The organism is Actinosynnema sp. NPDC020468, assembly GCF_040642015.1.
Taxonomy (GTDB): Bacteria; Actinomycetota; Actinomycetes; order Mycobacteriales; family Pseudonocardiaceae; genus Actinosynnema.
Map to the genome: position 1 here is coordinate 119113 of NZ_JBFAEO010000001.1, position 56915 is coordinate 176027.

The 56915-nt window shown below is 72.8% G+C and carries 54 protein-coding genes and 3 tRNA genes (2 of these 57 only partly in view); 21 read left to right on the top strand and 36 right to left on the bottom strand.

From position 1 onward, the window contains the following. On the bottom strand, positions 1-8 hold the beginning of the coding sequence (locus AB0G50_RS00605) for a DUF2231 domain-containing protein (protein ID WP_360100372.1). Its footprint begins 508 nt before the window's first position; the window shows 8 of its 516 coding nt (coding positions 1-8); its start codon is at positions 6-8; its stop codon lies beyond the left edge, outside the window. Positions 9-62: 54 nt separating this feature from the next. Here AB0G50_RS00605 and rph point away from each other — a divergent pair, with 54 nt between their 5' ends. After that, positions 63-827, top strand: coding sequence for a ribonuclease PH (gene rph, locus AB0G50_RS00610; RefSeq protein ID WP_360100375.1), 765 nt, complete (start codon positions 63-65; stop codon positions 825-827). Then, entirely contained in the window at positions 824-1435 is a 612-nt protein-coding gene (gene rdgB / locus AB0G50_RS00615) for an RdgB/HAM1 family non-canonical purine NTP pyrophosphatase (RefSeq protein ID WP_360100378.1), read from the top strand. The genes rph and rdgB overlap by 4 nt, the downstream gene beginning before the upstream one ends. Before the next feature lie 192 nt (positions 1436-1627). On the opposite strand, the gene AB0G50_RS00620 is transcribed toward rdgB, so the two are convergent. From AB0G50_RS00620 to AB0G50_RS00635, 4 genes are all read right to left on the bottom strand, one after another. Next, on the bottom strand, positions 1628-1954 hold the full coding sequence (locus tag AB0G50_RS00620) for a multidrug efflux SMR transporter (protein ID WP_360100381.1): 327 nt from the start codon (positions 1952-1954) through the stop codon (positions 1628-1630). A gap of 354 nt (positions 1955-2308) precedes the next feature. After that, entirely contained in the window at positions 2309-2782 is a 474-nt protein-coding gene (gene bcp, locus AB0G50_RS00625; protein WP_360100384.1) for a thioredoxin-dependent thiol peroxidase, read from the bottom strand. Between the two features lie 23 nt (positions 2783-2805). Beyond that, the gene (locus AB0G50_RS00630; RefSeq protein WP_360100387.1) at positions 2806-3345 is read right to left on the bottom strand and encodes a hypothetical protein; all 540 of its coding nucleotides are present in this window, start codon (positions 3343-3345) and stop codon (positions 2806-2808) included. 1537 nt (positions 3346-4882) lie between these two features. Beyond that, entirely contained in the window at positions 4883-5893 is a 1011-nt protein-coding gene (locus AB0G50_RS00635) for an LLM class flavin-dependent oxidoreductase (protein WP_360100390.1), read from the bottom strand. Positions 5894-6043: 150 nt separating this feature from the next. On the opposite strand from AB0G50_RS00635, the gene AB0G50_RS00640 reads away from it, so the two are divergent. Next, a complete protein-coding gene (locus tag AB0G50_RS00640) occupies positions 6044-7087 on the top strand; it encodes an FAD-dependent oxidoreductase (protein WP_360100393.1) in 1044 nt (347 codons plus the stop codon). Here AB0G50_RS00640 and AB0G50_RS00645 read toward each other — a convergent pair. Further along, entirely contained in the window at positions 7065-8315 is a 1251-nt protein-coding gene (locus AB0G50_RS00645; RefSeq protein WP_360100396.1) for a styrene monooxygenase/indole monooxygenase family protein, read from the bottom strand. The genes AB0G50_RS00640 and AB0G50_RS00645 overlap by 23 nt on opposite strands. Before the next feature lie 68 nt (positions 8316-8383). Between AB0G50_RS00645 and AB0G50_RS00650 the strand changes: the two genes are divergently transcribed. After that, complete coding sequence (locus tag AB0G50_RS00650; RefSeq protein WP_360100399.1) at positions 8384-9442, top strand: sensor histidine kinase; 1059 nt, start codon at positions 8384-8386, stop codon at positions 9440-9442. Continuing rightward, positions 9433-10071: a response regulator transcription factor gene (locus AB0G50_RS00655; protein ID WP_360100402.1), complete on the top strand. Its 639-nt coding sequence runs from the start codon at positions 9433-9435 to the stop codon at positions 10069-10071. The genes AB0G50_RS00650 and AB0G50_RS00655 overlap by 10 nt, the downstream gene beginning before the upstream one ends. On the opposite strand, the gene AB0G50_RS00660 is transcribed toward AB0G50_RS00655, so the two are convergent. Further along, the gene (locus AB0G50_RS00660; protein ID WP_360100405.1) at positions 10056-10664 is read right to left on the bottom strand and encodes a DedA family protein; all 609 of its coding nucleotides are present in this window, start codon (positions 10662-10664) and stop codon (positions 10056-10058) included. The genes AB0G50_RS00655 and AB0G50_RS00660 overlap by 16 nt on opposite strands. A gap of 170 nt (positions 10665-10834) precedes the next feature. Here AB0G50_RS00660 and AB0G50_RS00665 point away from each other — a divergent pair, with 170 nt between their 5' ends. Both AB0G50_RS00665 and AB0G50_RS00670 read left to right on the top strand, forming a co-directional pair. Then, on the top strand, positions 10835-11791 hold the full coding sequence (locus tag AB0G50_RS00665) for a GTP-binding protein (RefSeq protein ID WP_360100408.1): 957 nt from the start codon (positions 10835-10837) through the stop codon (positions 11789-11791). Continuing rightward, positions 11788-12456, top strand: coding sequence for a hypothetical protein (locus AB0G50_RS00670; protein ID WP_360100411.1), 669 nt, complete (start codon positions 11788-11790; stop codon positions 12454-12456). The genes AB0G50_RS00665 and AB0G50_RS00670 overlap by 4 nt, the downstream gene beginning before the upstream one ends. Positions 12457-12499: 43 nt before the next feature. Here the strand turns inward: AB0G50_RS00670 and AB0G50_RS00675 are convergent. Beyond that, positions 12500-12573 (bottom strand) — tRNA-Leu (locus tag AB0G50_RS00675). Then, complete coding sequence (locus AB0G50_RS00680; protein ID WP_360100414.1) at positions 12564-13007, bottom strand: hypothetical protein; 444 nt, start codon at positions 13005-13007, stop codon at positions 12564-12566. The genes AB0G50_RS00675 and AB0G50_RS00680 overlap by 10 nt, the downstream gene beginning before the upstream one ends. A gap of 120 nt (positions 13008-13127) precedes the next feature. Between AB0G50_RS00680 and AB0G50_RS00685 the strand changes: the two genes are divergently transcribed. Continuing rightward, entirely contained in the window at positions 13128-13349 is a 222-nt protein-coding gene (locus tag AB0G50_RS00685) for a DUF3618 domain-containing protein (protein WP_360100417.1), read from the top strand. A 4-nt stretch (positions 13350-13353) separates the two neighbouring features. Here the strand turns inward: AB0G50_RS00685 and AB0G50_RS00690 are convergent, their stop codons facing one another. From AB0G50_RS00690 to AB0G50_RS00705, 4 genes are all read right to left on the bottom strand, one after another. Further along, positions 13354-13962, bottom strand: a complete 609-nt coding sequence (locus tag AB0G50_RS00690) for a TetR/AcrR family transcriptional regulator (RefSeq protein WP_360100420.1) — start codon at positions 13960-13962, stop codon at positions 13354-13356. Between the two features lie 117 nt (positions 13963-14079). Continuing rightward, positions 14080-14334, bottom strand: a complete 255-nt coding sequence (locus AB0G50_RS00695; protein WP_360100423.1) for a hypothetical protein — start codon at positions 14332-14334, stop codon at positions 14080-14082. A 71-nt stretch (positions 14335-14405) separates the two neighbouring features. Beyond that, positions 14406-14861: a cupin domain-containing protein gene (locus tag AB0G50_RS00700; RefSeq protein WP_360100426.1), complete on the bottom strand. Its 456-nt coding sequence runs from the start codon at positions 14859-14861 to the stop codon at positions 14406-14408. A gap of 23 nt (positions 14862-14884) precedes the next feature. Continuing rightward, positions 14885-15490: a TetR/AcrR family transcriptional regulator gene (locus AB0G50_RS00705; RefSeq protein WP_360100429.1), complete on the bottom strand. Its 606-nt coding sequence runs from the start codon at positions 15488-15490 to the stop codon at positions 14885-14887. 75 nt (positions 15491-15565) lie between these two features. Between AB0G50_RS00705 and AB0G50_RS00710 the strand changes: the two genes are divergently transcribed. Further along, entirely contained in the window at positions 15566-17053 is a 1488-nt protein-coding gene (locus AB0G50_RS00710) for an NAD(P)/FAD-dependent oxidoreductase (RefSeq protein ID WP_360100432.1), read from the top strand. Positions 17054-17098: 45 nt separating this feature from the next. Here AB0G50_RS00710 and AB0G50_RS00715 read toward each other — a convergent pair whose 3' ends face one another. From AB0G50_RS00715 to AB0G50_RS00735, 5 genes are all read right to left on the bottom strand, one after another. After that, positions 17099-17809 carry a glutamine amidotransferase gene (locus AB0G50_RS00715; RefSeq protein WP_360100435.1) on the bottom strand — a complete coding sequence of 237 codons (711 nt, stop codon included), beginning with the start codon at positions 17807-17809 and terminating at the stop codon, positions 17099-17101. Next, a complete protein-coding gene (locus tag AB0G50_RS00720; protein ID WP_360100438.1) occupies positions 17806-18987 on the bottom strand; it encodes a MurT ligase domain-containing protein in 1182 nt (393 codons plus the stop codon). The genes AB0G50_RS00715 and AB0G50_RS00720 overlap by 4 nt, the downstream gene beginning before the upstream one ends. A gap of 114 nt (positions 18988-19101) precedes the next feature. Then, complete coding sequence (locus AB0G50_RS00725; RefSeq protein ID WP_360100441.1) at positions 19102-19584, bottom strand: helix-turn-helix transcriptional regulator; 483 nt, start codon at positions 19582-19584, stop codon at positions 19102-19104. Positions 19585-19716: 132 nt separating this feature from the next. Continuing rightward, positions 19717-20385 carry an ElyC/SanA/YdcF family protein gene (locus AB0G50_RS00730; RefSeq protein ID WP_360100444.1) on the bottom strand — a complete coding sequence of 223 codons (669 nt, stop codon included), beginning with the start codon at positions 20383-20385 and terminating at the stop codon, positions 19717-19719. A gap of 21 nt (positions 20386-20406) precedes the next feature. Next, entirely contained in the window at positions 20407-21939 is a 1533-nt protein-coding gene (locus tag AB0G50_RS00735; protein WP_360100447.1) for an LCP family protein, read from the bottom strand. A gap of 611 nt (positions 21940-22550) precedes the next feature. Here AB0G50_RS00735 and AB0G50_RS00740 point away from each other — a divergent pair. Further along, a complete protein-coding gene (locus AB0G50_RS00740; RefSeq protein WP_360101249.1) occupies positions 22551-25493 on the top strand; it encodes a glycine--tRNA ligase in 2943 nt (980 codons plus the stop codon). A 1168-nt stretch (positions 25494-26661) separates the two neighbouring features. Here the strand turns inward: AB0G50_RS00740 and AB0G50_RS00745 are convergent. Next, positions 26662-28374 (bottom strand): S8 family serine peptidase, encoded by a 1713-nt coding sequence (locus AB0G50_RS00745; protein WP_360101252.1) that lies wholly within the window; start codon positions 28372-28374, stop codon positions 26662-26664. Positions 28375-28710: 336 nt separating this feature from the next. Between AB0G50_RS00745 and AB0G50_RS00750 the strand changes: the two genes are divergently transcribed. Further along, a complete protein-coding gene (locus tag AB0G50_RS00750; protein WP_360100450.1) occupies positions 28711-29808 on the top strand; it encodes a substrate-binding domain-containing protein in 1098 nt (365 codons plus the stop codon). On the opposite strand, the gene AB0G50_RS00755 is transcribed toward AB0G50_RS00750, so the two are convergent. The 3 genes from AB0G50_RS00755 to AB0G50_RS00765 form a co-directional block, all read right to left on the bottom strand. Beyond that, positions 29801-30253, bottom strand: coding sequence for a helix-turn-helix domain-containing protein (locus AB0G50_RS00755; RefSeq protein WP_360100453.1), 453 nt, complete (start codon positions 30251-30253; stop codon positions 29801-29803). The genes AB0G50_RS00750 and AB0G50_RS00755 overlap by 8 nt on opposite strands. A gap of 67 nt (positions 30254-30320) precedes the next feature. Further along, entirely contained in the window at positions 30321-31043 is a 723-nt protein-coding gene (locus AB0G50_RS00760; RefSeq protein WP_360100456.1) for a hypothetical protein, read from the bottom strand. A gap of 26 nt (positions 31044-31069) precedes the next feature. Next, positions 31070-31411: a hypothetical protein gene (locus AB0G50_RS00765; protein WP_360100459.1), complete on the bottom strand. Its 342-nt coding sequence runs from the start codon at positions 31409-31411 to the stop codon at positions 31070-31072. 244 nt (positions 31412-31655) lie between these two features. Here AB0G50_RS00765 and AB0G50_RS00770 point away from each other — a divergent pair, with 244 nt between their 5' ends. Continuing rightward, the gene (locus AB0G50_RS00770) at positions 31656-31862 is read left to right on the top strand and encodes a cold-shock protein (protein WP_053717138.1); all 207 of its coding nucleotides are present in this window, start codon (positions 31656-31658) and stop codon (positions 31860-31862) included. Positions 31863-31961: 99 nt separating this feature from the next. Here the strand turns inward: AB0G50_RS00770 and AB0G50_RS00775 are convergent, their stop codons facing one another. Then, complete coding sequence (locus AB0G50_RS00775) at positions 31962-32360, bottom strand: nuclear transport factor 2 family protein (protein WP_360100463.1); 399 nt, start codon at positions 32358-32360, stop codon at positions 31962-31964. A 498-nt stretch (positions 32361-32858) separates the two neighbouring features. Between AB0G50_RS00775 and AB0G50_RS00780 the strand changes: the two genes are divergently transcribed. Together AB0G50_RS00780 and AB0G50_RS00785 are read left to right on the top strand one after the other, a co-directional pair. Continuing rightward, the gene (locus AB0G50_RS00780; protein WP_360100466.1) at positions 32859-33923 is read left to right on the top strand and encodes an exo-alpha-sialidase; all 1065 of its coding nucleotides are present in this window, start codon (positions 32859-32861) and stop codon (positions 33921-33923) included. A gap of 2 nt (positions 33924-33925) precedes the next feature. Beyond that, positions 33926-34210 carry a ubiquitin-like small modifier protein 1 gene (locus tag AB0G50_RS00785; RefSeq protein WP_360100469.1) on the top strand — a complete coding sequence of 95 codons (285 nt, stop codon included), beginning with the start codon at positions 33926-33928 and terminating at the stop codon, positions 34208-34210. A gap of 5 nt (positions 34211-34215) precedes the next feature. Here AB0G50_RS00785 and AB0G50_RS00790 read toward each other — a convergent pair whose 3' ends face one another. Both AB0G50_RS00790 and AB0G50_RS00795 read right to left on the bottom strand, forming a co-directional pair. Next, on the bottom strand, positions 34216-35019 hold the full coding sequence (locus tag AB0G50_RS00790) for an SWIM zinc finger family protein (protein WP_360100472.1): 804 nt from the start codon (positions 35017-35019) through the stop codon (positions 34216-34218). Then, positions 35012-37750 (bottom strand): DEAD/DEAH box helicase, encoded by a 2739-nt coding sequence (locus AB0G50_RS00795; protein ID WP_360100475.1) that lies wholly within the window; start codon positions 37748-37750, stop codon positions 35012-35014. The genes AB0G50_RS00790 and AB0G50_RS00795 overlap by 8 nt, the downstream gene beginning before the upstream one ends. Before the next feature lie 97 nt (positions 37751-37847). On the opposite strand from AB0G50_RS00795, the gene AB0G50_RS00800 reads away from it, so the two are divergent. Then, complete coding sequence (locus AB0G50_RS00800; protein ID WP_360100478.1) at positions 37848-38024, top strand: hypothetical protein; 177 nt, start codon at positions 37848-37850, stop codon at positions 38022-38024. A 999-nt stretch (positions 38025-39023) separates the two neighbouring features. Here AB0G50_RS00800 and AB0G50_RS00805 read toward each other — a convergent pair. The 5 genes from AB0G50_RS00805 to AB0G50_RS00825 all read right to left on the bottom strand — a co-directional run bounded on the left by AB0G50_RS00805 (position 39024) and on the right by AB0G50_RS00825 (position 42570). Continuing rightward, positions 39024-39293 (bottom strand): GlsB/YeaQ/YmgE family stress response membrane protein, encoded by a 270-nt coding sequence (locus tag AB0G50_RS00805; protein ID WP_360100481.1) that lies wholly within the window; start codon positions 39291-39293, stop codon positions 39024-39026. A gap of 61 nt (positions 39294-39354) precedes the next feature. Beyond that, positions 39355-39891 carry a hypothetical protein gene (locus AB0G50_RS00810; protein ID WP_360100484.1) on the bottom strand — a complete coding sequence of 179 codons (537 nt, stop codon included), beginning with the start codon at positions 39889-39891 and terminating at the stop codon, positions 39355-39357. Positions 39892-39946: 55 nt separating this feature from the next. Next, on the bottom strand, positions 39947-41035 hold the full coding sequence (locus tag AB0G50_RS00815) for a DNA cytosine methyltransferase (protein ID WP_360101255.1): 1089 nt from the start codon (positions 41033-41035) through the stop codon (positions 39947-39949). Between the two features lie 385 nt (positions 41036-41420). Beyond that, positions 41421-41846, bottom strand: a complete 426-nt coding sequence (locus AB0G50_RS00820) for a very short patch repair endonuclease (protein WP_360100487.1) — start codon at positions 41844-41846, stop codon at positions 41421-41423. Positions 41847-41850: 4 nt separating this feature from the next. Next, positions 41851-42570: a hypothetical protein gene (locus AB0G50_RS00825; RefSeq protein ID WP_360100490.1), complete on the bottom strand. Its 720-nt coding sequence runs from the start codon at positions 42568-42570 to the stop codon at positions 41851-41853. Between the two features lie 219 nt (positions 42571-42789). Here AB0G50_RS00825 and AB0G50_RS00830 point away from each other — a divergent pair, with 219 nt between their 5' ends. Beyond that, the gene (locus AB0G50_RS00830) at positions 42790-47586 is read left to right on the top strand and encodes a hypothetical protein (RefSeq protein WP_360100493.1); all 4797 of its coding nucleotides are present in this window, start codon (positions 42790-42792) and stop codon (positions 47584-47586) included. After that, positions 47556-48788, top strand: coding sequence for a hypothetical protein (locus AB0G50_RS00835; RefSeq protein WP_360100496.1), 1233 nt, complete (start codon positions 47556-47558; stop codon positions 48786-48788). Before AB0G50_RS00830 ends, AB0G50_RS00835 begins: the two co-directional genes overlap by 31 nt. On the opposite strand, the gene AB0G50_RS00840 is transcribed toward AB0G50_RS00835, so the two are convergent. Further along, positions 48785-49897, bottom strand: a complete 1113-nt coding sequence (locus tag AB0G50_RS00840) for a DUF2786 domain-containing protein (RefSeq protein ID WP_360100499.1) — start codon at positions 49895-49897, stop codon at positions 48785-48787. The two genes, AB0G50_RS00835 and AB0G50_RS00840, sit on opposite strands and share 4 nt — an antisense overlap. 72 nt (positions 49898-49969) lie before the next feature. Between AB0G50_RS00840 and AB0G50_RS00845 the strand changes: the two genes are divergently transcribed. Beyond that, the gene (locus tag AB0G50_RS00845; protein WP_360100502.1) at positions 49970-50632 is read left to right on the top strand and encodes a hypothetical protein; all 663 of its coding nucleotides are present in this window, start codon (positions 49970-49972) and stop codon (positions 50630-50632) included. Between the two features lie 3 nt (positions 50633-50635). Continuing rightward, positions 50636-51121: a hypothetical protein gene (locus AB0G50_RS00850; RefSeq protein ID WP_360100505.1), complete on the top strand. Its 486-nt coding sequence runs from the start codon at positions 50636-50638 to the stop codon at positions 51119-51121. Here AB0G50_RS00850 and AB0G50_RS00855 read toward each other — a convergent pair. After that, positions 51081-52103 (bottom strand): hypothetical protein, encoded by a 1023-nt coding sequence (locus tag AB0G50_RS00855; protein WP_360100508.1) that lies wholly within the window; start codon positions 52101-52103, stop codon positions 51081-51083. The two genes, AB0G50_RS00850 and AB0G50_RS00855, sit on opposite strands and share 41 nt — an antisense overlap. A gap of 237 nt (positions 52104-52340) precedes the next feature. After that, a tRNA-Lys gene (locus tag AB0G50_RS00860) sits at positions 52341-52416 on the bottom strand. A gap of 205 nt (positions 52417-52621) precedes the next feature. Between AB0G50_RS00860 and AB0G50_RS00865 the strand changes: the two genes are divergently transcribed. Continuing rightward, on the top strand, positions 52622-53845 hold the full coding sequence (locus tag AB0G50_RS00865; protein ID WP_360100511.1) for an Ig-like domain-containing protein: 1224 nt from the start codon (positions 52622-52624) through the stop codon (positions 53843-53845). A 4-nt stretch (positions 53846-53849) separates the two neighbouring features. Here the strand turns inward: AB0G50_RS00865 and AB0G50_RS00870 are convergent, their stop codons facing one another. From AB0G50_RS00870 to orn, 3 genes are all read right to left on the bottom strand, one after another. Next, positions 53850-55481, bottom strand: a complete 1632-nt coding sequence (locus tag AB0G50_RS00870; protein ID WP_360100514.1) for an ABC-F family ATP-binding cassette domain-containing protein — start codon at positions 55479-55481, stop codon at positions 53850-53852. A gap of 62 nt (positions 55482-55543) precedes the next feature. Then, a tRNA-His gene (locus tag AB0G50_RS00875) sits at positions 55544-55619 on the bottom strand. Positions 55620-55683: 64 nt separating this feature from the next. Further along, positions 55684-56295, bottom strand: coding sequence for an oligoribonuclease (gene orn / locus AB0G50_RS00880; protein ID WP_360100517.1), 612 nt, complete (start codon positions 56293-56295; stop codon positions 55684-55686). Between the two features lie 84 nt (positions 56296-56379). Between orn and AB0G50_RS00885 the strand changes: the two genes are divergently transcribed. After that, on the top strand, positions 56380-56915 hold the start of the coding sequence (locus AB0G50_RS00885; RefSeq protein ID WP_360100520.1) for a helicase HerA-like domain-containing protein. Its footprint extends 991 nt past the window's final position; the window shows 536 of its 1527 coding nt (coding positions 1-536); the start codon lies at positions 56380-56382; the stop codon falls past the right edge of the window.

A 56915-nucleotide genomic window follows, 5' to 3' on the forward strand; every position in this document is an offset into this window, starting at 1 on the left:
AGTGCCATGCCTCTCCCTACGCCGGTGGGCCGTCCCCGGGTTCAGCGCTTTAGGGTAGTGCCGTGCTGAGGACCGATGGCAGGAACGACGACGTACTGCGCGACATCAGGATCACCCGAGGCTTCCAGCAGTGGCCGGCGGGGTCCGTGCTGATCGAGTTCGGCAACACTCGTGTGCTCTGCGCAGCCAGTGTGACCGAAGGGGTTCCCCGCTGGAGGTCGGGTTCGGGTCTCGGCTGGGTGACGGCCGAGTACGCGATGTTGCCCTCCGCGACGCACACGCGCGGCGACCGCGAGTCCGTGAAGGGCCGCATCGGCGGCCGCACGCACGAGATCAGCAGGTTGATCGGCCGCTCGCTGCGCGCGTGCATCGACCTGGCGGCGCTGGGCGAGAACACGATCGTGATCGACTGCGACGTGATCCAGGCCGACGGCGGCACCCGGACCGCCGCGATCACCGGCGCGTACGTCGCGCTGGCGGACGCCGTGACGTGGCTCGGCGCGGCCGGCCGGCTGGCCGACCCCCAGCCGCTGTCGTGCGCGGTGTCGGCGGTGTCGGTGGGCGTGGTCGACGGCCGGGTGCGGCTGGACCTGCCCTACGAGGAGGACTCGCGGGCCGAGGTCGACATGAACGTGGTGGCGACCGACGCGGGCACGCTGATCGAGGTGCAGGGCACCGGCGAGGGCGCGACGTTCGCCCGCACCACGCTCGACCGGATGCTGGACCTGGCGTTGGAGGGCTGTGCGAAGCTGAACGCCCTCCAGGCCGAAGCACTCGCCGCGCCGTACCCCGGCGTGCTGCCCGAGCCGAAGGCGAAGCGCAAGTGAAGCTGCTGCTGGCCTCCCGCAACCGCAAGAAGCTCGGCGAACTGCGCCGGATCCTCGAGGCCGAGGGCCTGGCCGGGGTCGAGGTCGTCGGCCTGGACGACGTGCCGGCGTTCCCCGAGGCGCCGGAGACCGACCCCACGTTCGAGGGCAACGCGCTCGCCAAGGCCCGCGACGCGTTCGCCGCGACGGGGCTGCCGTCGGTCGCCGACGATTCGGGCATCAGCGTGGACGCGCTGAACGGCATGCCCGGCGTGCTGTCCGCCCGGTGGTCCGGCGCGCACGGCGACGACCAGGCCAACCTCGACCTGGTGCTGGGTCAGCTGCGCGACGTGCCGGACGAGCGGCGCGGCGCGGCGTTCGTGTGCACGGCGGCGTTCGTGGCGCCGGGTGGCGTGGAGACGGTCGTGCGCGGCGAGTGGCGCGGCGAGGTCCTGCGCGAACCGCGCGGCGTCAACGGGTTCGGCTACGACCCGATCTTCCGCCCCGAGGGCCACGACGTGTCCTCCGCGGAACTCTCGCCCGAGGAGAAGGACGCGCTGTCCCACCGCGGCCGCGCGCTCCGCTTGTTGTTGCCGCACTTGAAGAACGCGGCGAACACGGACAGGTGAGGCCCCGGCCCGGTCCGCACCCGGCCGCGATGGGGACCCGGCCGGGTCCCTCATCCGGTCGCCTCGAGGACCCAGGCCGGGTCCCTCATCCGGCCGCGTCGAAGACCGGGCCCGGATCCTCATCCGGTCGCGCCGAGGACCCGGCCCGGGTCCTTCGTCCGGTCGCGTCGAGGATCGGGCGCGGCCCGTCGGTCAGGCGACGGTCGCCGCGGACACCACGCACACCCCCGCCGCGATCAGGGCCATGCCGGCGAGCATGGCGGGACTGATGGGGTCCTCGAACAGCACCCGCCCGGCGACCGCGACGAGCGCGATGCCACCGCCCGCCCACACCGCGTAGGTGATGGCGACGGGCAGTCCGAGTCGGATGACCTGGGACTCCAGGTAGAACGCGACGCCGTAGCCCGCGATCAGACCGAGCGTCGGCAGGGTATTGGTGAAACCGTCGGAAGCCTTCAGGCACAGCGTGGCGAAGACCTCGAAGGCGATGGCGAGGACGAGCAGGATCCACTTCAGCATGGGGTTGTCCCGGGTGCGCGCGGTCGGGTGAAGGGGGCGTACGACAGCCCGGATCAACCGCCGCGCGTGGGGAAGTGGACGCGCAGGACGTACTTCGAGGGGCTCTGGCCGGAGGGGACGCAGGCGGAGGCGCCGCGCCCGGAAACCGCGTGCCCGGAAGCGGTGCGCGCGGCAGGCAGGTACCGGGAAGGGGTTTGCCCGGAGGGGACGAAGGAACCGTCGGGTGTCGTCGCGCGACACACGGTTATCACCCTTACGTGAGGTTCGAGCGGCCCGGAATGGCCGGTCCTCGCCCCTCCACCGTACCCGAGGCCTGGTGCGGGGCGCCCGCGGTCCGGGCGCCCCGGTGTCGGGTCAGGCGGGGAGTTCGCGCAGCAGCTTGGCTACGTGGCCGGTGGCGCGGACGTTGTACATCGCCTTGACGATCGTGCCGTCGGGTCCCACGAGGAACGTGGACCGGATGACGCCCTGCACGGTGCGGCCGTAGTTCTGCTTCTCGCCGAACGCGCCCCACGCGGTCAGCACGGTTTTGTCCACATCGGACAGCAGTGGGAAGTTCAGGCCTTCGGCGGCGACGAACTTCGCCAGCTTCTCCGGCTTGTCGGGCGAGATGCCGACGACCTCGTACCCGGAGCCGGCGAGGTCGCCGAGGTTGTCGCGGAAGTCGCACGCCTGCTTGGTGCACCCCGGTGTGCCGGCCGCGGGGTAGAAGTAGACGACCACGGACTTGCCCAGGTAGTCGGAGAGCGAGACGGGCCTGCCCTCGCTGTCGGGCAGGGTGAACGCCGGGGCCTGGTCGCCGGGGGACAGGCGCTGCTGCTCGGTCATGCCCCCAGACGCTACAGCCAGGCTCAGGCCTGCCCTTCGAAGGTGGCGCCGGGCACCTGGTCCGCGCCGTTGGGCTCGACCAGCAGTTGCAGCCGCACGGTGTTCTCCGGCACCGCGTAGGCCAGGGTCAGCGTCGTCTCGCCGCCGGCGGGCACCTCGTTGACCGCCGTGCCGATGCCGTTGAGCCCCTGCACCGAGTCCAGCACCTCGGGCACCGGCGTGCCGCCGAGCAGCGCCTTCACCGCGAGCTGGTTGGTCCGGTAGGCCATCCCGGTGCCGTTGGCGATGGTGACGACGAACACCGCCGTGCGCGGCGACTTCGGAAACGACGTCCCGCTCGGCTTGAGCGACTTGGGCGCGGAGACGGTGATCGACAGCCCGTTCGCCCACACCCGCTGCACCCCGAACGGGGTGTAGGCGGAGTCCGGCGCGGCGGGCGCCGCGTGCGCGACCGCGCTCGTGGACTCGCGCGGCACGGCGGGAGCGGACAGACCGGAGGGGGCCGCACATCCCGCCAAAGCCGATACCAGGCACACGCCGGCGGCCAGTCTGGCGAACTTCACGAACCTCCCCTTCCCGCCCCGGCGGTGGGCTTGCCTTGTCCTGGACTCCACCATGACGGTGTCGGGGACGTGCCGGGTGTGGATGAGGGGCCTTGATTCGCACCTGGTGCCTGCCCGTGGCCAACCCGTGATTCCTGGCGGCCCCTTGAGTGGTCCAGACCACACAAGGGGCTTCGGCGGCGGCCGGGCGATCGGACGACTCGTCGTCCGGAAGTTAGGGAGCGCGTCGGGGGGCGTGCGCGCTCACAGGGATCATTGCGCGTATTCGGCCGGTTGCCAGCCCTCGACTTCAGTATTCACTCGGATGGATGAATGACACCCGTCCAACTGTGAAAAACAAGGGCAACGAAGCCGCGAATGTGCGGTCTGGAGGAACGCGTTTCGCCCACCGGCGGGCACCACCCACCGCCGAACCGGCGTACCGACCCCCCGATCGAGCGTGAACCGCCGCGAATTGGTCGCCGGCGAGAGATTCCCCGTGAGGTGGATATCGGCAGACGGGGGATGATCGCACGACCGGGTGAGCAATCCGGGCGAACAGTCCACCCACCTCCCGAATGAGCGAAATCCGCCACGCGATTCCACCGACTGAACCGGCCGACCAACCGCCGGCCCGCGGCCCGCCCCCAGCCGCGCGAGCATCCCGCGCGCACCCCGAGAGTCGCACCAGCGCCGCGCCTGAGGCCGCGATGAGCGCGTCGAGCCGGCGAGACAGGAGCGCCGGGTGCCCGCCGGCGTGACACCACAGGCACTGCCGCAGCCACAGCCACAGGCCGCAGTCACCTCCTGCGGCCACGACCCTGCGGCCACGACCCGCTGTCACGGCCCGAGAACGGAGGTGCCGAGGCCCCGGCTGTGGACAGCCCAGCCGCGCGCCGGACTCGCCCATGCCGGACTTGCCCATGCCCGGTGGAGAAAGGGAATCCGTTCGCCGATCACGCGCAGCCGATCACCCTTCGCCCCACCCGACCGCTACCACCCGACCGCCGCTCGCCCGCCCGCCGCCCGCCGCTCGCCCGCCCGCTCGCCCGCCCGGCGCCGCTGGGCTGCCGCCGCCCGTTCGCGGTCCGGTTGGTTACAGCCGTTCAGTTCGCTGATCGCACCGCCGATCGCGCCCGACGATCGCCCATCGCCTGACGGCACGCAGCCGCCCGCCACCCGACTGGCGCCGCTGGGCTGCCGCCGCCTGTTCGCGGCCTGGCCGGTTGGCGCCGCCGTTTGCTGATCACGCGTCGCTGATCACGCCCTCCGATCGCCTATCGCCTGTCGTGGGCGGATGTCGCCCGACCGCCGCTCGCCCGACCGCCGCCCGTCTGCGGGCCCGGCTGACTGGCGCCGACCGATCGCTGTCCTACCGACCGACTGACCGCCGACCGACGTCGGGCTGCCGCCGCGCGGCCGCTCTTCGGTCGATCGGCCTGCTGTTCGTCGTCCGTCGTGAGCCGCGTTGCTGGCGGTCGCCCTCGCCGTCACTCCTTCGAACCGGGGCGCCGCAACGGGATCTCGGTGGTCGGTGGGTGGCCGTGGCGTGGGCTGGTCAGCCGGCGGAGGTGGGGAGGGCGGCCAGGTCGGCCAGGATTTCGTAGGAGCGCAGGCGGTCCTTCTGGTCGGCGACCATGGTGGTGACCATGAGTTCGTCGGCGGCGGTGCGGGTCAGGAGGTCTTCCAGGGACTTCGCGACCGTGTCCGGCGCGCCGATCACCTGGGAGGACAACCGGTCCTCCACGATCAGGCGCTCCAGGTCCGAGTACGGGTAGTCGGCGGCTTCCTGCGGCGTGGTGAGGGGACCCGGGGTGCCGGCGCGCAGCTTCAGGAACGACAAGGCCTGCGGGCCCGCGATCCAGCGGGCGTGGTCGTCGGTGTCGGCGGCGATCACGGCGGCGCACACCATCGCGTACGGCTCGCTCAGCACCTCCGACGGCGTGAAGCGCTGCCGGTAGAGCTGGAGGGCCGGGATGGTGTTCTCCGAGCTGAAGTGGTGGGCGAACGCGAACGGCAGGCCCAGCACGCCGGCGACCTGCGCGCTGTAGCCGCTCGAGCCCAGCAGCCACACCGCGGGCTTGTTGCCGTGTGCCGGCACCGCGTTCAGCGTCTCGGTGCCCTCGAAGTACCCGCGCAACTCCTGGAGCTGCTGCGGGAAGTCGTCCGCCGACAGCGGGCCCGCCGTGCGGCGCAGGGCCCGCGCGGTCTGCGGGTCGGTGCCCGGCGCGCGGCCGATGCCCAGGTCGATCCGGCCCGGGTGGAGTGCGGTCAGGGTGCCGAACTGCTCGGCCACGACCAGCGCCGGGTGGTTGGGCAGCATCACGCCGCCCGAGCCGACCTTGATCGTGGACGTCGCCGCCGCCACGTCCGCGATGAGGATCGTCGGCGAGCTGCTCGCGATGCCCGGCATGTTGTGGTGCTCCGCGAGCCAGAACCTGGTGTAGCCCAACGCCTCCGCGTGCCGGGCCAACTCGCGGGTGTGCCCGAGGGCCGTTCGCGCGTCCGTCGCCGTCGTCACCGGGGCCAGGTCGAGGACGGACAGGGGCAGGTCGCGCAGTCGGCTCATGCCCATGGCCAACGCGCGGCACCCGCCGGGCCTTCCCGAACAGGCGGGTGAGGAGGTCCACAAGGAAGTTCGTCATGTCCCGGGACGCTAGCGAGGGGGTCTGACAGAACCGTCACACCAGGAATGCGCGAGGGCTCCGGAGTGGTTGCCATGAGCATGGACGTGGTCGTCATCGGTGCAGGTCAGGCGGGTTTGTCGGCGGCGTATTACCTCGAACGGGCGAATCTGGACTACACCGTCCTGGACGGCGAGGAGGGTCCCGGCGGCGCGTGGCGGCACCGCTGGCCGACGCTGCGCATGGCCACCGTGCACGGCATCCACGACCTGCCGGGCGCACCGCTCGCCGAACCCGACCCGACCGCGCCCGCCAACGAGGTGCTGCCCGCCTACTTCGCCGACTTCGAGCGCCGCAACGCGCTCCGAGTCCGCCGCCCGGTGCACGTCTCCGCCGTCCGCGACCGGGGCGACCTGCTGGAGGTCGAGACGGACCGCGGCCGCCTCGACACCCGCGCCCTGATCAACGCCACCGGCACCTGGACCCGCCCGTTCTGGCCGCACTACCCGGGCCAGGACGTCTTCCGCGGCCGTCAGCTGCACTCCTCCCGGTACCGCGGCCCCGAGGAGTTCGCCGGACTGCGCGTCGTCGTCGTGGGCGGCGGCACGTCCGCCGTCCAGCAACTCCTCGAGATCGCCCCGACGGCCGCCGAGGTCACCTGGGTGACCCGCCGCGAACCGGTGTTCCGCGACGAGCCCTTCACCCCGGAGCTCGGCCGCGCCGCCGTCGCCCTGGTCGAGGAGCGGGTCCGGGCGGGCCTGCCGCCGCGCAGCGTTGTCGGCGTCACCGGCCTGAGCCTCACCCCGGCGGTCCGCGCGGCCCTGGAAACCGGTGTCCTGGACCGGAAACCGATGTTCCGCGACCTCACCGAGCACACCGTCCGCTGGGCCGACGGCCACGAGCAGCCCGCCGACGTGATCCTCTGGGCCACCGGCTTCCGCGCCGCCCTCGACCACCTCGCGCCGCTGAACCTGCGCGGCCCCGGCGGCGGGATCAGGCTCGACGGCACGCGCACCGACGACCCGAGGGTGCACCTGGTCGGCTACGGCCCGTCCGCCAGCACGGTCGGCGCGACCAGGGCCGGCCGCGCCGCCGTCGCCGACCTGCGCCGGCTGCTCACAGCAGCGCCGGCCCGGTAGCGGGCCTGCGGGACCGCTCGCGCTGCGCCAGGTAGGTCCGCGCCGACGGACCGTCGAAGAACCACGGGAACAGCGACGCCGGGTTGTTGAACCCCTCCCACAGCCGCTCGCCGATCACCGGGTCCTGGGACGCCGCGGCGAGCACCTCCTGCTGGAAGTCGGCCATCGGCGCGAGCAGCCCGTTGCTGAACAGGTTCGTGTACTGGCCGATCCGCCAGAACTCGTCGAACCGGCCGGACAGCCACTCGGGTGTCAGCGGACCGGTGTGCGCGGCCAGTTCGGCGGCGAAGAACGCGGCCATCCGGGTCGCGTTGTTCGCGCCCTGCCCGGCGAGCGGGTCGTTGAGCACCACGGCGTCGCCCAGCCCCAGCACGTGCCGCCCGGACGGCAGCACCGCCACGGGTCGGCGCACCACCGGCGTCAGCGCGCCGGCGAGCCAGGTGACCGGACTCGTCGGCACGGCCGTCGCCAGGTAGCCGACCTCGTGCGGCACGAAGTCGGCGACGATCGACCGCAGCACGGCCAACCCCTCGTCGGCCGACGTCACCCCGTCGAACCGGTCGGCCGGCCCGCCGGGCGCGACCTCGACCACGACGGACCGGGCGGGCCCGGCGTCCTTGTCGTGGAACGGGATCCAGAAGATCTCCAGCACCCCGGGCACGAACGAGAAGACGCCCTCGGCGTGCGCGGGCGACGCGGCCTGGTCGCAGTCCTCGAGGTTCACCATGAAGACCTTGCGCTGCGGCGCGGTGTGCACCGACCGCGACGCGTCCCGGGGGAACAGCCCGCCGAACGCCTCGCGGCCCACGGTGACCACCACCAGGTCGTGCTCGGCGGCCAGCGCGTCGAGGTCGGTCACGGCGCCGATCACGACCTCGGCGCCCTGCGCGGCCAGCACCTCCAACCCGGCGGAGAACTTCAGCCTCTGGTCGACCGCGAGGGCCGGTTTGCGCAGCGGCGCGTCGATCGAGAACGCCACGCCGTCCGGTGTGCACAGGTCCAGGTGGATCCGCCGCATCCGGGGCGCCTGCGGCCACTCGGGCAGCCCCACGGATCTCTCGTACTCCACCTGGTCCCCGAACAGACAGGCGGTCGGCCTGCCCCGGTCCGCCAGGTGGTCGGACGGACTCCGATCCGTGTGGATCACCACCCGCCACCCCGAACGCAGCAACGCCGCGGCGAGCACGATACCGGCCTGACCTGCACCAACGATTCCGATTGAACGCACGGCACCGATCCTCTGGAGCCGTTCGCGCGCTGCCAATCCCACGAACGGGTTCGGCTAGCCTCGGACGAGTGAGCCGGACTTGGCGGGTCGTCGTGGGACTGCTCCTCGGTTTCGCGACCGCGTTGCCGAACCTGCTGGTCGCGGCGCTGCCCGGACCCGTCGCGGACGGGGCGGTCCGGTGGGAGCGCCGGCGGATCCGGAAGTTCCTTGACGTTGACAGTGCTCAGCCGACCGGCGGCCGGGCGGTGCGCTACCTGGCCGTACGCGCGCTGGTGGGTCTGCTCGGTGGTTTCGTGTTGGTGTGGCTGTTCTACGGCGGCTACTACGCCGCGGTGATCGCCTACCGGCTCGTCACGGCGCGGCTGCCCGGCCTCGACCTCGGCGTCGCGGCGTACACGGTGGTCGTCGGCGCGGTGCTGCTCTACGTGGAGGTGCAGGGGATCCTCGGCGTGGCGGCGCTGGAGGCGCGGGTGGCGCGCCGGTTCCTGGCGCCCAGCGAGGCCGAGGTGTTGCGCGCCCGGATCGACGAGCTGTCCGCGAGCCGGGCGGGCATCGTGGCCGCGGTGGACGCCGAGCGCCGGCGCATCGAGCGGGACCTGCACGACGGCGTGCAGCAGCGGTTGGTGGCGCTGGGCCTGCTGCTCGGCCGGGCCGGGCGCCACCCCGACCGGGCGGACGAGTTGCTGCGCCAGGCGCACGACGAGTCCGCGCGCGTGCTGGAGGACCTGCGCGAGGTCGCGTGGCGGGTGTACCCGGCGGCGCTGGACACGCTGGGCCTGGCCGCGGCGCTGGAGGCGGTGGCCGACCGGTCCGCGATCCCGGTGACCCTCCACTGTGGACGGTTCGACGCGCCGCCCGCGGTCGGCACCGCGGTCTACTTCCTGGTGAGCGAGGCGGTCACGAACGCGGTCAAGCACTCGGGTGCGACCATGATCCGCGTGGAGGTCACCGGTGGCGACGACGGCGTGCGGGTGCGCGTCGAGGACGACGGTGTCGGTGGCGCCGACCCGCTGGGCGGCGGGTTGTCGGGCCTGTCCCGCCGGGTGCTCGCGCTGGACGGCCGGTTCGCGGTGCGCAGCCCGGCGGGCGGTCCCACGGTGGTCGAGGCGGAGTTGCCGTGCGGGTGATCCTGGCCGAGGACTCGACACTGCTGCGCGAGGGTCTGGTCCGGCTGCTGGTGGAGGAGGGGCACGAGGTGCCGGCGGCGGTGGGCGACGCGGCCGCGCTGCTGCGGGCCGTCGAGGCGCACCGGCCGGACGTCGTGGTGACCGACGTGCGGATGCCGCCGACCCACTCCGACGAGGGGATGAGGGCCGCGCTGGAGATCCGCGAGCGGTTCCCCGGCACGGCCGTCCTGGTGCTGTCGCAGTACGTGGAGCAGCGGTACGCGGTCGACCTGATCACGAACGACGCCGACGGCGTCGGCTACCTGCTCAAGGACCGGGTGGTGCGGGTCGGCGAGTTCCTGGACGCGCTGCGCCGGGTGGGCGAGGGCGGCGCCGCGTTCGACCCCGAGGTGGTGCGCCGGCTGCTCGCGCGCTCCAGGAACCCGCTGGACGTGCTGACCCCGCGCGAGCGGGACGTGTTGGCGCACATGGCGGAGGGCCACACCAACAACTCGATCGCGGCCCGGCTGCACGTGTCGCGCAGCGCCGTGGAGAAGCACATCAACTCGATCTTCGACAAGCTGCGGCTGTCCGGTGTGGACGGTTACAACCAGCGCGTGCTCGCGGTGCTGCGCTACCTGCGGGCGTGAGACCGGCGCACCAGCCGGGACACCACGAACCACCCCGCGGCCAGCAGCACCGCGCCGATCACCACCTTGGTCAGCACGTCGGTGTACCGCTCGACCACGTGCCAGTTCTCGCCGAGCAGGTAGCCCGCCATGATCAGCGCGGTGTTCCAGATCGCGCTGCCGGCCGCGGTGAGCGCGAGGAAACCGGGCAGCGGCATGCGTTCCACGCCGGCCGGGATCGAGATCAGGCTGCGGAAGATCGGGACCATCCGGCCGAAGAACACCGTCGCGCGGCCGTGCCGGGCGAACCACGTCTCGGTCCGGTCCACGTCCGCGACGCTCACCAGCGGCATCCGCGCGGCGATGGCCCGGACCCGGTCCCGGCCGAGCAGCGCGCCCACGTAGTAGAGCACCAGCGCGCCCACCACCGATCCGGCCGTCGTCCACAGGATCGCGGCCACGAGGCTCATCCCGCCCCGGCTCGCGGTGAACCCGGCCAGCGGCAGGAACACCTCGCTCGGCAGCGGCGGGAACAGGTTCTCCAGGGCGATCGCGGCGCCCGCGCCGGGTGCGCCGAAGTTCTCCATCAGGTCGGTGACCCAGGTGACATCCATGATCGGGACGCTACGGACGGGCGGTGGGCGGCCACCATGATGCGAGCCGCACGACGGGGTGCGGAAAACCGGAACCCGCGCGCGTCCCACCACCTCCTCGTGCGTTCGGGGTGCCCGGGGACGAAACGCCCGAAACGCCCGGGCGTGGGCGCGCACTAGGATCGCTCGACGTGACGCGGACACCGGTGGTCGTGGTGGCGGGCTTCCTCGGCGCCGGCAAGACGACCCTGCTCAACCACCTGCTCGCGACCAGTCGCGGCACCCGGATCGGCGTGGTGGTCAACGACTTCGGCTCGATCGGCGTCGACGCGATGAGCGTGGCGGGCCAGGTCGACGCGACGGTGTCGCTGGGCGGCGGGTGCCTGTGCTGCGCGGTCGACGTGAGCGGGTTGGACGAGCTGCTCGGCCGGCTCGTGGACCAGGTGGACGTGGTGGTGGTCGAGGCCAGTGGACTGGCCGAGCCGGAGGCCATGGTGCGGCTGGTGCTGGGCAGCGAGCACCCGCGCGTCGGCTACGGCGGGCTGGTGCTGCTGGTCGACGCGGCCGAGTTCCCCGCCGACCTCGCCCGGCACGTGCGGGTGGCGGACCTGGTGGTGCTGAACAAGGTCGACCGGGTGCCCGACGCGACGCCGCTGGTGGAGCGGATCCGGGCGCTGCGGCCGGACGTGCCGGTGGTGGCCGCCGACCACGGCCGGATCGACCCGGGGCTGCTGTTCGACCGCCGCGAACGACCGCGCCACGGCCAGTTGTCGTTGGAGGACCTGGTCGACGAGCACGAGCACGTGCACCACCGCTACGAGAGCGTCGAGTTCACCGCCGGGGCGCTGAACCCCACCCGGTTCACCGGGTTCCTGGCCGACCGGCCGCGGGGGGTGTACCGGATCAAGGGTTTCGCGCTGTTCGACGTGCCGGGGCACCGGCAGCGGTTCTCCGTCCAGACCGTCGGCGCGTTCCTGCGGTTCGGCCGCACGTCCTGGGGAACCCTGCCCAGGCGCACCGAGCTGGTGTCGATCGGCTCCGGGATCGACGCGGACGCCCTCCGCCGGGCGCTGGAGGACTGCGTCGAGCCCGACCCCGCGTCGGTGGACCCGCAGACGATGCTGGAGGTCCTCCGCCACCTGGCGTGAGCAACGTTCCGCGCGCCGTGACGACTTACCGGGTGCGGGGGTGCGGCGTGGAGCAGGTCTTCTTGGCGGCGGCCGGTGTCGTCGCGGTGGTGGGCATCACGATCCTGCTGATGTCGTCGGACCGGGACCAGCGCAGACGGGCGGAGCTGGCGGCGTTCGCGGCGGAGCGGGGGTGGCGCGCGGGCAGCGCGGGCCGGTGGCGCGAGCGGCTGCCGACCGGTGACGCGGGCAACCAGGTCAAGCTCCAGTACGACGGCACGTGGCGCGGCCTGCCGGTCAGCGTCGCGGAGTACCGGTTCTTCCAGGACGACCCGGAGGAGGGCCGGATCACCCACCACCTGGCCGTGTTCGTGGTCCACCTGGCGGGCGCCCACCCGCGGATCACGGTGCGCGCCAAGGGTGTGCTGAGCCGGCGGCGGTCCGGCGACCACGTGGTGGGCGACGAGCGGTTCGACCGGCACTTCCTGGTGCGCACCGACTCGCCGGAACTGGCCGCCCGGGTGCTGACGCCGGCGCTGGTCGACGCGCACGTGCGGGGCGAGGTGCCGCCGTGGAGCCTCGCGGGCGGGCACCTGGTGGCGCACTGGCCGGGCCGGGTGCGCGTCGAGGCGGTGCCGGACCGCCTCGACGCGCTGCTCACCGTGGCCGAACTCCTCGGCGGCTGACCCGGTGTTCCCGGACGGGGAGCACCGGGTCGACCTGCCGGAGTGGGGCCGGAGAGACTCGAACTCTCACTGGCACGGACCTAAACCGTGTGCCTCTGCCAATTGGGCTACGACCCCGTCGGCGCGAGTTTATCGGCCGGCCGCAACAGGCTGATGCCGAGGGACACCACGCCCGCCGCGAGGCTCAGCCCGCCCAGGTACAGCAGCACGACGAGGCCGTTGGGCCCGGTCGCGCCGGAACCGAGCGCGGACAGGAAGAAGCCGGACGGCAGCAGGATCGCGGCCACCGGCACGCCGAGTCGGCCGATCCAGCCCAGCACGCCGCGGATGCCCGCGAACTCGGCCCAGAGCAGGCACACCAGGCTCAGCACGAGGAACACGCCCGCGTGCGCGTGGCCGGCGCGGAAGAACGACTGCTGGAACTCGGTCGCCTCGGTTTCCCGGGTCACGACGGTGAGCATGAAGCGACCGCCGAACTCGACGCCGACGATGCTCAGCAGGAGGATCCCGGCGAGGCGCCGGGTGGCGAGGGACAACGGGATGGCGGCCATGACGTGACGCTCCTCCGGAAGGAATGGAAACGCCGTTATAGAACCATTGATCGCGACGTCGGTCAACGGCGTTCGGGCCACTCGTCTACGGTTGTGCCCATACCGCCGCTAGGAGGAGATGTGGCTCGCGACCCCGACACCATCCAGCGCGACATCGAGCAGGCGCGCGACGCGCTCGCCGCGACGCTCGACGAGCTGGGCACCAGGGCCAACCCGCAGCGCTTCGTGGAGTCCGGCAAGGAGACCGTCAAGGCGAAGCTGGACGACCCCAAGGTCAAGTTCGCGCTGATCGCCGTGGGCGCGCTCGTCGGGTTCGCCCTGCTGCGCAAGCTCTTCCGCTAGCCCCCTAGACCTTCACCAGCGGCACCAGGACCTGGTCGACCACGCGGTCGACGAACGGCAGGTCCAGCGGGTCGCCGGTCAGCATCAGCCGGTAGATCAGCGCCGCGCCCGCCAGTTCCACGGCCATGCCGCGCGGCGCGTCCGGCTTGAGCTCGCCGCGCTCGTCGGCCCGGTCCAGGATGCCCCGCAGCACGTCCCGCTGCGCGATCAGGAACGACTCCCGGAACGCGGCCGCCAGCTCGGGCTCGTGCGGCAGCTCGCCCACCAGCGCCTGCGCGGCCTTGCCGATCGGGCCGGACAGGAACGCGGCGAACGCGCTGAGGAACTCCCTCAGGTCGCCCGCCAGCGACCCGGTGTCGGGCTCGGCCAGGTTGCGCTGGGCGAGCTGCGTGCACGTGTCGATCACGAGGTCGAGCTTGGACTCCCAGCGCCGGTAGATGGTCGCCTTGCCGGCACGCGCGCGCGCCGCCACGGCGTCCATCGTCAACGCCCGGTAGCCGACTTCCGCCATCACCTCCAGTGCCGCCTGCCGCAACGCGTCGTCGCGGCTCGCGTCCCTGGGTCTGCCCCGCTGCGGGGATCTCGCCGCCCCGCTGTAGACCGGTGTCACCATGTCTGCTCCCGTCGCCTTTGGCGGGACATCCTAGGCGCGTCGGGCCCTTCCGGAACCGCTCTACGCCGGTCGTGAGCGGGGCTCGTGTCGGTACCGGTGGGTAGTGGTCCGACCGGCTCAGCCCGGAAGCGCCAACCCGTGGCGCATGTGCAGGTACGCCACCGAGAACCGGTACGCGTCGCCGTCCAGCAGGTGGACGACCGACCGGTCCTTGCGACTGCCGGCGATCTCGTCCACGAGCAGGTCGGCCTGGACCCGCGCGGCGATGAGGCCGGGCGCGACGGCCTGCCGCGACTCGTGGTCGGTGTGCACCGTGACGTTCCAGTCGTCGCCCGTTCGCTGGTAGTTCGCGGTGATCGGCAGTGCCGGCATCTCGGGGAACCTTTCGTCGTTGTGGCTCCCCATCTCGCCCCCGACTCACCGGTAACGCGCGGTGTGTCCCCCTATCGGGGACCGGGTTCCCACGGAGTGGTGGAGAATTCCGCCCGCAACGCGTCCAGTTCGGCCGCCGTCGGCTCGTGCCCGGACGCGACGATCCGGGACACCTCGGCGAAGTAGTCCTCGTAGCCGGCAGGCGTCAGCACGACCAGGCAGCGCGCCGGTCGGACGGAGTCGTTGCGGAAGCCGTGCGGCGTACCCCGCGGCACGGCCAGCGCGCCGCCCGCGCCCAGCGTCAGCTCCTCCGGCCCGGTGAACGTGATCTCCCCGTCCAGCACCACGAAGTCCTCCTCGTGGCCGTGGTGGACGTGCGGCGAGGCGCCCAGCGCGCCCGGCTCCAGCCGGTGCTCCACGACCGCGAGCCGACCGCCCGTGTCACCGCCGCTCAACCTGATCGAGTAGCTGCCGCCCACCGCGGGCAGGTGCTCGACGTCCTCCGCCCGGCGTACCCCCAGAGTCATGCCGCCCACGCTAGCCGGTGGCCTCAGCCGAGACGGCGGCCCACACCGTCCCAGACCACGTCCATCACGTACCCGGTCGCCCGCTCCGGCGTCACCTCGGGACGGCGTTCGCACCACAGCGCGAGCCGCTCCGTCGAGCCGACCACGATCTCCGCGAACGCCTCCGACTCCAGCGCGTCGACCCGCTCGGAGAAGCTCGCCACCACCGCGGCGATCAGGTCGGTCTGCTGCCGCCGGATGCCCTCGACCTCGTCCTCGGCCGACGGCACGGTGATCGCCGCCTCCTGGCGCAGCAACGCCCACGACTGCTTGTGGTCCGCGATGAACCGGAAGAACGCCAGCAGCCCCAGCCGCAGCACCTCGCGCGGCCCGTCCGCGCCCGCGATCGCCGCCGTCGTCTTCTCCAGCAGTTCGGATCGCGCCCGGTGGATGCAGCCGATCAGCAGGCCCTCCTTGGAGCCGAAGTACTCGTAGAGCATCGGCTTGGACACGCCCACCCGCTCGGCGATCTCGTCCATCGACGCGGCCAGGTAGCCCCGCTCGGCGAACACGACCTCCGCGACGTCCAGCATCTGCGCCTTGCGCTCCGCCTTGGGCACGCGCCGGCGCCGCGGCTCGGTGGTGATCACGCGATCCAGACTACCGGAGGTAACTTACTTCGAGTAACCTACTGAGCGGTACGGATCGGGATCGGGAGGCTGGACATGCACCGTGACGTCAAGGTCGTCGTCGTCGGCACCGGGTTTTCCGGGCTGGGCATGGCGATCGAGCTCAAGCGCGCCGGCGAGCACGATTTCGTGGTGCTGGAGAAGGCCTCCGACCTCGGCGGCACGTGGCGGGACAACTCCTACCCCGGCTGCGCGTGCGACGTGCCCTCGCACATGTACTCGTTCTCCTTCGAGCTGAACCCGCGCTGGTCGCGGATGTTCGCCCGGCAGCCCGAGATCCACGACTACCTGCACCGCGTCGCGGACAGGTACGGGCTGCGCGAGCACATCCGGTTCGACGCCGAGGTGCAGGGCGCGCGCTGGGACGAGGAGGCCAAGGTCTGGCACGTGGCGGTGGCAGGCGGCGACACCTACACCGCCAAGGCGTTCGTCGCGGGCGTCGGCGCGCTGCACATCCCCCACGTGCCGGCACTGCCCGGCATCGAGAAGTTCGAGGGCAGGGCCTTCCACTCCGCCCAGTGGGACCACTCGCTCGACCTGACCGGCAAGCGGGTCGCGGTCGTCGGCACGGGCGCGTCGGCCATCCAGTTCGTGCCGCGGATCGTGGACCAGGTCGCCGGGTTGACCCTCTTCCAGCGCACGCCGCCGTGGGTCATGCCCAAGGCCGACCGGTCGATCAACTCCTGGGAGCAGCGGCTGTTCCGCGCGGTCCCGTTCGCCCAGCGGCTCTACCGCGACTTCGTCTACTGGACGCGCGAGTCGACCGCGCTCGGGTTCGCGGTGAACCCGCGGATCATGGAGTTCGCCCAGCAGATCGCCAAGCGCCACCTGAAGTCCCAGATCGCCTCGCCCGACCTGCGCCGCAAGCTCACGCCCGACTACACCATGGGCTGCAAGCGGGTGCTGATCTCCAACGACTACTACCCGGCGCTGACCCGCGACCACGTCGAGGTCGTCACGTCCGGGATCAGGGAGGTCCGGGCGAACTCCGTGGTCGACTCCGACGGCGTCGAGCACCCGGTGGACGTGATCGTCTACGGCACCGGCTTCCACGTCGTGGACTCGTTCGACTACCTCGACATCCGCGGCAAGGGCGGCGTCGACCTGGCGGAGCAGTGGCGCGAGAAGGGCATCGAGACCTACTACGGCATCACGGTGTCCGGGTTCCCCAACCTGTTCTTCCTGCTGGGGCCCAACACCGGCCTCGGCCACAACTCCGTGGTCTTCATGATCGAGAGCCAGATCCGCTACGTGCGGCAGTGCCTCGACCTGCTCGACCGGCACCGGGCCGACGAACTCGACGTGCGACCGGACGTGCAGGCCCGGTTCAACCGGGAGATCCAGCGCAAGCTCGCCAAGGGCGTCTGGACCGAGGGCGGCTGCAAGAGCTGGTACCTCGACGCGCAGGGCGTGAACCGCACCGTGTGGCCCGGCTTCACCTGGCGCTACTGGATGCGCACCAGGACCGTGCGGGCGCAGGACTACACGCTCACCCGCGCGCGTCGCGACCGCGTGCCGGCCTGAGCGGTCGGCCGGTGCCCCGGGACTCCCGAGGGCACCGGCCGCGGCTCACACCCCGGCGGCCTTCGCGCGCTCGGAGCGCAACTGGGTCACCGCGGGCAGGTCGAGCGGGCGCAGCTTCAGGCCCGTCGCCCACTCGATCAGCAGGTCGGCCAGCGCCGGGTTGCGCGGCAGCACCGGGCCGTGCAGGTAGGTGCACAGGATCCGGCCCTGCACCGCGCCCTCCACGCTGCCGTCGTTGCCCGTGCCGACCTTCACGTGCGCCAGCGGACGGGCCGACGGGCCCAGCACGGTCCGGCCCTGGTGGTTCTCGAAGCCGGTCAGCAGGCCGTCGAACAACCCGTCGGCGGGCGTCGCGATCACCTCGCCGATGGCCCGGCTGCCACCCGCGTGCGACGTCGAGTCGAGCAGCCCCAACCCGGCGTGCGTCACCTGGTCGGCCCGGGTGAACGACTCGCCGAAGATCTGGATGCCCGCGCACACGCCCAGCACGACCGCACCCCGTGCCGCCGCCCGCTGCATGCCCGGGTGGTCGCGCAGGTGCCGCACGGCCAACGTCTGCGCGGTGTCCTCGCCGCCGCCGACCACGTAGATGTCGCACGAGTCGGGCACCGGCTGGCCGAAGTTCACCGGCACGATCTCGGCGCGGATCCCGCGCCACGCCATGCGCTTCTCCAGCACGACCGCGTTGCCGAAGTCGCCGTAGGTGCCCAGCAGGTCCGGCAGGACCAGGGCCACCCGAACCACGGAGTCGTTCACTCGGCGGACCTCGCGTTCAAATCGCGGAAAGCGGTGTAGTTCGCGATCACCTCGACCGGGCCGTCGGGCATCGCGTCGATGGCCTTGAGCGGGTCGGGGACGATCGTGTGCTCGACCTCGGCGTAGGTCAGCCGCACGGCGAGGTCGGTCGCCCGCTCGCCGGAGGCGATGACCTGCCTGCCGCGCAACCGCTCGAACGGCACGTCCCACAGCCACGACAGGTCGCGGCCGTCGGCCTCGTGCGCGTTGATCGCCAGCACCGCCGGGTGGTCGGACTCCCGCACCACGGTCAGCGTCTCGCTCCACCCGGCCGGGTTCTTCGACAGCAGCAGCCGGGCCCGGTGCCCGCCGCGCTGGATGGTCCGGTACCGACCGGCCACGTTCGACACCGCGCGCAGCCGTTCGACGGCCTCGACCGCCGGCACGCCGAGCACGTGCGCCGCCGCCGCCGCCATCACCGCGTTCGCCTGGTTGAACTTGCCGGGCAGCCGCAGCGACAGCGCCACCTTCGAGCCGTCCGGCGCGACCAGGTAGCCGTCGCCGGTCACCCAGTGCGGGCGCGGGCGGGCCAGGTCGCAGTTCGTGCACGCCCAGTGGTCCGCGCCGGACCAGCGGATCGGGTCGCCGCAGCGCGGGCACGAGGCCGCGTCGTTGTGCCAGCCCGTGCCGGTGGCCACCCACACCACGTTGCGGCAGTCGCGGGCCGCCGACGTCACCATGATGTCGTCGCAGTTCGCCACCACCACGCCGGTCACCCCGGCGAGCGCGGTGCGCAGCGACTTCTCGATGGTGCGCACCTCGCCGACCCGGTCGAGCTGGTCGCGCGACAGGTTCAGCAGCACCGCCACCTCGGGCGAGGCGGCCTTGGCGACCTCGGGGAAGTACCCCTCGTCGACCTCCAGCACGGCGTACGGCGCGTCCTGCTGCTTCGACAGCGCCGTCACGTGCCCGTCGGGCATGTTCGCGCCGCCGTGGTTGGTGGCCACCTCGCCGAGGTAGGACACCGCGCGGCTGAGCATCATCGTGCTCGTGGTCTTGCCGTTCGTGCCGGTGACGAGCGCGACCCGGCGGCCGGTCGTCAAATGCGCGAGCGCCTGGGGGTCGAGCCGGAGCGCGATGCGGCCACCGATCATGCCGCCCGCGCCGAGCCCCATCTTCTGGGACAGCTTGGAGCTCATGTTGCCCAGTCGCACGGCGGCCGCGGTACGCAGCGGCAGTCGGGCCGGGTCTGCACCTGGAGTGTTCGACAAGCGAGTTCCCGCATTCCGTGGAGAAAAGGGATGCGGGCGATTCTACCGAGGCCGGTTCGCGTCCAGGTCCCGCAGGGTCCGGATCAGGTCCACGGTGCCGATGCCGCACAGCTGCGCCATGTACTCCAGGGCCGGCAGGTCGAGGTGCACCTCGGTCGCCGCGCCCGGTCCGAGCGCCGCGAGCCTGCCCTGCGCCCACCGCCGCAACGGCTGCAACTGCGGTCGGGCGTCGGCGGCCACCGCGGCCAGGTTGACCGCCAGGTGGCCCGCCGGCGCGTCGCCGAACACGCGTTCGTGCACCCGGGCCAGCACCTGGTGCGCGGGCACGCCGAGCGCGACGCAGATCTCCACGAGCCGGACCACCGAGCACTGGCGGGTGCCGAGCTCGTAGGTCGCGAGGGTTTGCAGCGAGATGTCGCTCTGGAGCCTGCGGTTCAGCTCCTTGCGCGTCCACCCGCGCTGCTTGCGGAGACTGCGCAGCTCATCACCGAGCACGCGCTGGTACGCCGCTGTGTCGATCTGCACCGTCGGGCCCTCCATGTCCACGAGCCCCGGGTGGAGCCCACGGAGATGGAAAGCGCGCGGACGCGTCCGCTTACGCGAGTTGGCCCTATTATCGCCCGATCAGGCTAATCGAGTGGTACTCACAGTGGGTATTCAGTGGTCAAGAGCGCTGGTCACGCCGGTCTCCTGTGGACCGAGGAACTTCGGGTCGCGCTCCACCAGGACGCCATCCCACATGGCCTTGTAGCTCGCGAACACCTCGCGGAAGTACAGGTACAGCGTCGTCGTGGTGCGGTCGCGCAACGTGTCGTGGCCGACCCCGTACGCCTCGACGCCGGCGGCCCGGCACAGCGCCACCGCGCGCGGCAGGTGGAACGACTGGGTGACCACGGTCGCGCGGTCCACGCCGAAGATCCGCTTGGCCCGCGCGCACGAGTCCCAGGTGTCCAGACCCGCGTAGTCGGCCACGATCGCCTCCGCCGGGATGCCCGCCTCGATGAGGTAGGCGCGCATCGCGCTCGGCTCGTCGTAGTCGACCGTGCTGTTGTCCCCGCTGACCAGCAGCACCTTCACCTTGCCCCGCCGGTACAGGTCGGCCGCGACGTCGAGCCTGCCCGCGAGGAACGGCGTCGGCTTGTCGTCCCGGGTCAACCCGGCGCCGAGCACCAGCGCGACCGGCGTCGTCGGCACGTCGTCGGCCGAGTACCGGTACGGCGCGCTCGCGATCACCGTCCACGCGTAGGGCACCAGCCCCACGACCGCGAGCAGACCCGTCACCAACAGCGCGCGCCGCCACCGCAGCCGCCTGAAGAACTCCCGCACGTGCTCCCCCTGGTTGTCGCGTCAGTTGACGCAGGTGACCCCGTCCGCGGTGATCTTCGGCGCCGCGGTGTCCTGCTGCCGGCGCGCGCCGTCGAGCGCCAGCAGCCCGGAACCGGCGAGGTTCTGGTTGCCGGGACCGGCGTAGTCGCTGCCGACGAACACCCTGGCGTGGCCCGCGGGCACGGTCGCGTCCTCCTCGACGCCGACGCCGCCGAGCGTCGCGGCGACCGCCTTCGCGCCCGCCTCGCCGCCCTTGCCGTACCGCACCACCGAGGTGGCCAGCGTCTCGTCGGCGTTGTCCGCGCCGCCGTCCGCGTACTTCTTCGCGACCAGCGCCTGGAGCACCCGGGACGCGAGCCCCGGCACGCCCGAGGCGTTGCGCACCTCGACGGTGACGGTCGCGTTGTCCACGGTCGGCGCGGCGGTCGTGGCGCCGGTGGTCGCACCGCCCATCGACTTGAAGTACTGCTGCACGGCGCCGGGGTCGATCTCGATCGCCTGGCCGTCCTCGGGCGTCTCCAACTCGGGGTCGCCGGTCGGGATCGTCTGGAACTGGAGGTTGCCGCCCGTCAGGTCCTTCATCTGGGTGGCGAAACGGAGCACGTCCCAGTTCTTGTCCAGCACGATCGACTTGGTCAGCGCGGTGATCAGGTCCTTGAGCTTGCCCGGGTCGGACAGCGTGCCCGCGGACAGCACCTGCTTGGCCAGGCCCGCCATGAACACCTGCTGGCGCACGATCCGGTCCAGGTCGCCGCGCAGCAGGCCGTGCCGCTGCCGGACGAACGCCAGCGCCTCCTTGCCCTGCACGCGCTGCTGGCCCGCCTGGAAGTTCGCGCCGGAGAAGCTGTCCTCGGTGGCCTGGTTGAGGCACACGTCGACGCCGCCGACCGCCTTGGTGATGTCGTAGAAGCCGACCAGGTTGACCTCGGCGTAGTGGTCGATCGTCACGCCGGTCAGGTCCTGGATGGTGGCGATGAGGTTCTTCGCGCCCGCGTTGTTGGACTCGACGGCGACCTGGGCGTTGTCCGTGACGCCCTTGTTCTGGAGTTCGGCGACCTTGTCGTTCTTGGCGTAGCCGTACGCCGAGTTGATCTTGTGCTTGCCGTAGCCGCCGGCGATCTTGACGTAGGAGTCGCGGGGGAACGACACCGCGACCGCCTTGCCGCCGTCGTTCGGCACGTGCATGAGGATCAGCGTGTCGGTGTTGAGCCCGCCGTCCTCCTCGTTGCCCGCGTGCAGCTCGTTGAGGATCTCCTGCGGCAGCGGGTTGCCCTTGGCGTCGGTGCGGGCGTCCATGCCGACCATGAGGATGTCGACCGAGCCGTCCGCCGGCTTCTCGCCGCCGCCCTCCGCGCTGATCACGTCGGTGGTGGACAGGTTCTCGGTCAGCGCGCGGAAGTTGGACCACGCGTAGCCCGTGCCGATCAGGATCAGCGCGGACAGCAGCGTGATCAGCGACCGGCCGACCAGCGAGCCCGGCTGGGACGACGTGCGGCTGGGCCGGCGCGGCGGCGCGGTGCGGGCCGGGCGTGCCGCGGGACGCGCGGGCGGCACCTTCTCGGTGGGCGCGGCCGCGCGGGCGCGCGGGGGCTCGGCCGGTCGGCGGGCGCCCGCCCGGGGCGGCTCGGACCGGTTCGACGCGGCGGGGCGCGGTGCGCGGTCCGCTCGACCGGGTTCACCCGGACGAGGGACGCGGCCCTCGGACGAGGGACGTCCGCGACCGGCGTCGGCCGGGCGCGGAGGCACGCCCGCGCGTCGCTCACCGGGTGCGGGCCGACCGGTCGGCGGCTGCTCGCCGGGACGCGGACGGCGGACCGGGCGGTCGTCCGGACGGGGCGCGCGTGGCGGCGGCTGCTGCCCTCGCGACGGCTCGCCGGACCGGCCTCTCCCGCCCTGACCTGCGGAAGGACGGCGAGGGGGAACTGGTCGCCCGCGAAACCCGTCGGGTTCGCCTGGCCTCGGCGGCCGGTCGTCCACTCGTGCTCCTTCCCATCCCGGGATGCCTCCACAAGAGACGCCCCGGTGGCCCTCCAGGTTGCGCACAGGGTGGCACAGCGCCCGGACCGACCTCGTATTACCGGGTACCCCGTCGTGCTGACCAGCCACGTAGCCCGATTGTGAAGTGGCCTACGCCGGTGTTCGTAGACTGTTGCCCCGTGCTGACCATGCAGGACGCGCTCCTCGCGCTGACCAGGTATTGGACCGACCGGGGCTGCATCGCCGTGCAGCCGTACAACACCGAGGTCGGGGCGGGCACGCTCAACCCGGCCACGGTGCTCCGCGTGCTCGGTCCCGAGCCGTGGCGGGTGGCCTACGTGGAACCCAGCGTGCGGCCCGACGACGCCCGGTACGGCGAGAACCCCAACCGGCTCCAGACCCACACCCAGTTCCAGGTCGTGCTCAAGCCGGACCCGGGCGACCCGCAGGAGCTGTACCTGGGCAGCCTCGAGGCGCTGGGCATCGACGTCCGGGCGCACGACGTGCGGTTCGTGGAGGACAACTGGGCCTCGCCCGCGCTCGGCGCCTGGGGCCTGGGCTGGGAGGTGTGGCTGGACGGGCTGGAGATCACCCAGTTCACCTACTTCCAGCAGGCGGGCGGCCTGTCGCTGGACCCGGTGTCGGTGGAGATCACCTACGGTATCGAGCGGATCATGATGGCGCTCCAGGGCGTCGCGCACTTCAAGGACATCGCGTACGCGCCCGGCGTCTCCTACGGCGAGGCGTTCGGCCAGTCCGAGTACGAGATGAGCCGCTACTACCTGGACGACGCGGACGTCGAGGCGAACCGGCGGCTGTTCGAGGAGTACGCCGCCGAGGCGCGGGCCATGCTCGACGCGCGGCTGCCGGTGCCGGCGCACACCTTCGTGCTCAAGTGCTCGCACGCGTTCAACGTGCTCGACGCCCGGGGCGCGATCAGCACCACCGAGCGGGCGCGCGCGTTCGCCCGGATGCGCGGCCTCGCCCGCGAGGTCGCCCAGCTGTGGGCGGCCCGGCGCGAGGAGCTGGGTCACCCGCTCGGGGTGGTGCAGCCGACCGCGCCCGCAGCGCTGCCGGAGACGTTCGCCGAGGTCACCGAGCCCGCGACGCTGCTGTTCGAAATCGGTACCGAGGAGTTGCCGCCCGCCGAACTCACCCGGACGGTGGACGCGGTGCGCGCGGCCGTGACGACGCGGCTGGGCGCGACCCGGCTGACGCACGGCGCGATCGAGGTCGACGGCACGCCGCGCCGGGTCGTGGTGACCGCGGCCGGTGTCGCGCCGCGCGAGCCCGACGCCGAGCGCACCGCGCGCGGACCGCGCGTGTCCGCCGCGTTCGACGCCGACGGAGCGCCCACCAAGGCGGCGCGGGGCTTCGCGCGCGGCCAGGGCGTGGACGTGGCCGACCTGGGCCGGGTCGTGGAGAACGGCGTGGAGCACGTCGCCGTGACCAAGGCGGTGCCCGGTCGCGGCGCGGTCGAGGTGCTCAGCGGCGTGCTCGGCGAGGTCGTGGCCGAGCTGCGCGCCGAGAAGAACATGAAGTGGGGCGACCCGAGGCTGTCGTTCAGCCGCCCGGTCCGCTGGCTGCTCGCCCTGCTCGGCGAGACCCCGGTGCCGGTCGCGGTGTCGTCGCTGGCGGCGTCGACCACCACGCGGGTGCTGCGCACCGCCGCCGAGCCGGTGGTCGAGGTGCCGCGCGCGGACGGGTACCGGGAGTTCCTGGCCGGTCACGGCGTCACGCTGGCCGCCGCCGACCGCCGCGACGCGATCGTGGCGCGGGCGGAGGAACTGGCCCGCGAGGTGGGCGGCGTCGTGGACTTCGCCGCGCTGGACGAGGTGACCAACCTGGTCGAGCGGCCGAACCCGATCCTGGGCTCGTTCTCCGCCGACTACCTCGAGCTGCCGCACCGGATCCTCACCACGGTGATGCGCAAGCACCAGCGCTACCTGCCCGTGCACGTCGATGGCGGCGACCTGCTCCCGCACTTCGTCGCGGTGGCCAACGGCGACGTGGACGTCGACCTCGTGCGCGCGGGCAACGAGGCGGTGCTGCGGGCCCGGTACGAGGACGCGGCGTTCTTCTGGCGGGCCGACCTGCGGACCAGCCCGGAGACCATGAAGGAGGGCCTGGAGAAGCTCACCTTCGCGGACAAGCTCGGCTCGATGGGCGACCGCGCCCGCCGGATCGCCGTGCTCGCCGGGAAGCTCGGCGACGTGGTCGGCGCGCGGGACGAGACGCTGCGGCGGGCGGGCGAGCTGGCCAAGTTCGACCTCGGCTCGCAGATGGTGATCGAGCTGTCCAGCCTGGCCGGGTTCATGGCGCGCGAGTACGCGGTGCGCGCGGGCGAGCCGGCCGAGGTCGCGCAGGCGTTGTACGACATGGAGCTGCCCCGGTCGGCGGGCGACGCGACGCCGTCGTCCGTGCCGGGCGCGCTGCTGTCCCTGGCGGACCGGTTCGACCTGCTCGCGGGCCTGTTCGGGATCGGCGCGAACCCGACCGGCAGCTCCGACCCGTTCGGGTTGCGGCGCGCGGCGCTGGGCGCGGTGACCGTGCTGCGGGAGTTCCCGCAGCTGGCCGCGATCACCCTGCCGAAGGCGTTGGCGCTGGCCGCGGAGGGCGTGGACGTCTCGCCTTCCGCGCTGGAGACGGCGCGCGAGTTCACCGTGCGGCGGTTGGAGCAGGCGCTGCTGGACGCGGGCCACGAGCACGCGTTCGTGCAGGCCGTGCTGGTGCACGAGGACGAGCCCGCGTACGCGGACCGGGCGCTGACCGAGTTGGCCGGACTCGCGGGCGACGCGGACTTCGGCCGGCTCGTGGCGGCGTTGCAGCGGGTGCGGCGGATCGTGCCGGCGGGCACCGCGCCGTCCTACGACCCGGCCGTGCTGGTGGAGCCGGCCGAGATCGCCCTGCACGAGGCGTTCGCGGCGGTGCCGGCGGGACTACGCCTACCCGGCGCTTTCGCGGCGGCGGCCGGCGGCCTGACCGACCCGATCGACCGCTTCTTCGAGGAGGTGCTGGTGATGGCCGAGAACCCGGAGCTCCGGGCGGCCCGCCTGGGCCTGCTGGCGTCGATCCGCGACCTGGCGGCGCCGGTGCTCGACTGGCAGGCCCTGGGCACCTCGCTGTCCTGACCGCGGACGCGGCGGACGCAACGGTCACCGCAGACGCCCCGGAAGCCGTGTAGCCACACGGCTTCCGGCCGACGCACCTCGGCCGATGCCCGGGAGCCTCGGCTGCGGTCGTCTGGAGCGCGTGTGGCCACACGCCGTGCGACCGGCGCACCTCGGCCGGGGGCCAGGCTGCGGTCTTCGCGGTCGCCGTGTGGCCACACGGCGTGCGTTTGGCGCATCTCGGTCGGTGCTCGGGGTGCGGACCGCGGTCGTGTGGAGCGCGTGTGGCCACACGACCGCTGGGCACCTCGGGTTGGCCCGAGGTGCCGGCTGCGGTCATCGTGGTCGGCGTGTGGCTACACGGCGTGCGTTTGGCGCACCTCGGTCGGTGCTCGGGGTGCTGACCGCAGTCGTCTGGAGCGCGTGTGGCCACACGGCTGTCGACGCACTCGGTCGGTGCCCGAGTTGAGGTCCTGACCGCGATCGCTGCGGACGCCGTGTGGCATCACGGCGGTCGTCGGCGTACCGCGGCCGGTGCCCAGGGTTCGTGGCCGCCTGGAGCGCGTGTGGCCACACGCCCGCCGTACGACTGGCGATCTCGGCCCGTGCTGTGAGTGGTGATCGCGGTCGTGAGAAGTGCGTGTCGCCACACGCGATGCGACCGGTGAACTCCTGAACTCGGTTCTGTGCCTGGGGATCTGGCCGCGGTCGTGTGGAGCGCGTGTGGCCACACGGCGGTCGCCGGAGCACCTCGGCCGGCACCCCGGGGTCTCGACTGCGGTCGAGACCCCCGGCACGCGGCGCGACCTCATCCCGCGGCGCGGGACACGCCGACCGAGGCCCAGACCGCGGTCACCGCGAGCGCGGTCGGGACGTCGGGCGTCGGTGCACCTCGGTCGGTGTCAGGGGCCTGACCGCAGTCGCCAGGGACGCTGTGTGGCCACACGGCGTTCGGCTGGCGCACGTCGGTCGGTGCCCCAGGGGCCTGACCGCGGTCACCGCGACCGCCGTGTCGCCACACGCGGGCGCGTCTCGGCCGTTGGCGCAAGTCCTGACTGCGGTCATGTGGAACGCGTGTGGCCACACGGCGTCCCCGCCGTCGACCCAGAGCACGGCAAAGCCCCCGAACCCGGGCAGGGTGCGGGGGCTTCGCCGTGAGCGCGGTCGGACGGCCCAGAGCGCGACGCGGCTACACGGTGCCGCCGCGGGTGACGGCGGCGTAGGCGTCCACGATTCCGTGGCCGTAGAAGCCGTTGAACTTCGGGTCGCCGACGCAGGTCGCGGTGAACTCCGCGCTGCGGCCCACGTTCTCGTAGGACACCGTGCGCGGGGTCGGGCAGGGGCGCTGGGCCGCGGTCTTGACCAGGATCCGCTCTACCCGGTCCGGGTCCAGGGTCAGCGTGCCGGGGTGCGCGCGGTCGTTGCGGCCGTACTGGCTGACCACCAGCGCGGCGACGCCCACCGCGTGCGGCGCGGCCATCGAGGTGCCCTGGAGGTACTGGTAGTAGCCGCAGGTCGTGCCCTGGCACGCCTTGGCCACGCCCTTCGCGAGACCGTCCGCGGTGATGTTGCCGTCGGCGTCGATCGCGCCCTCGGCCAGCGCGACGTTGCGCGGGTAGGTCGAGCGGATCTCGTTCTCGTTGGTGCGGTACCAGTCGGTGCCGAAGCCGTCCCGGAAGTAGCCGCCGGGTGCGGACAGGTCGGTCTGCTCGGTGCCGTAGTTGGAGTAGTCGGCCTTGTTGCCCGACGGGCCGAGCGACGAGATCGACAGCACGTGGTTCGCCTCGCCCGGCAGGTGGATGCAGGTGAGGTTGTCGATCTGGCGCGGGTGCGCGCTGCCGGCCGGGAAGTTCGGGCTCGTCGCGTCGGAACGCGGGTTGCCGAGGTCCTCGTGGTTGTTGCCGCCGGCGGCGATCAGCGTCACGCCCTTGTTGTGGGCGTAGTCCAGCGCGCGGGTGATGGCGGCGATCGTGGTGCGCTGCGCGAGCTGCTGCTCGGGGGTGTCGGCCGGGTTCGACGTGCAGTTGAGGTACCACGGGTCGACGTAGAACGACATGTTGATCACGTCGAGGCCGATGTCCGCGCCGTAGGTCAGCGCGTCCACGACCGGCTGCACGAAGAAGAAGCCGGAGTCCTGGCCGCCCCGGATGTTCACGACCGTCACGTTCGGCGCGACGCCGGAGACGCCGAAACCGTTGGCGGCGGCCGCGATCGTGCCCGCGACGTGCGTGCCGTGCCCGTTGTCGTCCCGGTCGGCCGGGTCGACGCAGCCGCGGAACTCGCACGGGCCGTCGACGGTCGCGCCGGTCTCGTCCTGCGGCAGGTCGACGGTGAAGTTGCGCGACCGCGCGCGGTCGAAGTTCGGCGCGAGGTCGGGGTGCGTGCCGTCGACGCCGGTGTCCAGCACGCCGACCGACACCCGCTTGTCGCCCGCCTGCTTGGTGCGCGCCAGGTCGGAGCGGACCAGCTTCAGGCCCCACAGCGCGTCGTCCAGCGGGTCGAGCCCGGCGGTCGGCGCGGCGGGCGTCCGCTTCGCCTTCGTCGCGGCCTCGTCGAGCGACGGGTGCTCGCGCTCCACCACCTTCATGTCGCGGTTGCTCGGGCCGGCGCCGGGCGTGCGGCCCACCGGCGTCACGACCGCGGCGCCGAGCACCGCGGGCGAGGCGGACACCCGCTGCGCGAAACCGGTCGCCGGCGCCTTCACGGTCAGCACGCCGACCGCGTCGTTCTCGTGCACGACCGTGCCGCCGGCGGCGATCACCGCCGCGACGGCGGCGCCCCTGCTCGCGCCCGTCTCCACCACCACCGTGTAGTCGGTGGTGGCCTGGGCGCTCACGGCGGGCTGCGCCGCGGCGGGTGGGGCGGTCGCCACTGCCAGGGCCGCGGTGGCGGCCAGGGCCAGTGCCGAAGCGGCGGTTCCGCGTGTTCTCACGCTGTCTCCTCACACCCGATCACCGGTTGGGTCGGGCGACACCCTGGCACAGAAAATGATCGCCCGGCAGACGTCTTTCGATGGAAGCCGGCGGGTAGCGGATCACGTGCTCAGGGTGATATTTCGGTCCTATGTAACGCTTGTACCTGCGACTTCGATCAGTACAGGTTGCGGGGGAGGGGCGTGGTCCGGACCATTTTGGCCTGCTTGGCCACTACGTCTTGACGAAGCCACCCCCAGAAGGATGGAATTCCGTCTCACGTTTTTTCAACAGTCAACTGTGCTTGTCGTGCAAGGGGTGGACGAATGGGAAGCCTGCGCAGAGCGTTGTGCTGCGGTCTGCTGGTCCTGCTCGTCAGCTCGTGCGGCAGCGGCGCGGACGACGGCTCGAACGCGAACGACAAGCCGCTCGTCGGCGTGATCCTCCCGGACCGCGATGCGAGCCGCTGGGAGGAGCAGGACCGCCCGCTGCTCACCCAGGCGCTGACCTTCGCGGGCATGAACCCGGTCGTGGAGAACGCCGAGGGCGACGAGAAGAAGTTCGCGAGTCTCGCCGACGACCTGATCGCGCGCAAGGTCAAGGTCCTGATGATCACGCCGCTGACCCCGGAGAGCGGCGCGACCGTCGAGCGCAAGGCGAAGGCCGCGGGCATCCCGGTCATCGACTACGACCGGATCAGCCTCGGCGGCGTCGCCGACTACTACGTCTCGTTCGACAACCTCAACATCGGCGAGTTGCAGGCCGAGGGGTTGCTGAAGTGCCTGGGCACCAAGCCCGCCGCGCAGATCATCGAGATCCAGGGCTCGCCGACGGACAACAACGCCACCCTGTTCGCCGACGGTCAGCGCCGCAAGCTCGGCCCGCTCTACGACAGCGGGAAGCTCAAGCTGGTGCAGAGCCAGGCCGTCGACAAGTGGGACCCGGTGCTCGGCAAGGCCGCGTTCCAGCGGATCCTCGAGGACAACGGCGGCCGGGTGGACGGTGTCGTCGCGGCCGACGACGCGCTCGCCGGCGCGGTGATCGAGGTGTTGCAGGACAAGGGTCTCGCCGGCCGGGTTCCGGTGACCGGGCAGAACGCGTCGCTGAGCGCGTTGCGCGCGATCCTGCTCGGCGACCAGTGCATGACCGTGCACAAGCCGATCCGCGACGAGGCCGAGGCGGCCGCGCGGTTGGCGGTGCTGGTGGCCAAGGGCGACACCAGCGGCGCGGACGACCTGGCCACCGGCAACACCCGCGACCTGGTGGGTCGCCGCGACGTGAAGTCGGTGCTGCTGGGCGCGGACCTGATCGCCAAGGAGGACGTGCGCGGCCTGCTCGTGACCGAGAACGACCTGAAGCCCGCCGAGCTGTGCGCGGGCGAGGTCGCCTCGGTGTGCGCCGAGCTGGGCATCGTCGTCAACTAGCGCCGGGACCCGGCAGCACGTCGAGGTCGGTCGCGCCCATCGGTTCGCCGCAGTGCGCGCAGCGCAGCTCGACGTGGCTGATCTCACCGCACGCGTGGTGCCGGTACAGGACCGGCGGGCCGGCCTCGCCCGCGGTCCACCGGTCGCCCCAGCGCACCATGACCAGCAGCAGGTCGACCAGCTCGACGCCCTTGGCGGTCAGCGCGTACTCGTGCCGCGGCGGCGAGGCGGAGTACTCGCGGCGTTCCAGCACGCCCTGCTCGACCAGCCACCGCAGCCGCTCGGCGAGCACCTTGCGGGAGATGCCGAGGTCGGCCTGGATCCGGTCGAACCGCGCGATGCCCACGTAGACGTCGCGCAGGATCAGCGGCGACCACGGTTCGCCGATCACGTCGAGGGTGCGGGCGATCGAGCACGCCATGTCGCCGAAACTGGTCCGCTGCATGCCGCCCATCGTAGTTCCCTGAAGGAACCCACCGGTCGCGGCTCGACCTCGCCCCGCGCGACGAGGACTAGCCCTCCAGGTCGTGCCGGCCGGAGATGAACTCCTGCACGCGGATCTTCACCCGGATCAGCGGCTGCCGGATGTGCGCCTCGCGGCGGTAGGCCCGGCGCAGCTTGCGGGAGTCCTCCGAGTACCGCCAGCGCGCCCACGGCGAACCCGGTCTGGCCAGCCGCAGCGCGCCGATCTCCGGCAGCACCGGCACCAGCAGGCCGAGCAGGCCGGTCCACACCTTGCCCTTGAGCAGCGCCACGATCGCGAAGCCGAGGTTGACCAGCAGCACCGTGACGCGGATCGCCAGGCCCTCGCCGTAGAAGGCGTCGAAGCCGAGCGGGCGGGCGCCGAGCAGCAGCAGCCCGGTCAGGCCGATCGCGAGGAACACCGCGTCGACCGACAACCGGCCGTCCTTGGTCCAGTACACGTCGCGCAGGTGCAGGATCAGCGCGAACTCGTCGAGCACCAGCGCCGTGCCGACACCGAGCAGCGCGGCTGCGGAAACCCGCAGCACGTGCTGCTCGTCGGGGGTGGCGATGCCGACCACGCCGCCCAGCATCAGGAACACCGCGCCGAACACGACGTGGTGGATGTGGGTGCCGCCGGCCGCGATGTTGCCCGGCCACCACCGCACGCCCGCGCGGATGAGCCGGACGCTGATCCGGATCAGCACGAACGCGACGACGAGGCCGACGAAGAAGAACAGGAGTCGGGACTGGGGGAGGTGGAGCGACTGCACCAGTCCATCTTCACCCGTGCGGGCGGTTACCCGAAGGAGATGCCGCCCTGGATGTCCCGAGCCTGCACGACGGTGCCGTGCACGGTCCCCGACACCGAGTTGTTCACCTCACCGTGCTGGTCGACCCTCGTCCGGTGGTACTCGTGACGGAGAGCCGAAGCGAATCCGGGATCGTCGCGCTCCGCGTCGGCCAACGCCTGGCCCAACGCCCTGACCTGCGGCGAGTCCGGCCGGGCGCCCTCGACGGCGGCGAGCGCCGCGGTCGCCTCCTGGTCACCGGCGAACCGGGTCCTCACCAGGTCGTACAACCCGGCGACCGCGCGTGAGGACAGCGCGGCGGCGATGGACACCAGCACCGGTTCCGGCATCGGGGACCCCCTGTGATCGCTTCACCCCCCAAGGTAGCAGTGAGACTCACCGCGTCCGACCGCTCGACTGCCGGCCGCCTGTCGTGGTTGACTGTCTCCGGTCGTACCTTTCTGTGTTCGTGTTCCACCACGCTCGCGGAACGGAGTTGCGGGCGTCGTACTTCCCCTCCAGGAAGACCCGTCGCCCTAGCTGACCCGGTGGTCGCAAGCGCGATCCGGCACCTGTTAGAGGAGAAGTAGCAAGATGGCAGTTCAGGGCACCGTCAAGTGGTTCAACGCGGAGAAGGGCTTCGGCTTCATCTCCCCGGACAACGGTGGCGCCGACGTGTTCGTGCACTACTCGGAGATCCAGAGCAACGGCTACCGCACCCTGGAAGAGAACCAGCGGGTGGAGTTCGAGATCGGCCAGGGCCAGAAGGGCCCGCAGGCGCAGACGGTCCGACCGCTCTGATTTGAACCCGGGTCCCAGTAGCCCGGGTGCCGAGCCCGCCACCCTCCTCGCGGGGGGTGGCGGGCTCATCTCGTCGCCGGACCGGGGTGTCCCCGCAGGTCAGGCCAGTGCGGGCTCCGGGCCGAGCCGCCCGCCGTACACCCGCTTGCCGACCAGCCGCGCGCCGTCGAACACGAAGAACGCGGTCATCCGCACCCGGAACGGACCGGACTGCTCGCCCGGCCGGGTGCCCTCCAGTTCCACCTCGACGATCACCGCGCAGTCCGCGTGGTGCAGTTCCAGGATCCGGCTGCGCCGGTCCGGGAATTCCGCGCCGAGTCGCGCGTAATAGCCGGCGACCTCCTCCGCGCCGTCGAACACCTCGCCGGTCGCCACGATCTCGCACCTCGGGTGGTCGAACACCCCGAGCGCGGTGTCGAACTCCCGCTCGTTCTCCGATTCCAGGTGTTCGAGCACGATCGCCTCGCGCAGGGCACGCAGTGCCGTGGACGCGGTCACGTCGTCCCTCTCCTCGCCTCGGGTGTGTGCAGCGTGGGAAAGTCCGACCAAACACCCCGGCTCGTCCACCAGTCAAGACGGCAGCCGGTTGACGCCCTTCCGACCCGTCGCGGACGCGTCGCCCGATCGCCCGCCGACGCCCGCACCCGCCGCCGGAAGTGCGGGAACCGGTCGTGGTGGACCACCGGCTCGCGGACCCGGCCGAGTGCCGGGCGCCGCTGGTCGGCGATCGCGAAGGCCCTCGCGGGCAGGGTGGTCGCGTACTCGGAGTAGTCACGCGCCGGCGCGTCGAACACCTGGTCGAGCAATCACTCGTCCGTTCCGGTGATGTGTGCCCGGGTGTGGATCACCTTTCCGTAGGTCGGTGCCGGCGGCCGCTCTCGCCCCGAGGCACGTCCTCGGCGGGGGACGCGAGGAGGTCGGCCGTCGGCGGGCGCGAAACTGTCGTACCCCCGGCGTAGCGTGCTCCAAGTCACATCCGCCTGGAGGAGAACCGTCATGCACCTGCTCGCGATCGGCACGCGCAAGGGGTTGTGGCTCGCGACCAGCCCGGACCGCCGGGTGTGGGAGCTGTCCGGCCCCCACCACCCGATGACCGAGGTGTGCGCGGTCGCCGTCGACACCCGGCGCGGCGCGCCACGACTGCTGGTCGGCACCACCTCGTCGCACTTCGGGCCGACCGTGGTGACCAGCGACGACCTGGGCGCGTCCTGGCAGGAGCCGGACCACGCGCCCATCGCCTTCCCGGTCGACGCGTCGCTGGAACGGGTGTGGCAGCTCGCGCTGGGTCCCGAGCCGGACGTGGTGTACGCGGGCGTGCAGCCGTCGGCGCTGTTCCGCTCCGGGGACGGCGGCCGGTCGTTCGCGCTGGTGGAAGGGCTGTGGGAGCACCCGCACCGGCCCGAGTGGGGTGCCGGGTTCGGCGGCCAGGCGGTGCACACCGTGCTGCCGGACCCGCGGGACGCGCGCCGGTTGACGGTGGCGATGTCGACCGGCGGGGTCTACCGGTCCGCCGACGGCGGCGGGTCGTGGAAGGCGCGGAACGCGGGGATCCGCGCGTACTTCCTGCCCGACGAGTACCCCGAGTTCGGCCAGTGCGTGCACAAGGTCGCCCGGCACCCGGCCGCGCCGGACCGGCTGTACCTCCAGAACCACCACGGCGTGTACCGGTCGTCGGACGGCGGCGACACCTGGCAGTCCATCGCGGCCGGGCTGCCGACCGACTTCGGCTTCGCGATGGTCGTGCACCCGCATGACCCGGACGTGGTCTACAACTTCCCGCTCACCGCCGACGGCGACCGCTTCCCGCCCGCCGGGCGCTGCGCGGTGTACCGCTCGACGGACGCCGGCGACACGTGGACCGCGCTGCGCGCCGGGTTGCCGGACGGCTTCTGGACCGCCGTCCTGCGCGACGCGCTGTGCACCGACACGGCCACCCCGGCCGGCATCTACTTCGGCTCCCGCTCGGGCGAGGTCTACGCCAGCACCGACGAGGGCGACCACTGGCACCGGGTGGCCGAGCACCTGCCGGACGTCCTGTGCGTGCGGGCCGCGGAGGTGTGACCGTGGAGATCACCGTGCGGCTGCCCGCCGTGCTGCGGCCGGCCGCCGCCGACCAGGCCACCCTGACCCTGACCCTGCCCGAGGACGCGACGTTGGGCACGGCCCTGGACCTGCTGGCGACCCGGTACCCGCTGCTGGCCCGCCGGCTGCGCGACGAGCGGTCCCGGGTCCGCCGCTACGTGAACATCTACCTGGACGGCGAGGACACCCGTCGGCTCGCGGGCGTCGAAACCCCGCTGCCGGCGGGCGCGACGGTGGAGGTCATCCCGTCGGTGGCCGGCGGCTAAGGGGGTCAGGGGCGGCCGAGGTCCCGGTACAGGGGGCGCAGGAGGTCGGTCACCGACCGGCCGTCGAGGACCAGCGGGGTCAGCTCGTCCAACACGGCGTCCGGTTGGCGCGCAACGGGTTCGTCCGGCACCGGGGTGCCGGCCGGTCGGGTCCAGAAGGTGTCGAACGGCTCGGGCTCGGTGATCGGCTCGGCGGCCGGCGGTTCCTCCGGCGGGATCGGGGCGCGCAGCTCGCGCAGCCGGTCCAACAGGTCCTCCCGCCCGCGGCCGCGCCACTCGAGGATCGCGAACGGGTCGGTGTCGAAGGACTCGGCCAGCAGGTAGCAGGTCGCGGCGAGGTGCTTGCACGGCACCTCCCAGTCCGGGCACGTGCAGTCCATGGTCAACTCGCGCGTCGACGTCGGGAACAGCGCCAACCCCAGGTCCGCGAACACGTCCTCGATCTCCGGCGGCATGTCGCCCGCCAGCAGCTTCGCCGCGAACACCGCGCGGTCGGCCAGCGCGTGCTCGATGCGACCCCAGTCCTCATCCGAGAACTTCCGCACGCCGACCCGTGCCCGGTACGGGTTCGGCCGCGCGCCCGTCACCAGCGCCACCACCAGGCTGGTCGACAGCGACAGGCTCATCACCTGGCCGGTGCGCGCGTACGCCCGGCCGCGCCGCAACCGCGCGCCCATGCCGAAGGTCTCGAGCACCTCCAGGAACCGCCGCGACCACCACGTGCGCGCCACGTCGCCGTGCTTGCTGCGCAACGTCAACCCGCCCTCGACCCGGGCCGGCCGCGAGGCCCCGTCGTGCCGGTCAGTCACCGATCGCCTCCGGGCCCAGCGCGAACAGGTCGTGCAACTCGGTGGTGGACAGCTCGGTCAGCCAGTCCTCGCCCGCGCCGACCGCGAGCCGCGCCAGGTCCCGCTTCTCCTCGATCATCCGGTCGATCCGCTCCTCCACCGTGCCGACGCACACGAACTTGCGCACCTGCACGTGCCGGCGCTGGCCGATCCGGAACGCGCGGTCGGTCGCCTGGTCCTCCACCGCCGGGTTCCACCACCGGTCCAGGTGCACGACGTGGTTGGCGGCGGTGAGGTTCAGCCCCGTGCCGCCCGCCTTGAGCGACAGCACGAAGATCGGCGGGCCGTCGTCGGACTGGAACCGGCGGACCATCTCGTCGCGCGCCGCCTTCGGGGTGCCGCCGTGCAGGTACAGCACATCGGTGTCGAACCGCGCGGCCAGGTGCGGCACCACGAGCGACCCGAACGCGGTGAACTGGGTGAAGCACAGCACCTTGTCGCCGTCCGCGAGCGCCTCGTCCAGGATCTCCTCCAGCCGGTTCAGCTTGCCGGAGCGGCCGGTGACCCGGGAGCCGTCGCCGAGCAGTTGCGCCGGGTGGTTGCACACCTGCTTGAGCCGGGACAGCGTGGCCAGCACGAGGCCCTTGCGCTTGATGCCCTGCACCTCGGCGATGCGGGCGAACATGTCGTCGAGGACGCCCTGGTAGAGCGTGGCCTGCTCGGTGGTGAGCGTGCAGGCCTGCGTCACCTCGATCTTGTCCGGCAGGTCCGCGATCACCGCGGGGTCGGTTTTGAGGCGCCGCAACACGAACGGGCTCGTGCTGCGGCGCAGCCGGACCGCCGCCTCGGTGTCCCGGTGCCGTTCGATCGGCACGCCGAACCGGGCGCGGAAGGTGTTGATCGTGCCGAGCACGCCGGGGTTGGTGAAGTCCACCACCGACCACAGCTCGGCCAGCCGGTTCTCCACGGGCGTGCCGGTGAGCGCGACCCGGTGCCGTGCCGGGAACGACCGCACCGCGCGGGCCTGCCGGGTCGCGCTGTTCTTGACGTTCTGCGCCTCGTCCAGCACCACCCGCTCCCAGGCGATGCCCGCGAGCGCCCGCGCGTCCCTGGTGGCCACCGCGTAGGTGGTGACGACCAGGTCGTGGTCGCCGGACAGCGCCCGCGCGACGCGGTCCGCGCCGTGGTGCACGTGCACCTTGAGGTCGGGGGTGAACCGCTCGGCTTCGCGCTGCCAGTTGCCGACCACCGACATCGGGCAGATCAGCAGCGTCGGCGGTCGCTTCGCGTGGTGCCGGGTGTAGGCCTCCAGCGCCAGCAACTGCACGGTTTTGCCCAGACCCATGTCGTCCGCGAGGCACGCGCCCAACCCCAGCCGGTCGAGGAACACCAGCCAGGACAGGCCGCGCAGCTGGTACGGGCGCAGCGTCGCCTTGAGCGTCGGCGGCGGTTCGACCGGCTCCAGCCGGTGCTCGACCTCGCCGGAGAGCAGGTCGCCGACCCAACCCTCGCCGCGCACCGCGTTGACGGGCAGCGGCAGGTCGTCGTCGTGGTGCAGCAGCAGTTGGGCGACCGGCATCTGCCCGCCACCGCCGCGGCGCAGGAACGCCAGGCCCGCGGTCAACTGCCGCTGGTCGAGGTGCACCCACTGGCCGCGCAACCGCACCAGCGGCGCCTTGGCCTTGGCCAGCGACGTGAGTTCGGCCTCGGTGAGCCGTTCCTCGCCGATCGCCAGGTCCCACCGGTAGTCGAGGAGGACCCGCAGACCCAGTTCGCTCTCCTTGGCCACCACGCCCGCCGCCTGGCCGGGCGTGGCGGTGAGCGTCAGCCCGAGCCGCCGGGGTTGCCGCCACCATGAGGGAAGCAGCACCCCGAACCCGGCCTGCGCCAGCACCGGCGCCCTGGACAGGAACTCGTGCGCCTCCTCGACGTCGAGCACCAGCTCCACCGGCCGCTTGCCGTTCAGCGCCCGGTCGAGCAGCGGGAACAGCCGCGCGGCCCGGCCGAGGTCTTCGAGCAGCACGTCCTGCGGGCGCGCCACCCACCGCCGGAACACCGCGTCACCGCGCCGCCACACCTGGGCCGCCGGCACCAGCACGCTCGGCTCGTCCACGGCCTGGAGCAGGAACTCCACCCGCCACGCGTCCTTCTCCGGACCGCCCTGGAGCGGCGAGGCGAGCCGGAAGCACGTCCGCACCCCGCGTTCGACCGCACCGGACGCCCGCCACCGCGCCACCGCGGCGCCCAGCTCGGCGAGGTCGTCGGCGGGCGCGTGGACGGTCGGGTCCCCGCGCAGCGCGGCCAACCAACTGTCCACAGTGGACTGCGTCGTTCCGGGCCGCCGCCGGACGCGCCGCCGAACCTCGTCGTCCACCAGGCCGTCCAGCACGTCCCGCAACTCACCACCGGCCGCGCCGAAGGAGGCGGGCACACTCTCCCGCAACCACCCGAACCGCGCCCGGTCCACACCGGACAACACGGCCCGCCACCGCGCCACGCCACCCTCGACCCCGGGCAACACCCGCCCGCGCCCGACGAGGTCGTGAACGAACGCGACCACGTCCCGCAGGAACTTCACCGACGCCCCGAACCGGACCCCGTCACCGGCCTCCGGCACCCCGGACGCCCACACCTCGGACACCCCGACGACAGGCACCACCCAGTCCCGCCACCGCACCGCACCCCGCCGCCCGCCCGCCGTCTCCCGCACCAACTCGGGCGACGCCACCGGCCCGGCCGCGTACGACGGCAACCGAACCCTTGCCGTCTCACCACCAGCGGCGTCACCTCCGGTGGTTTCGCCTAGGGCGACGCCACCTCCGGCGTTGTCGCTCCCAGCGGCGTCGCCCTTGGCGGTGCTGCTCTCGGCCGTGCCACTCCTGGCCACGCCCTCTCGAGCAGTGGCCGATCCGGCGGAGGCCGATCCGGTGGTGTGGGATTCGGCGGTGTGGGGTTCGGCGGTGTCGCTTTTGGTGGTATCGCCGCTGGAGGTGCCGTCCTCGGCGGTGCTGCTTTCGGCCGCGTGACCTCCAGCGGTGTCGCCTTTGGCGGTGTCGCTGCCGGCGGTGTCACCTCGGGAGGTGTCGCTCGCGGCTGTGTCACTTCTGGCGGCGCCGACTCCGGCGGTATCGCTGTCGATGGTGGCCCCGACCGCCTGCGCCAACTCGGCCGGTGGCACGGCGAAGGGATGGCCCATGGCGCCTCGCCCCGGCCGTCCGTCGACCCGGGCAGGCAGCCGTGCGTCCTCACCCCACACCACCACCCGCCCACCGACGAGTCCGAGCGCGTGCAACACCAACACGAGCCCGACTGTAGGCGCACGTCGACACCACGGCCGCACCACCGCCACCGACCGCCGCCACCAGCCGCGGTCGCTGACCCCGGGCACCAGCCGGTGCTACTGACCCCTCGCACGGTTTTCGCGGCACCGACCCGACCACCCACCGCAGGCGCCGACCTCGCGCACTGACCTCACGCACTGACCTCGGGCACCGGCGGCCGTCATCGACCCTCTCGCGCCGACCGCGGGCACCGACCCTGCCACCAGCCGCAGACACCGACCCACGCGCTGACTGGGGGCACCGGCGGACGCCTTCGATCCCAGACGTCGGCCTCGTGCACCGACTGCGGGCACTGGCCGCTGTCAGCGATGCCAGGCGCCGACCCGGACGCTGACTGCCGCTTCTGTGCCCGGACACCGATCGCGGGCACCTGACCTTGTCACCGACCCGCCACCAACCGCAGGCCCTGACTGCGGGCGCCGGGCGCGAGCGCTGACCCGCCACCGATCGCCAGCACCGGCCTCGCCGACCTGGGCGTCGAGCGCGGGTGCTGACCCCGCCACCGGTCGCGGGCAGTGACCTCGCCGACCTGGGCGCCGGGCGCGGGTGTCGGCCGCCGCTGTCGGCCTCGGGTGCCGACCGTGGCGTCGAGCGCCGACTTCGCCGGCGTGGCGGAAGGTCTTGGTTCGGGTGTGTGCTCGGCGGGGACGGCCCTGTTCGGGACGGCCCCGCCGAGCGCGCGGGTCAGTGGTGGGTGCGGGACTTGGAGTTGGCCAGGACTGTCACGCCCACGCCGGCCAAGCCCACCTGGAGGGCCAGCTCGATCCAGTCGATGCCGCTGGTGTCGGACACACCGATGACCGAGGCGGCGAAGGTGCCGAGGAGGGCCGCGCCGATGCCCACCAGCATGGTCAGGAGGAGGGAGATGTGCTGCTTGCCCGGCACGACCAGGCGACCGAGGCCGCCGATGACCAGGCCGATGAAGATGGCCGAGATGATGCCGGTGATCTCCACGTGGAGTCCTTTCCTCGCCGGTGTGGTGAGACCAGTCTCGGCGCGCGGAGGGACCGGGGGATCAGGCTTCTCCCTGAGGACCTCCCTGAACCCGACCCTGAACGGTCGGGGGTGCGAGGACGGCGGGCGGCAGGTTCAGCACCTCGGCCGCCTGGGGTGACAGGGCGCGGGACGGGACGTCCGGGTCGCAGCCGACTCTCGCCAGCCGGGCGCGGATCGCGGTGGGGGAGCGCTCCAGGGCGGCCGCGAGGGACTTGATCAGGGGTGCGGCCTCGGTGAGCGGCTCGGCGGACAGCCAGGCGGCGCGCAGGTCCGTGTCCAGGGTGGCCGTCCACGGCTGGTTCGCGTTGGCGGCACGGGGCGCGCGGACGCGTGTCGGCGGGGAACCCAGGCCGGACAGGGATTCCAGGAGTTGGGCCAGGAACCGGCCCACCGCTCCGCCGCCTTTGGACGGGAGTCGGAGGCTGCCCTCGGCGACGCGCTCGCCCTGCCGGTCGCGGCCCTCCAGCTCCACCACCAGGTCGGGGTCGGCGGTCGCCAGCACGCGGTAGGTCGTGGTGCCGACGTGGATCGTGTTCTCGTACGTGGTTGTCGTCATGGTGAGGACGGTACGGGTGGGGTACGACAGTTTTCGGGGGTGGCGGGTCACCCGATCAGGCACACAACGCGCAGGTCGGGGCGGTCGGCGCGGCACCGGTCAGGTACGGCCCCAGGTGCTCGGCGATCGCACGGGCCAGCACCGGCGGCACCGCGTTGCCGATCTGCCTGGCGACGCCGATCTTCGTGCCGCACCACCGGAACGAGTCCGGGAACGACTGGAGGCGCGCGGCCTCCAGGTGCGTGATCGGGCGGTCGACCCGGTGCCCGTCCTCGCCCGGCTCCCACTGCGGGTGCAGGTACCGGCCCTTCTCCGGCTTGAAGAACTCGGTCCGGATGGTCAGCGACGGCTCGTCCCACCGCATCCGGCCCATCACGTCCGTCGTCCCGGTCTTCTTCTCCCGCCAGCACCGGGGAAGCAGCTCGTCGGGCACGTCGAACCGGCCGCCGCCGGGCGGGACGTGGCGGTAGCGCCGCACCGACAGCGGCGTCGGGTTGCGCCCGACGTGCAGGTCCGGCGCGGTGAACACGCCGGGCACCCGGGTGCCGAAGAACTCGACCTCCGAACGCGGGAACTCCGTGGTGCCGGGCACTTCCGGCAATCCCGCCAGCACCGAGCGCACCGGGTGCCGGCGCTCGCGCGGGTGCGTCGGCGCGGGCAGCGGCACCGGCCCGATCCGCGAGCCGATCACGATCGCCCGCCGACGTCGTTGCGGCACCCCGAAATCCGCCGCGTGCAGGATGCCGGCGGTCAGCTCGTAGCCGCTGGTTTCCCGTTGCAGCAACAGGAACTCGGTCGAGGACAGGAACCGGTCCACGTTCTCGATCACGAACACCGCCGGCCGGGCCTTGCGCACGAACCGCAGGTACTCCCGCCACAGCGAGTTGCGCGGGTCGGTGACGTCCCGCGACCCCAGGTTGGAGAAGCCCTGGCACGGCGGCCCGCCCACGATCAGGTCCGCGGGCGGTATCGCCGAGTCCGGCACGGACGCGATGTCCGACCAGGACGTGTGCTCCTCGCCGAAGTTCGCCGCGTACGTCGCCGCCGCCTGGAGGTCCCACTCCACCGCCAGGACCGACCGGTAGCCGCCGGCGTCGGCGAAACCCGACGTCATGCCGCCGCACCCGGCGAAGAGGTCGATCATGGCCAGCACGTCGCCATGCTAGCCGGCCGGTGATCGGCGCCGTGTCGGCCGGTCCGCGGCGGTCGCGGCCGGGCTCGCGCCGGGGAGCGCGGGGATGCGGCCCGCGCGACCGGAGCGGGCCACGACGCGGCCACCGAGGTCGTCGTGGCACCGGCCGCGTGCTGGCGAGCGCGGCTACTTCGGGCGTGTGCCAAGGGTTCTGCGCCGGGGTGGCCCGCCGCCGGCGCGGAGTTCCCGATCACCGCACCGCGACTTCGGTCGTGTCGGCGAGCGGTTTTCCTTCGCCCACAACGATTCTGGGTCGTCGGGCACGATTGCGCGGTCGCGGGCCGCGAGATCGGCGCGGACGCGGGGGAGTGGTCCGGTCGGCGGGCCGACGAACGGGTCAGCTCGGGCGGGTGCGGCGTTCGACCACTGCGGCGTGGACCCGCGTTGCCGCCGTCGTCGCGTCCTCGTGCTCCCACACGCGGACCGCGAGCCACCCGGCGTCGGCGAGCACCTGGTCGGTGTTCGCGTCACGGGCCACGTTGGTCTCGATCTTCGTGCGCCAGAACTCGCCGTTGCGCTTGGGCCAGGTGCCGTGCTCCGGGCAGCCGTGCCAGAAGCAGCCGTCCACGAACACCGCCACCTTGGCCGGGCCGAACACCACGTCCGCCTCGCGGCGCACCGCGCGCACCGGCCGCCGGTGGACGCGGTAGCGCAACCCCAGCCGGTGCAGTTCGCGGCGCAGCGCCACCTCGATCGCCGTGTCACGGGACTTCTGCCTGCTCATCCGGGCGCGGACGGCGTCCGTCGTCTCCAACTCCGACACCCGGTCATGATCCCGCACCGGGGTACAGCACCTCCCTCAGGCCTCGTGCGGCCCGGTCGAGCGGCACGCGGTCGAACGGCGCGCCCACGGCCAGGTCGAAGAAGAAGTACGGCGGCATCGCGTGCACCAGCAGCGCCTCCGACCGCTGCGGACCGCCGCGCGGGTTGAGCACCAACCGCTCCACCCAGGCGTCGACCTGGAACACGACGTCCGCCAACGGGTGCGTCAGCACCTCCACCCCGTGCCCGCGCAGCACCGCGAGCACGTGCAGGTCGCGCAGGAACCCGAGGTAGTCGGCGATCACCCGGGCCCGCAACGCCGCCCGCGCCGCCCGCGGATCCGCCGCCGCCGAGTTCACCACCTCCAGCGCGGGTGCCCACAGCATCGCCCGCGCGACGTCGTCCGCCTCGCAGAACGCCCGGAACTCCGGCCAGTCCGGTAATCGGCCCAGCGCCTCGACCACGTGGTGCGCGACCACGGTGAACGGGAACCGCGGCCGCCACTGCGCGATCTCCCGCACCTCGGGCACCGGACCGGGACCGGGCGCGCTGCGCGCGGCGGCCTCGATCTCGGCCGCCGGCAGGGCGAACACCACCCGGCACACGTGCTCCATCACCCGCGCCACCACTTCGTCCCGGGTGCGGAACCACCCGTTGAAGCGGAAACGGGTCTCCTGGGTCACGTTGAACAGCCTGCGCACGTCGAGCGCGGTCACGGAGGTCATGGCGCGCAGCGTACGGACGACCACCGACAGTTCCGGGCGACGCGGATCGCGGTAGCACCGCCGGCCCCGTTCCCGACGGCAGAATTGCGGCCCGGTCGATATCGGATTCCCTTCGAACAGGTCAACCGGCGGAAACGTTTGCGCCGCGTGGGTGAAACGGGTTCCTCGGCGTCTCGATCGGTGTTCTCCTGCGCACCTGCCGACTTTTCGGAGGACGCCGTGGACTGGGATGCCGTCGCTGCCGACTGCGCCGAACTGCTGGGTTCCGGGCCGGGTTTGGCGGCCGCGCTCCGGCGCGCCGCCCACCGCGTCGACGCAGGTGAAAGCCCCGATCAAGAACTGGGCGAGCAGCTCGGCGACTACCTGGCGAGGCACCGGGCGCTGCTCGCCGCGGTCGGCGGCGACGGCAGCGGGGCGACCCGACTCGCGGAAGTGCGGAAAATCGCCGACGAGCACCGGGAGAGCGCGGCCGAACGACGTCGGACCGCCGACCGCGAATCCGAGATCACACGATTGCGCGCCAACGTGGCGGTATTCGCGGAACTGCTGGAATCGGCGACCGGAGAGGTGCTGGACCACGTGCGCGCCGCCCGCGCGGCCGCCGTCGCCCGACTCGGGGAACTGGGCGCGGAGCCACCGGAACCACCGGATCCGGCCGAAGTGCCCGCCCCACAACCGGAACCGCGACCGGAGCCGCCACCGGCCCCCGAGCCGGAACGCGAGCCGTCACCGGTTCCCGAGCCCGGACCGGAGCCGGAACCCGTCGGCGCCGGCACGCCGGACCACCTCGCCTTCCCCTGGGAGATCGGTGATCCACCGCTGGTCGCCACGCTGGTCCGGCGCGCCCGGCTCGCCGAGGCCTACTGGCTGACCACGACGTCCTTCGAACCCGACCGCCGCGCCGACGTGCTGCGCCACGCCGCCGCCGCGTTCGACACGCACACCGGCGCCGACGCCACCGCCCTGCTGACCTCGCTCGGCCCCACCGCCGGCCGCCTCGCCGACGACCACGAGGCCGCGGTGGTCGCCGCCGTCGCCCTGCTCCGCGCCGCCCTGGTCGCGGGCTGGGGTCCGCAGCCGCTCAACCAGCTCGTCGGCGCGGTCAGCCTGCCCGCCGAGTGGTCCGCGCTGCTCGCCGCCGCGGTGGCCGCGACCAGGCGCGGCGTGCGGGTCGACCCGGTGCGCGGCGCGCAGGTCGCCGACGTGGACGCGGACGCGGCCCGGCTCGAGATCGGCAGGCGCGCCGACAAGCTCGCGCTCGACCTGCCCAAGCGCCGCACCCTCTACCAGCGGGCCAGCAACCTGCTGCGCTGGTTCATGCGCGACGAGCAGCCGGTGTGCCAGGCGCTCCAGGTGGTCGTGAAGTGGTCGACCGGCGCGGCCGACGGACCGGCGCTGGCCGCCGCGCTCGCCGCGATCCGGGACCGGGACGCGTTGATCGAGAACGCCGACGCGGCCACCCACACGCCCAAGCTCCAGCCCATCGTCGCCGAGGCGCGGCGCATGCTGCTGCGCAACCTCGACGAGGTCGTCGACGTGGTGGCGGAGGCGCTGGCCGTCGACGGCAAGCTGGTCGCGGACAAGGACCGCGAGGCCGCCGGCACGCTGTCCAAGGCGCTCGCGGCGGTGGCCGGCGCACCGGTGCCCGAGGGCGTCGGCGGCGCCGCGATCGGCCTGTTCCGGTCGTGGCTCGAGGACCCGGCGGGGGTGCCCGGGTCCGAACCGCCCAACCGCGTCGGCGAACCGCGCCGCGACGTGCTGCTCGTGCTGCCCGACCTGCCGCGCACCGCCGACGGGCGGCCGGACCCCGACGACCGCCGCACGCTGGTCGAGCTGGCCGGACTGGTCGGGTCGCCCGACCCGGTCGAGGCGGCCGAGGCCTACTTCGCGCGCGGCGACCTCGCCTCCGCCGCCGAGCTGGTCGCACGACTGCCCGAGACGTCCCGGCTGCGCGAGGACCTGGCCAGGCAGACCGAGGTGTGGACCCGCCGGCACGCGGTCGCCTACCGGGACGCCACCGACCTGCTCGCCCGGGTGCGAACCCAGAACCTGCTGGAAACCGACGAAACCCTGATCAGCGGCCGACTCCAGGGCCTGGCGACGGTGCGCGACGGCGCGTTCCACGTGGTCGCCGCCGAACTGGCCCGGCTGACCGACGAGCTGCGCGAGCGGGAACGGCGGCGCACCGGGGAGTTGCGCGTCGAACTCGACGGGCTCGAGCTGTCCGACGTCGAGCGGCACCGGATCACCGCGCTGCTCGACGCGGGCGACACGGTCACCGCGACCGAGTTCGTCGCGTTCGTCCGGGCCGGCGACCGGCTGCCCGAGCACGAGCCGGACGCGGCGGGCGACCTCCAGGACTTCGTGGCCCTGCTGGACAAGGGCCACGAGGAGGGCCTGTTCGGCGCACGGGCGTCGGCGACCTCGTGGGCCAGGCTCGCGGCGGGCGACAACGGTCTGCTCACCGCCGCCGAGGCCCAGCTCGCCGAGTGGGACTCGCTGTCCGCGCCGCGCAACCTGGCGGGCGACCGGCTGCCCACCCGGGTGAAGTCGGTGCTGCGGCTGCTCGGCCTGGTGTGCGACCAGATCGGCGAACGGGGCAACCGGCAGAAGGTCCGGGTGCTCAAGGCCCGCGCGCACCCCACCGACGGCGCCTACGTGGCGGAACTCGGCTCGGCCGCGCTGGAGTACGACATCGTCGTCGTCACCGACGAACGGCGCGGGCGCTCGGTGCTGGAGGGCGTGGACCCGGGCGACCGCGCCACCGTGGTGCTGTGCCTGCACCCGCTGGACCTCGCGACCCGGCGCGGGCTGTCCACCCAGTCCGGTCGCGGCCCGGCCCGCGTGCTCGTGGTGGACCCGGCGGTGGTCGGCTGGGTGGCCGCGACCGCGCCCGGCTCGTGGCGCGCCACCCAGCGGATCACCCTGCCGTGGGCCGCGTTCAACCCCTACCGCCCGTTCGTCGCGGGACTCGTGCCGCCGGAGGTGTTCGTCGGCCGGGAGGAGGAGCTGCGCGAGGTCACCGACCCGGCCGGCGGGCTGTTCGTCTACGGCGGTCGCCAGCTCGGCAAGTCCGCGCTGCTGCACCGCGCGCAGGCGAACTTCGACAACGGCGGCACCCGGCACGCCGTCTACCTCGACCTCAAGGGCCGGGGCATCGGCGAGTCCGAGCCCGCCGTGCGGATCTGGCGCGAACTGGCCGCCGAGCTCAAGGAGCGCGGCGTGCTCGGGTCGAAGGTGTCCGACCACAACCCGAGCCCCAAGGTCGTGGCGGACCAGGTGCGCGCGTGGCTCGCGCAGAACCCGGCGCGACGGGTGCTGCTGCTGGCCGACGAGGCCGACGCGTTCCTCACCGCCGACTCCCGGGCCACCGCGCAGTCCGGCGGCGTCGAGTACTTCCCCAACGTGTCGCGGCTCAAGGAGCTGATCGAGTCGACCGACCGCCGGTTCAAGGTCGTCTTCGCCGGACTGCACCAGGTGCAGCGGTTCTCCGAGCTGCCGAACGTGCCGCTGACGCACGGCGGTCCGGGCATCCCGGTCGGACCGCTCGACCCGCGCGACGCGCGCCGGCTGGTGATCGAGCCGATGGCCGCGCTGGGCTACCAGTTCGAACGCCCCGAGCTGGTGTGGCGGCTGCTCGCGGCGACGAACTACCAGGCGAGCCTGGTGCAGATCTTCGGCGAGGAGCTGGTCCGCGTGCTGCAACGGCGCGGCGTGCCGGTGCAGGGTCCGCCGACCGTGGTCACCGAGGCCGACGTGGACGGGATCGCGGCCGGCGACAAGGTGCGCAACCGGATCGCCGAACGCCTGCGCATCACGATCAACCTGGAGGACCGCTACCGGGTGCTCACCCTGGTGATCGCGTTGCACAGCCTGGAGGACGCGTTCGGCGCCTCCTACCCGGCCGAGGGGCTCCTCCAGGAGGCGCGGGAGGCGTGGCCCGCCGGGTTCGACGGCCTGTCCCTGGCCCAGGTCACCTCGTACCTGGACGAGATGGTCGGCCTCGGCCTGCTGGTCAAGCTGTCCGGCGGACGCGGCTACGCGATCCGCAGCCCCAACGTGGTCACCATGCTCGGCACCCGGTCGTCGCTGCGGCGCGAGCTGGCCGACATGGATTTCGACCTGGCCTACGAGTACAACCCGCGGTCGGCGCGCCGGCTGCTGGACGAGCACGGCGGCGCGCAGCTGCGCAGTCCGCTCACCGACGGCCAGCTCGCCGAACTCACCAGGGCGCACCACGTCGCGGTCGTCACCGGCACCCGCGCGCTCGGTCTCGACCGGGTGCCCCAGGCCGTGCGGGACTACGCCGAGGCGCGCGGCAGCGCGGTCCGCACCGTGCCGCCGTCGGACGTGGTCGAGGAGCTGACCCGGATCTCCAAGCTGCGCGAACCGCGCGTGCTGCTGACCGACGTGGCCGGCACGCCCGTGGAGGACGCGCTGGAGCTGGTCCGCAAGCTCGTCGCGCAGGCGAAGGTGCACGAGCTGGCGGTGGTCGTGGTGGCACCCGCGGCGACGGCGCCCGCGCTCGCGGACGCGGCCGAGGTGGACGTGGAGCGGTTGGCCCGGTGGACCGTCGACACGATCCGCAGCTGGCCCGAGTGCCCGTTCGACGTGCCGAAGGAGCGGGCCCGGCTGATCGACGTCACCGGCGGCTGGCCGGAGCTGGTGGAGGACGTCATCGCGCGCACCCAGCGCGGCGCGTCCCGGGAGCAGGCGCTGCGGCAGCTGACGGAGCGGTGCGCCGCCGCGGCGTTCGCCACCCGGCAGCTCGCCGAGATGGGCGTGGACGACGCGCTGCGGGCCAGGCTCGGCAGCTGGCACGAGTACGTCGAGCCGGGCGAGCGGGTGAACGCGGGCGACGTCGCGTCGGTCCTCGACCTCGACCAGGAGACGACCAACCGGCTGCTCGACGAGCTGGACCTGCTCGGCGTGCTGGACTCCGACTCCGGGTCGGCGGTGGTGTCGCTGGACCGGGTCGTGCACCGGTGCCTGCGGGCGATCCGCGCGTCCGGGTGATCCCGGCGCTCCCCGGTCCCCGCGCGCACCTGGACCGGATCACCGCGGACCTCGACGCCGGGTTCAGCTGCCTGTGGCTGGTGCCCGACGCGCTGGTCGCCTCGGGCGTGGCCGAGGAGCTGCTGGCCGACCTGGCCGCGCGGCCGGACAGCGTGCGGGTCGTGCCGCCGTCGGTGGTCGAGGTCGAGCGACCGCCCGCCGTGCCGACGGTCGACGGCCGGGCGCTGCCGTCGTGGGCCGTCGGCCACCCCGCGTTCGAGGAGGTGGCGTGGTCGCCCGCGCCGGAACCCGTGCACGTGCCGGTGGTGCGGCTGGCCGACCGGGTGGCGGGCATGCTGGTCGGCGGCCCCTACGACGACCCGGTCGACGCGGTGGCGGCGAGCCCGGAGGCACGCCGTCGCGTCGTCGTGGTGTGCGGCTGGGAGGAGGACGACCCGGCGGCCGTCGGCGCGTTCCTGTCCCGGATGTCCGCCGCCCGGGCGCCGCGCGTGCTGGTGGCCGCGCGCACCGGTGACGTGCGCGCCGGCGCGCTGGACCCGTTGACCGGTCGGACGCACTGGTGGTGGGGTGTGACGGGACGGCTGGACACGGCGGTCGTGGTGGGCACCGGCAGGCCGGGGCTGCGCGGCGCGGTGGCCCGCGAGGTCGTGGTGGAGCTGGCCGGCCCGGACCTCGACCTCGCCGCGTCGCTCGCCCGGTCCTGGGACGGCCGGGTCGAGGCGTTGGAGGGGTTGCTCGACGTGGTGTCGCCGTCGGTCGTGCCGGTCGGCGGCGGGCACACCGGCCACCCGCCCGCCGCGCTGCGGGAGCCGTGGTCGCGCGGACTGGCCGACCTCTGGGAGGGCCAGGTCCGGGTGAGCCCGCGCGCGGTGCCGCCCGGACGGCGGGCCGAGGTGGTGCGGTCGCTGGTGTGGCGCGCGCAGCACCGGGCGCTGACCCCCGTGCTGGACGACGCGCGCGCCGCGATCGAGGTGGTGTTCCGGTCCCGGGCGTCGACCGCGGTGCTCGCCGAGGTGGCCCGGGATCCCGACGCGCCGCTGGAACTGGGGCCGATGTGCTGGGCGGTGGCGCACCTGGGCGTGCGGATCCCGCAACACGAGCGCCGCCTGCTGTCGCGGCTGCGCGACGCCCGCAACGCGCTGGCCCACCTGCGCCCGGTGACCGACGACGACCTGGACGGGATCGAGAAGCTGCTCGGCTAGGGCACGTCCAGGTTCGCCCGCTCGGCGGCGGCCCGGCCCGCGTCCCAGCCCGCCTCGCTGCGCACCGGCGTCGACTTCGGCCTGGTGCGGGTGAACATCGTGGTGAACAGGCTGTCGACCTCGGCCTTGCGCGCCGCGAGCGCGGGCAGCAACCGGTCGTCGGCGGGCGGTTCGGCGGCCTTCTTGAGGCGTTCGCCGACCCGGTGGGCGTAGGAGAGCAGGAACGACTTGCGGTAGGCCAGGGTGCGCGACTCGTCGCCCCTGGGCGCGCCGTCACCCGCCGCGACCATCGCCCGGGTGGCCTGGACCAGCAGCGACGTCGACAGCAGCGCCACGATCTCCAGGTCGAGCTCCTCGCCGACCAGCGCCACGAAACCGATGTCGTACACCACGGCCCGCGACCGGTTGGCCTCCGCGACCACGTGCACCACGTGCGCCTTGCCGTCGAAGTAGCGCTTCTCGAGCCACAGCCGGCGCGAGGTGGTCGTGGGCGACTCGGTCGGCACCCGTTCCAGCGCGTGCCGGTTCACCAGCTCCTGCGCCTTGGCCGACAGCGCCTCGGCCTCCTCGGGGAACGCGGTCGACTCGGCCTTCGCGAGCAGCCCGCGCACCCGCTTGAGCACGCGCGGGTCGACGTTGTGGTGGTCCACGTCGGCCATCGGCGTGCCGGGCAGCGGCACGAGCACCGGCAGCGACGGCAACCCGGCCAGCGCCCGCAACACCGCCACCACCACGCCGACCGCGTCGTCGCGCACCTCGATGTGCCGCTCCGCCCACTGGTCGAGGTGCGGGCGTGCCGGGTCCCACCAGACCCGCGCGTCGATCTCGGCCAGCTGCGAGCGCCACAACGGGTGCAGCACGTCGTGCTCGGCCACGTCCCGGGCGATGGCGTCCACCGCGAACGACAGCGCGCGCTCGTCCTCGGTCCGGCGCACGACCTCGTGCACGTCGTAGGGCAGCCAGCCGTGCTCCCACAGGTCGCGCAGCGCCTCGCCCAGCACGTCCCGCACCGCGTCGTCCACGTCGGACGCCGGCAGCCCGCCGACCCGGGGGAGCCTGGCGCGTTTGGTGTTCGCGGCTTTCCGGATGGCGTCGCGCAGGGTGTCCACGGTGGAGATTGTCCCCGTTCGGGTGCCATGTCGTTGACCGCCGTCGACGCCGGGCCGTGTCAGCCTCGCGCGGTGACCCGGAAGACGCCCAGGCGGCGGCCGATCGTGGTGGTGCACCGTCCACAGGGGACGCCGCTGACGTCGGAGCAGCGCGCGGTGGTCGAGCGGTGCCGGTCGCTGCCGCAGCTGACCGACCCGCTGGAGGTCGAGCTGACGCTGAGCGGCGCGGTCGCGGACACCGTCGCCGACGAGGAGTTCTGGGCCGGGCTCGTGGCGCACGCGGCGTCGTTGCCGAGCAGGCGCAACCGGGCGCTGCTGGGCGCGATGGCGGCCGTGCTCACCGGTCGGCCGCGCGAGTGGGCGGCCGCGCACACCCCCGTGGACGTCCCCCTCGCTGTCGGCGGCGCGTGGATCTGCGACCGCTCGGTGGACGCGGGCTACCTCGCGCTGCTGTGCGGGTACGCGTTCTCCTCCGCCGAGCACGCGATGGTGTTCCTGATCGACGAACTCGCCGGCGGCACGGTGCGCAAGGCGTTCGTGACCAGGGACGTCGCCCTCGCCCGGGCCCGGCTGGCCGAGCAGGGTCCGTTCGAGCCGATCGGCGCGGAGGCGGCGCACTGGCTGCTCGCGAAGTCCTACGACCGGCTGGACCGGCGGGGCGAGCCGGCGGCGGACCCGGACGTGCGGCGGACCAGGTTGCTCGCGGCCAGGCGGATCGCGCTCGCGTTCGGGTGAACAATGACCCGCGTGGAGGCGTTGGGCTGGGCCGGTGTGCTGGTGCCCGGGGTGCGGTTGTTCGGCGTGACGGCCGACGTCGTGGCCCGGGTCGACGCGCGTGCGCACGCCCGCCGGTCGGGTCCGGTGCTCGACCGGGACGTGCTGGCGACCTGGGAGTGGCCCGAGGCGCGGCGCGAGCCCGAGGTGGTGCGGCTGGTGGGCGCGCTGTGCGCGAACCGGTCGTGGCGGCGGGCGCGCACGGAGGCGGTGCGACTGGGCGGGTTCTGCGCGACGGCGGTCGTGCTGGCGGACGCGCCCGAGGAGTGCCTGCTGGAGTGCGCCTACGCGGGTGTCGGCGTCGTGGTCGGCGGTGAGGTTCTCGTCACACCGCGGCCCGGTCGGGTCGACGGTGCGCGAAGGCGCACGCTGGACCGCTGGGTGGAGGAAGTGGTCTACGAACGGCTGCTCACCCTCGGACTGGCGCCCGCTGCCTCGTCCACGCGTTGAGAAATGGCGGCGGCGACCATTCCGGCAGTCGCTCGCGCACTTCCAGGTGCAGGAAACCGGCGGACAGGCATTGCTCGTGCCACGCCTTTTCCCGGTCCGCCCGGTCGAGCGCGGAGAACTCGTCGTGCAGCAGCCCGAGCAGTTCCCGGGAATGCCGGAACGCCAGCCGTCCGCGTTCCCGTTCGTCCCGCACGGTCGCGAAATGGTCGACGGTCCGACCGCCGCACGCCGAGCACTCGCACGTCCACAGGTGCTCGAGTTCGGGCGTCCGCTGCACCGCCGTGGCGACCTTGTCGACGCTGAGGTAGCCGAGGAACCGGGGCACGAACACCGCCGTCGACGCCCGCCTGCCACCACCGGGCCGCGTCGGCACGGGGTAGAGGTGGCGCAGCGCCGTCGACGTGCCGACGGCCGCCTCCACCGCGCCGTGGCACAGCGCCCCGAGCGCGGACACGTCCGACCGCAGCAGCCGCACCGGCACCCCGGTGTCGATCAACGCGCACAGCCCGCGCACCACGTCCCGCGACCCGAGCGGGTCCTTGGCGTGCTCCAGCACGACCGCCACCGGCACCCCCGCGCCGGTCACCTCGGCCAGCAGCACGTCGAGGTCGGTCGCCCGCCGCAGCCAGTCGACGTGCAGCGGGAGCACCGCGACCACGTCACCGAGCCGCATCGCCCGCCGCAACACCGACCGCAACCCCTTGAGGTCCCGCATCCCGACGTACCCGGAGTCGGTCAGCACGGGCAACCCGGCCGCGCGCTGGCAGGCCAACCACGAGGAACTGAAGTCACTGGTCGCCACCGCCCGCCGAGTACCCGCGTACCGCCCGGCATCACACCGCAACGGCACCGCGCACCCGCTCTCGCGCAGCGCCACGGCCCGCTCGACGGCGGTCGGCCCGGTGATCACGAGCCCCCGCGCACCGTCGGCCGCGACCTCGGCGTCCCGCGGCACGCACTGCGTCAACAAGGCGCCGGACATCGCCACCTCCGGGGTACGACCGACGCCCGCGATGGTAACCCGCGCCGCCGTTCCCGCAGGTCGAAGCGTGCCGCGGGGTCACGTGCGCTCGTGCCGGGAGAGCGCGCCGGCGCGGGTGGTGTTCCGCGTGCTCGGCGCCGAAGCGACACCCGCCCGAATTCGGTGATCGAGGCCCCGACAATGCCTGTGAGGGTGGCCCGAGAAACGCAAAACCCCCAAGCCCGAGGCTTGAGGGTTTGGTGCGCCGCCAGGGACTCGAACCCCGAACCCGCTGATTAAGAGTCAGCTGCTCTGCCAGTTGAGCTAGCGGCGCCGGGACTTGTTGCTCCGTCCGACGTGAGAAACATTAGCACAGCGTCTCGCGCGGCTCCCAATCGCCTGGTCAAGGGCGGTCCGGCCGCCCCCGTCGAGGGGGAACTTCGCGTTGGTAACGATCCGGCATCCGGGGCAACATCGTCAACCCATCAGGCGTCACCTTGTCAGGGGACACCAAAAGCCGGAGCCGAGAGGCAGGCTCGGTGTCGGGGAGAGCGGAGGACAAGGGCATGGCCGGACGGCGGGGGACGCGCGCAGGGGTGGTGGCAGCGGCGATCGGGCTGGTCGCAGTGTTGATCTCGAGCTGTTCGTCGTCAGGCGGGCAGCCGGCGGCGAACGCGGCGGGCAAGCCGGACACGACGTCCGCGGCACCGGCGAAGGCGATCACGCTCAGTGTCGGACCGGCGGACAAGGCCACGGACGTGCAGCCGGGCGTCCCGGTCGTGGCAACCGCGACCGACGGCAAGATCACCACCGCCGCGTTGACCAACAACGAGGGCAAGGCCGTCGCCGGACAGGTCACTCCGGACGGTCTCCAGTGGACGAACACGGAGGCGCTCGGCTACGGCAAGACCTACTCGCTGACCGTGACCGGCCAGGGCGCCGACGGCAAGCCGGAGACGAAGACCTCCAGCTTCACCACCGCCCAGCCGCGCACCCTCACGTACCTCTCGGTCAACCCGCAGGACGGCACGACCGTCGGCATCGGCCAGCCGCTGGCGTTCTACTTCGACGAGCCGATCGCCGACCGCGCCGCCGCCGAGGCGATGATCTCGATCACCACCGAGCCGAAGGTGGACGGCGCCTTCTACTGGTTCAACGAGAAGGAAGTGCACTGGCGCCCGCAGAACTACTGGGCCGCCGGCACCAAGGTCACCATCAACGCCAAGATCTACGGCAAGAACCTGGGCAACGGCGTGTACGGCCAGGAGGACCGCGTCATCACCACGACGATCGGCGACGCGGTGATCCACGAGGCCGACGGCCAGACCCACCAGGTCGTCACCAAGATCAACGGCCAGGTCGCGCGCACCATGCCGACCTCGATGGGCAACGCCGCCAACACCACCCCCACCGGCACCTACGTGCTGATGGAGAAGCACGACCACATGGTGATGGACTCCCGCACCTACGGCCTCGCCCTCGATGCCGGCGGCTACGTCACCCCGGTCGACTGGGCGACCCGGATGTCCAACAGCGGCATCTTCTTCCACAGCGCGCCGTGGTCGATCGGCCAGCAGGGCAACAGCAACGTGAGCCACGGCTGCCTGAACCTCTCGCCGGAGAACGCGAAGTGGGTCTACGACCTGTCCAAGCCCGGCGACATCGTGATCGTGACCAACTCGGGCGGTCCGGCCCTGGAGGCCTGGGACGGTTTCGGCGACTGGCAGATCCCGTGGGACCAGTGGGTGAAGGGCAACCGCTAGCCCGCTACCCGACGTCCGCCACGCGACCCGCCGTCACCTCCAGACGGCGGGTCGTCGTCACCGCGTCGAGCATCCGCCGGTCGTGGGTGACGAGCAGGAGGGTGCCCTGGTAGGTCGCCAGGGCCGACTCCAGCTGTTCGATGGCGGGCAGGTCCAGGTGGTTCGTCGGCTCGTCCAGGACCAGCAGGTTCACCCCGCGCGCCTGGAGCAGGGCCAGGGCGGCCCTGGTGCGTTCGCCCGGGGACAGCGAGGCGGCCGGGCGCAGGACGTGGGCCGCCTTCAGGCCGAACTTCGCCAGCAGGGTGCGGACGTCGGCGGGCGCCAGGTCCGGCACGGCCGCGCCGAACGCGTCGAGCAGGGCGTCCTCGCCCAGGAACGAGCCCCGGGCCTGGTCGATCTCGCCCACCACCACGCCGGGGCCGAGCGACGCCGTGCCGGAGGTCAGGGGCGTGCGGCCGAGCAGGGCGGACAGCAGGGTGGTTTTGCCCGAGCCGTTCGCGCCGGTGATCGCGACGCGGTCGGCCCAGTCCACCTGGAGGTCGACCGGGCCCAGGGTGAAATCGCCCCGGCGCACCACGGCCGACCGGAGCACGGCCACGACGGCGCCCGCACGCGGCGCGGCGGCGATCTCCATCCGCAGCTCCCACTCCTTGCGCGGCTCGTCCACGACGTCCATGCGCTCGATCAGGCGCTCGGTCTGGCGGGCCTTCGAGGCCTGCTTCTCGGTGGCCTCGGTGCGGACGCCGCGGCCCTTCTTGTCGTTGTCGGTGGACTTGCGGCGGGCGTTCTTCACGCCCTTCTCCATCCACGCGCGCTGCATGTGCGCCCGGTCCTCCAGCGCGGACCGGGCGTTGGCGTACTGCTCGAAGTCCTCGCGGGCGTGCCGACGGGCGACCTCGCGCTCCTCCAGGTACGCCTCGTAGCCGCCGCCGTAGGTGCGGACCTGCTGCTGCGCGAGGTCCAGTTCCACCACCCGGGTGACGGTGCGCGCCAGGAACTCGCGGTCGTGGGACACCAGCACGGTGCCCGCGCGCAAACCCGTCACGAACTTCTCCAGCGTCGCCAACCCGGCCAGGTCGAGGTCGTTGGTCGGCTCGTCGAGCAGGAACACGTCGTACCGGCTCAGCAGCAGCGACGCCATGCCCGCGCGGGCCGCCTGACCACCGGACAGCGCGGTCATCTCCATGTCCAGGTCGACCCCGAGGCCCAGTTCGGCGGCCACCTCCTCGGCCCGCTCGGCCAGGTCCGCGCCGCCGAGCGCGAGCCACCGGTCCAGCGCCTCGGAGTAGCCCTCGTCCACGCCGGTCGCGAGCAGGTCGGTGGTGCGGTCCAGCTCGGCCTGCGCCGCGGCCACGCCCGTGCGGCGGGCGAGGAACGCGCGCACCGTCTCGCCCGGCTGCCGGTCCGGCTCCTGGGGCAGGTGGCCGACGGTCGCCGAGGTGGGGGAGAGGCGGATCACACCCTCCTCGGCGGGCAGCAGCCCGGCCAGCGTGCGCAGCAGGGTGGACTTGCCCGCGCCGTTGACCCCGACGAGGCCCACCACGTCGCCCGGCGCGACGACCAGGTCCAACCCGGAGAACAGCACGCGGTCGCCGTGGCCCGCGGCCAGGCCCTTCGCGACGAGAGTGGCGCTCACGACTTCTCCCCATCAGGTTCAAAAGAAAACGCCCCGCGACCAGTGGTCGAGAGGCGTTCGCTTGGGGTGAGTGACGGGACTTGAACCCGCGACACCTGGGATCACAACCCAGTGCTCTGCCAGCTGAGCTACACCCACCAAGGCCGGTCGATCCCGGCGGTGAGAAGCATACAGTGCCCTACCGCCGGTCCTGAAATCGACCCTATTTCGCGGCGTCGGCGGCGAGCAGGTCGGCGGCGACGGCCTGCGCCTGCTCCGACGACGGCCCCGGCTGCGCCACGAACGCCGTGCGGCGGTAGTACGCCAGCTCGCGGATCGACTCCTTGATGTCGGCGAGCGCCCGGTGCGCGAGGCCCTTGCCCGGCTGCGCGTAGTAGATGCGCGGGTACCAGCGCCGGCACAGCTCCTTGATCGACGACACGTCGACCATCCGGTAGTGCAGGTGCGCGTCCAGCTCGGGCATGTCGCGCGCGATGAACCCGCGGTCGGTGGCGATCGAGTTGCCCGCCAGCGGCGCGGTGCGCGCCTCGGGCACCCACTCGCGGATGTAGGCGAGCACCTGCGCCTCGGCGTCGGCGAGCGTCGTGGTGGACCGGCGGACCTCCTCGGTCAGGCCGGACTTGGCGTGCATCGCCACGACCACCTCGGGCATCGCGGCCAGCGCGGCGTCGTCGGCGTGGATCACCACGTCCACCCCGTCGCCCAGCACGTTCAACTCGGCGTCGGTCACCAGTGCCGCGATCTCGATCAGCGCGTCACCGCCCAGGTCCAGCCCGGTCATCTCGCAGTCGATCCACACCAAACGATCCATCACCAGCGCGAGCCTAGTCGTCCGGTCGTCGGACGCCGGCGGCACTTCGGGTGGCGCGGGCTACCAATCTCATTACGCTCACCCGACATGACCGCTGCCCAGCACCAGTCGGCGCAGAGCGAGATCGCGGCCGGGTACGCCTCCGAGGGCGCGGCCGTCGAACTCGGCGCCGTGCTGGTGGACGGGGTGGTCGAGCCGACGGCCCGGGTCCGGCTGCCGCTCGCGACGTTGAACCGGCACGGCCTGGTCGCCGGCGCGACCGGCACCGGCAAGACCAAGACGCTCCAGCTCATCGCCGAGCAGCTGTCGGCGGCCGGCGTGCCGGTGGTGATGGCGGACGTGAAGGGCGACCTGTCCGGGTTGTCCCGCGCGGGTTCCGCGAACGACCGGGTCGCGAAGCGGGCCGCGGACACCGGCGACGACTGGGCGCCGCGGGCGCGCCCGACGCGGTTCCTGTCGCTGGGCACCGGCGGCGCGGGCGTGCCGGTGCGCGCCACGATCACCAGCTTCGGCCCGATCCTGCTGTCGAAGGTGCTGGGGCTCAACGACACCCAGGAGTCCACCCTCGGGTTGATCTTCCACTGGGCCGACACCCGCGCGCTGCCGTTGCTGGACACCAAGGA

Bases quoted from the DNA above. Each gene is read 5' to 3' on its own strand.
- AB0G50_RS00620 (WP_360100381.1), bottom strand. From the start codon at position 1,954: ATGCTGAAGTGGATCCTGCTCGTCCTCGCCATCGCCTTCGAGGTCTTC.
- bcp (WP_360100384.1), bottom strand. From the start codon at position 2,782: ATGACCGAGCAGCAGCGCCTGTCCCCCGGCGACCAGGCCCCGGCGTTC.
- AB0G50_RS00635 (WP_360100390.1), bottom strand. From the start codon at position 5,893: ATGAGCCGACTGCGCGACCTGCCCCTGTCCGTCCTCGACCTGGCCCCG.
- AB0G50_RS00640 (WP_360100393.1), top strand. From the start codon at position 6,044: ATGAGCATGGACGTGGTCGTCATCGGTGCAGGTCAGGCGGGTTTGTCG.
- AB0G50_RS00660 (WP_360100405.1), bottom strand. From the start codon at position 10,664: ATGGATGTCACCTGGGTCACCGACCTGATGGAGAACTTCGGCGCACCC.
- AB0G50_RS00680 (WP_360100414.1), bottom strand. From the start codon at position 13,007: ATGGCCGCCATCCCGTTGTCCCTCGCCACCCGGCGCCTCGCCGGGATC.
- AB0G50_RS00690 (WP_360100420.1), bottom strand. From the start codon at position 13,962: ATGGTGACACCGGTCTACAGCGGGGCGGCGAGATCCCCGCAGCGGGGC.
- AB0G50_RS00695 (WP_360100423.1), bottom strand. From the start codon at position 14,334: ATGCCGGCACTGCCGATCACCGCGAACTACCAGCGAACGGGCGACGAC.
- AB0G50_RS00700 (WP_360100426.1), bottom strand. From the start codon at position 14,861: ATGACTCTGGGGGTACGCCGGGCGGAGGACGTCGAGCACCTGCCCGCG.
- AB0G50_RS00710 (WP_360100432.1), top strand. From the start codon at position 15,566: ATGCACCGTGACGTCAAGGTCGTCGTCGTCGGCACCGGGTTTTCCGGG.
- AB0G50_RS00720 (WP_360100438.1), bottom strand. From the start codon at position 18,987: ATGAGCTCCAAGCTGTCCCAGAAGATGGGGCTCGGCGCGGGCGGCATG.
- AB0G50_RS00740 (WP_360101249.1), top strand. From the start codon at position 22,551: ATGCAGGACGCGCTCCTCGCGCTGACCAGGTATTGGACCGACCGGGGC.
- AB0G50_RS00750 (WP_360100450.1), top strand. From the start codon at position 28,711: ATGGGAAGCCTGCGCAGAGCGTTGTGCTGCGGTCTGCTGGTCCTGCTC.
- AB0G50_RS00755 (WP_360100453.1), bottom strand. From the start codon at position 30,253: ATGCAGCGGACCAGTTTCGGCGACATGGCGTGCTCGATCGCCCGCACC.
- AB0G50_RS00765 (WP_360100459.1), bottom strand. From the start codon at position 31,411: ATGCCGGAACCGGTGCTGGTGTCCATCGCCGCCGCGCTGTCCTCACGC.
- AB0G50_RS00770 (WP_053717138.1), top strand. From the start codon at position 31,656: ATGGCAGTTCAGGGCACCGTCAAGTGGTTCAACGCGGAGAAGGGCTTC.
- AB0G50_RS00780 (WP_360100466.1), top strand. From the start codon at position 32,859: ATGCACCTGCTCGCGATCGGCACGCGCAAGGGGTTGTGGCTCGCGACC.
- AB0G50_RS00810 (WP_360100484.1), bottom strand. From the start codon at position 39,891: ATGACGACAACCACGTACGAGAACACGATCCACGTCGGCACCACGACC.
- AB0G50_RS00815 (WP_360101255.1), bottom strand. From the start codon at position 41,035: ATGATCGACCTCTTCGCCGGGTGCGGCGGCATGACGTCGGGTTTCGCC.
- AB0G50_RS00825 (WP_360100490.1), bottom strand. From the start codon at position 42,570: ATGACCTCCGTGACCGCGCTCGACGTGCGCAGGCTGTTCAACGTGACC.
- AB0G50_RS00850 (WP_360100505.1), top strand. From the start codon at position 50,636: ATGACCCGCGTGGAGGCGTTGGGCTGGGCCGGTGTGCTGGTGCCCGGG.
- AB0G50_RS00855 (WP_360100508.1), bottom strand. From the start codon at position 52,103: ATGTCCGGCGCCTTGTTGACGCAGTGCGTGCCGCGGGACGCCGAGGTC.